We start from the raw sequence: 57,671 nt of genomic DNA, 5'->3' as shown, positions 1-57,671 counted from the left end.
GGAGACACCGCGCCGGACTTTCTCCTGCCAGACGCTGACGGCCGTCTCCACTCCTCCGAACAGCTGCGCCGCAACGGACCCCTCGTCCTGAGTTTCTTCCGAGGCGGCTGGTGTCCGTTCTGCACCGCTGAGCTCTGCGCCCTCCAGGCCGCGAAGGATGAGTTCGAGCGCGTCGGCGCGACCCTCGCAGTCGTGACACCCGAGACGAGGGACTTCCCGCGGCAGCTCAAGCGGAGCCTGGGCTTGGACCTGAAGGTGCTCTCGGACGTCGACTACGGCGTTGCCATGTCGTATGGCATACTGTTCCGGGTGCCTTACGAGACCAAAGCGCACTATTCCGGGCTAGGCTTCGACCTCGGCACCCGCCACGGGTCACCGGTCTGGATGCTGCCCACTCCCGCGACCTACGTGATCGACACAGAAGGCCGGATCCGCAGCGCGTTCGTCGAGCCCGACTTCACGATACGGGAGGAGCCGGCGCAAATCTTGGCCTCGCTGCGCCAGGCCGCTTCCACGTCCTAGCTGGAAGGTCCCGTCATCTAGCGCCAAGACCTCGCAGTCTGGGACTGCGGTAGGTTGGGCGCATCGGCGCGAGGAGGATCGGGTTGGTAGGCTTCCAGAAGGCACCCTGTGAGACGCCATCAGCGGTTCGCCCCGCTTGGACGCGACCCCCCCTGGGTGCTGCCCACGTCCATACTCGGGTCCAGCCTCGGGTTCATCGACAGCTCCGTCGTCAACCTCGCGCTTCCGAAGGTGCAGTCAGAACTGGGCGCTGGGTTCGACGCATCGCAGTGGGTCACGCACGGCCGGAGGTCTTGCGCAGCGCATCGGCAGCCGTGCGATGCTGGCGGTCGGCACCCTGGTGACGCCACGCCGCCATTCGAGGCTGCAAACGTCATGGTGAAACTTGTCAGGTCGTGCGGTGCGACATGGGTCCTAGGGCTATATCGGATATCAACTCCGGCTTGATTCTGTTCCAGCGAGCACAGCCTTGAAGGTGATCTCGATGAGCTGTTCGGGAAAAGCCAGCCTTGTTACGCCGATCAGATTGCTGGCGCACTGGGGCCGTTCTGTCGCATAGGCGTCTTTACGCACTTTGCCAGCAGCAGCAAATGCCGCATCCACGTCGAGGACGTAAAGCGTTTCCTCTACGACGTTGTCCAGCGTCGCTCCGAAGCGAGCCAAAAGCTTGACGGCGTTGGCGTAGGTCGCCCGCATCTGATGCTCCATCATCGAGAAGTTGGCCGGCTTACCGGATGGTTCGAGGGCCGCGGGCGCGATCAGGTTCCCCTTTTCATCGTGGCTGAGTTGGCCGGAGATATAGATAGTATCACCAGCCTTGATCGCCTGTGCATATCCGTAGGCATCTTCCCACGGTACACTGAAATAGACGGCCTCTTTAGAATTCGCTGCTGTTGCGTTCGCCATGTCTTAATCCTCCTGCGTGGGCTGGCCCGGCTGTCCGAGCTAGCCGTAATCAACCGGGGTGACGATTGGACCATGCTTTTGGAGAGTGACCTTGCGACGCCAGCGAGGGAAATTACCTCTGGCCATAGAGTCGATAGACGATCGTTATTGCCGCTCGCCGCGCGGCGTGACGCCATAGCGGCCTGTGCAACTCGCCTCGATTTACGAATGGATTGAGGACTGGCACCGCGCCATTCCCCGTCGCGATGAAAACTATACGCATCGGCTATTGGAAAAGTTCGTCCGGCACTACGATCAATAACTGGCACAACGTGCGTATCATCACCGCATCGCAGTTCAACCAACACGAAGACGAGACCCTTGATGTCCGAGTCCTATTCATTCCCTACTGAACCTGAAGGCATTTGTCGCGTCGCTGCTTGAGCGATTTAACTCCGGCAAGGTCAGCTCGATGATGGACTTATATACTCCGGAAGCCGTGTTCATCGCGAAAGACGGGCGAACCATCACTGATCACACCGAGATCGCCGCCGAACTCGAGCGCGATCTCGGCCTCGGCCTGCCGCTGGAGGCCAAGGCGCGCCATGTATTCGTCGCCGACGATATCGCCCAGATCGTGCTGGACTGGTCAATTGATGGCACAGGTCCCGACGGCAAGCACGTGCACCTTGGAGGCTCGGCAAGCGACATCGTGAGCCGCGGCGCGGATGGACTCTGGCGGTACCTGGTCGACAATAATCTTGGGACGGCGGTGCGACAGCGCCCCTGACATATGTGCGCTACGACAGCTGTCGACGATGGCGCTACTCTTTGGCCTGGCGTCGACGATCACCGCGATACCGCGCTGGCGCAGCTGCTCGGCCAGCCCAATGCCCGAGCGCATTAGGATCGCGGGGCTATGGACGGTGCTGGCCGACAGCGCTACCTCGCCGGCCATGATCGTCTCGAGGCCTTTGTCGATCAGTTCGACGCCGAGAGCCCGCTTGTTCTCGACGAGGATGCGAACGACAGTCTTGCCGGTGAGAAGGGTCACGCGGCGCGATCATCCAATTTTCACGCGCTGGCCAGCGCAGTACCCCGATCGGCCGCTACTCTTTTCCGCCCGGACGCCCAATTGGGTGAGGGTCGGCATCATGCCTTGAGGAAACGGGCCTCGCCTACGAGCCGCACCGGATCGACATCCTGGCTGACGAAAGCCACGAACCGGCCTTTCTCGCGCTCAACCCCAACGGCAAGATACCCGCAATCTACGCCCTGGATGGGCCGACCGACGCGCGGCCTGACGATCGACTTTGTTCTCCTATCCGGTCGCGCCCAACTGGGTGAGATCGTTCAGCGCGTTCGTGACGGACGACTGCGGACGAACATCGGCAACATCGCGACGCTCGACGATGCCGTCGCCGCTTTCAATCCGACCGAGCGGGGAAGACGATCATTCGCGTTCGTCTGTGATGCCCGCTGTTCCGCAGTTCTTTGCCGAACGTATGAGATAGCGGCCGAACACAGTTTTAAAGGAAGGATATAGCGCTGGCGGGACACCTTTGTTTTTGGGTCATCGCGCCGGTTAGCCGCGCGGCGCTCGATAGGATCCAGCTTTATCCGAAAGCGCTCATTCGGGTTCTGCGGCCGCCTCCGGTTTAAGCTGCGAGGGTAGCGCCCGCGAAGCGCCGACCGAGAGGAAAAAGAAGCTAACCGGGAGATCGCGGAAAGGCCCGATTTCCGAGCGCACGCTCGCCTTGAACGGACTCTCCGCCACCGTGTATACCGCCCAGAAACGCGCCGAGCGTCATTGACAGTCCGACCATGGCAGCTGACGAGCCGGCAGCGAGCGCGATCAGCAGCGCTGTAGCGGTGAAGACCTCCTCCCCACCGTGCCGTGAGAGGATGGCGAAGAGTGGCGGACGATTAAGCGGGCCGAGAGCAATGCTACTGCGATTGCCACCACCGTCTTCAACAAGGCCGCAAGCATGGCCAGGCCTGCGGAACAAGCACATCGAGGACGAAATCACCCCGACCAAGCCCGCCAAAGCAGTGATTCTTGCCGTGCGCCCTGCGTCGATAGCATCGTTTCGATAGCCGGAGGTAATTGGACGGTCGACGACCCAGTGCCTATCTTCAATGCAGAACAAAAAGGAGTACCGCGAATGCCGACCTACAGCAAAAACCCAGAAGCGGTCTCGAAGTTGACTCCCGAGCAGTACCGCGTCACGCAGACTGACGGAACCGAGCGCCCCTTTGCCAACGAATACTGGGACAACAAGGAGCCTGGCCTCTACGTCGACGTGGTTTCCGGCGAGCCGCTCTTCGCGTCGTTCGACAAGTTCGACAGCGGCACGGGCTGGCCGAGTTTCACGCGGCCCCTCGAGGCCGCGAACGTCGTCGAGAACGTGGACAGCTCGCACGGCATGACACGGACCGAGGTCCGCTCCAAGCACGGCGACAGCCACCTTGGCCACGTCTTCCCGGACGGGCCGCGCGACAAGGGCGGGTTGAGGTACTGCATGAACTCGGCCTCCTTGAGGTTCATCCACCGCGACCAATTGGAGGGCGAGGGGTACGGCGAGTACTCAAAGCTCTTCTCAAAGCAGGAGGTTTGACAATGGCAGCGACCACAGAGCGCGCGATCCTGGCAGGGGGTTGCTTCTGGGGAATGCAGCAGCTGGTGCGGCGCTTGCCCGGCGTCGTCTCGACGCGGGTCGGCTACTCGGGCGGCGACGTCAAGAACGCCACCTACCGCAACCACGGCACGCACGCGGAAGCGATCGAGATCACATTCGATCCGAGCCAGACGAGCTTCCGCGAGCTGCTGGAGTTCTTCTTCCAGATCCACGACCCGACGACTCCCCACCGGCAGGGCAACGACCGCGGCGCGAGCTACAGATCTGCGATTTTCTACACCAGTGAGGAGCAGCAACGCGTCGCGCAAGATACGATCGCCGACGTCGAAGCCTCAGGGCTGTGGCCGGGAAAGGTCGTGACCGAGCTCTCGCCCGCCGGCGATTTCTGGGAGGCGGAGCCCGAGCACCAGGATTACCTGGAACGCTATCCGAACGGCTACACCTGCCACTTCGTTCGCCCGGAGTGGAAGTTGCCGCGGAGGAACGCCGCCTGACGGCGACTGCGGTGTCTCTGGCCAGCGGCGGGCGCAGCCTCACGGCGTGTGCACGATGAATCGTTGTGCCCTTTCATGTCTTTCTACGCGGCCCGACGCCCCGAGTACGGCGCACTCCTCGACGGCTGATCGCAGACAGACGGACGTCGGCGCGGGCACAGCGCTTTGGACGAAGATACTCACGCCTATCAGATGCATGCCCAAAGGGAATTTCTAATTTCCCGGCGGCGTCCGATGCTGAGGTCGGCTGGGCAGGCCGAACACGCGCGGCCGCCTCGACAGGGATTGAAGCCGTTGCGCCGTGCCGCGCGAGCAGCAAAAGAGGCCTCCATGAAACTATCGAGCCGTCGGCCTGGCTGTCGCCGTGTCGCTCCCAAGGTTCGTGCCCCAACCGTAGGATTGCGCCATGATGGCAACAACCGAAACGCTTCGCGGCGTCCTGCGCACTTCGCGTGGCCAACCCATCCTCAAGCTGCAATCCGCGGAGCAACGAGCTTCTCTTGCCCTCGATCTTCTTTCGCTGGGAAGCCGCGCGACACTGGGAGTCTCGTTCCTGTTGTCGGTCAGCGACCGGCTCGGGTTCTACGGCAATCCAGGCGAGCGCGGAGTTTCCTGGGGAACATTCGAGCGATTTTTGGGCTACGCGGCCAAGGTAAATGCGTTCGCACCAGCATGGATGATACCCTTTCTCGGCACAGCCGCGACGGTGCTGGAGCTCCTATTTGGCGTTACGCTGGTACTCGGACTCGCGCTGCGGTGGGCGGCTTTCGGCAGCGCGGGCTTGCTCTTCCTATTCGGTTCAGCCATGGCGATCTCGTTTGGGATCAAGTCGCCATTCGACTACTCTGTATTCACTGCGATGTGCTGCGCCCTATTTCTGGGTCTCGCCGGCTCGAATCGATGGACTGTCGACTCTTTACTATGATGCTCCACGAGGTTGAGAAACGTGTAATAAGCTCTACGCAGCGGCTCCTTCAACCAAGCCTGGCTCATGCTTGGCTGAGGCGCACTCCGCGCCGCCTTTCTGTTTGCTTATACCGCGCTGCTGACGACGCCCTTTGCGCTGGCGCGCTTATCGTTTCATCACTACGTGAATGCATTATGACAACCGGAACCGTAAGCAGTGCCGGCACCCTCGCTAGCTGGTTCGTCATGGTGAAAGACAACGTCGGCCGATTTTCAGGAAACAAGCTTTGAGCTACCCTTCCCCGCGCACACGCGTTGGCAATCGCGGGCCTCCGCTTGGCGGACGACGCATGACTCCAGCGCATTCAGCGAAACCAAAGGAGAGACCAAATGACCACGGACAAGATCGCCCAGAACATGGAAGTGATCGGCGCGGACGGCGTCCACGTCGGCACCGTCGACGGTGTCGCCAACGGTCGCATCAGGCTCGCGAAACGCGACAGCGGCGAGGGCCAGCACAAGGGGCACGCGCATTTCATCGACCTCGGACTGGTCGCCGACGTCGAGGGGCAGAGGGTTCGCCTTTCTGCGAACGCGGCTGTCGCAGTGACATTCGAGGAAGAGCAGTCGGGAAAGCCCGCCTGAAGAAGCAGGGCCTGATGACCTTTGCCACGCGCGAGGCATAGCGGAGATCCTCCAACACGAAGGCGTGAAGTGCAACATGACGTTGCTGCTGAACCGGGCTCAGGCGGTCGCGAACGCTGAGGCTGGTGCCTTCCTGATCTCGCCGTTCGTGGGCCGTATCTACGACTGGGGAAAAACCGTCACGGAGTCAGAGGCGATCATCGACTAGGTGTTTCGGCACTAGGGCGACGGCCGGCTTCAGCCCGACGTCGCCGACCCTGCCTACGACGACTATGTTTTCTGGATGCACTACGCAGAGGGATCCGCGATCCAACCCGTAGTGCTCAAGGTGAACGCCGCTCGATAGGCGAAGGGCCGCTCCAATCGAGGCACGGATCGAGCGCGAGCTCGCGAACGACCTTGGCAGCATCGACCGCTGCCTCGGGGGCGGCGACTATCTGCTCGACAGTCCGGCGCCGACATTCAATTGAGCTTCGCCGGAGAGTTGGCAGGCCGGTGGACGGACCGTTCGCGCTATCCAAACCTCGAAGCCTAGGTGCGCTCGTTTCCAGTCGCGGCCGGCATACCTCGCCGCGGTCGCGCGCGGCGGTGCCTACGCTCTCGCAGAGTGAAGGCCGGCGTCAGGCTGCATCGGATTCCTCGATCGCATCCTCGGCCGGTGCGGCGCTTGAGAACGGGGTGCGCTGGGCCTGGGCACGGTATTCTGACGGGTCGCTGCCGTAGTATCTGCGGAACGTGCGCGTGAAGCTGCTCCGGCTCTGGTAGCCGGCGTTCAGCGCGACTTGGTCGATCGACAGCGCATTGGCTGCGAGCAGGTCTGCCGCGTGGCGCATCCTTACGCGACGCAGCAGGGACATGGGCGACTCTCCGAACGCGGCGGAGAAGCGCGCCATGAAAGCTGAGCGGCTGAGACCGACGGCGTGCGACAGGCTTTGAACGGTGTGCGGCGATGACGGGCGAGAGACCATCTCGGCAAAAGCCCGCGCGATCGGGGGGTCGCTCAAGATCGAGAAGCGCTCCACCCACGCTTTCGTCGAGACCAGGCAGCGCCGAAGCAGCGCGAGCAGCACGAGCTTCAGCAGCGCCGCCGACATCGGCCCTCCACCAACGTCCTGGGCCGCGAGCTCAGCCATCGCGTAGGCCATCACCTGGTCGAGCTGGTCGTGCACGTCGAACGTCTCGACAATGGACGTTGCGAGGGATGCGAACAAGTCCAGCGCCGGCCCGTAGTTGGCTCGGAAGGTCCCGCACGCAAGCACCAGTGTCGGCTCGCCGTCTCCGACGGTGTGCCTGCGCAACGAGCCCGGCGCGAAGGCGCCTTTGCCGTGCTTGGCGGCGTTCCGTGGTGCGGTCGGGTACTCCGTCGCGGCGATTGTCATTGCCCGCCCAGGCGGGACGATCACCAGCGTGTGCGGCGTCAGGCGTATGGGGGGTTCGTCGTCCAGGAGGATGACTCCGGCGCCTCGAAGACAGTAGTGGATGGTGGAGGCGTTGGTGCGGGCGACCGCCATGTGCGCACCCGCCGCAAGCGCGCACTCCGACAGCGTGACGAAGGTGACGTCCATGGTGGTCATCAACTTGTCGAGGTCTTGTCGCGATATACGCCAGAACGGCTCGCCTGCCACGTCCGGAAGCCTTTATAGTGCTCAGGCCCATATCAGCTCGGCTTCGGCACAGCGGGTCGATGCCATCTCACGCAGGCGTCCAGCCTGCGGGTGAAGGGCCCTTCCGCGCTCCAACCTGATCTGGGGTCTTGATCGGTTCGATCTTCGTTGCCTTCGACTGAAGACGCCGAACAAGTATCCAGTTGCCGCTGACCGAGTAGTGGTTGCAGCCGAATTAGATATATTCAGTTCTAACATGAATGATCCGGCTCAGCGGCCGGCGAAACTCTATGAATTCGCTCGAATGTATTCCGACGCGCGTCAACAGGAGGCCCCGAGCCTCGATCGCGGAGCCGGATTCGTGACGGACCGATCGACGCACGGGTGTCGGACGGCAGGTCGCGCTGTCACCGCGCGTGCCGCGCGGCCACCGCGGAGTGCTCGGTCTGCGTCGCAACACCTACTGTCGGCGCAGCCTGGGTTCCTCCGACGCGGCAGCGATTGCGTCGTCGACGCGTTCGAGCCATACGAACTCAGGCTTCTCCCTGGCGCCGGCGGGGATGTCGTCGTAGCCGCGGCGGTTACGGCGGGCAACATGACGCGCGTCAAGCCCGCGGCCGCGACCTTCTCCTTGATCCCGCCGACGGGCAGCACAAGGCCCCGCAGCGAGATTTCCCCCGTCATGGCCGTGTCGCTTCGGACATTCCGACCTGTGAAGAGAGACCCGAGAGCTGTGAACATCGCGACCCCGGCGCTCGGTCCGTCCTTTGGCCTCGCGCCTGCGGGCACGTGGATGTGGATGTCGCTTCCTTCGAGCACGCCGAGGCCAACGCCGAGCTCCGACGACCGTGCCTTCACGAGGGTCAATGCGGCCTGGGCGCTCTCCCGCATGACGTCGCCCAGCTGTCCGGCCAGGATGAGAGCGCCCTCGCCGGCCGTTCGCGTGGCCTCGATGAACAGGATGTCGCCCGCCGACCGGCGTCCACGCCAAACCCGTTGCGACGCTGGGGACGCTCGTCCGCATCGCGACCTCGCTCTCGAACCGAGGCTGGCCGAACACGGCGCCGATGTCCTTCGAGGTCAGCCTGACGGCGCTCGCGCTTTCCTCCGCGATCCGGACCGCGACGTTGCGCAGCGTCTTGCCGATCTCCCGTTCGAGGCTGCGGACAGCCGCCTCGCGGGTGTATCCGTTGATGATGAGGCGGAGGGCCTCGTCATCTACGCCGGCCAGCTTGCTCGGACGTCAGACCGTTTGTGCGGAGTTGCCGGCGCATGAGGTAGCATCGCGCGATCTGCAGCTTGTCCCACCGACTACCATTATCGCGTCACGCCAATCAACACGTGCCCGAGATCGTCGTCGGCCTGCAGCAACAGTCCGAAGTCTGCGGGAAGCAACGTTCTCATGATGCTTTCCGTTCCGGCCAGCACATAGACGCCGTAGCCGCGCTTGCCGAACGCTTCCGGCACCGCCTCGATCGCCGCAGCAACATCGCGGAGAAAGCAGGCATACAACTCTGACGCAGCGACAGCTCCGACGGCAAGCCGCGTTTTTGACAAACGTACCCGCGGCGCCTTGCAAACGATGCCAATCGCCACGCCGCTCGCAGCTCGAACAGACCTGTCAATTAAAGCGTGTCGTCAGCATTGACCGCCATACGGGCAACCTCCTCCATTGCTGATTCATAGGTAACGTTTGGCGCGACGACGGGCAAGCACCACCAGCCTTGCCGTGCGCCCGGAACGGGTTCACAGCTACCGAGAATATTCTCAAGAGGTGATAAAGAAAGTCTGGGGCGCCGAGAATGAACAACAGTATAGCCACATGGACAGTGCTAAAGGTACACGAGTCGAAGGCCGAGACTAAGCACAAGGACTGGCCCTGGCTGGTCTACCTCTTGTGCTTTTCGGTGGGGATAGTCGCGGTCGGTAGGGAGATGATCGACTTCGCGAACTGCCACCCGTGGCCGATCGTAACCATCGTTATGGGTCTAGTTTGGCTGGACATACGAGACATGTAGGGAGCACGATCTCTCCCTCCCATCGAGAACTCGCGCCAGCCCTCTCCGTAAGCCTCCGGAATGGCCTTCCGACTGACTTTCTCCCATAGGTACACAAAGCCGTTTGGAACATGCTGATATGTGCTCCCTCCGATTGCTGAAATCATTGAGCGGATCGTGAGGCAGCTCCCTCTCCACTCAATGAGTCTGCGCTATCGGCTTAGAACTCGTGACCCGCGGCTGTTGCGGATCATCGTCACTAGACTCTGGCGCTCGGCTCGGCAAAGGCCGTCGCCGCCGTTTCCTGCACGAAATTGTCGAGAATCAGCGCCGCTCCAACAGCGATGACGACTCCGAACAGGCAAGCCCAGGCGAACGCGCGCATCGTGTTTCTCCTCTTCGCATCAATTTGTAGCATAGTTCCGTAGTGAACGAGTTCCAGCCTCGGACAAAAAGCAATGTTCATACGAGAAGTGCGAATGCCTCAGCTTCGATGTCGATGAAGGTGCGGCCGAGCGCGCCAACTGATGCATAGAAATCAGCCGATTTTGCCTGTTCCAGGTCGATGAAGGCGCGCTTGATCCAGGGCGAAAGATGCCGCTCGAAGAAGTCGCGATCGGCGCCATCGGGCGCGGCGATGCTGCCACCGGCCAGGCCCGCCATGATCTCGCAGAGGAATCCCGCGTGATCCTCCGGCTCCTTCCGCTCCGGTGTCTTTTCGATGCCGAGACCATCAAGTGTATCGCGCAGCCGAGCGAGCGGGCGTCCGTATAACGTCTCGGCAAGATAATGCGACGCATAGGGCAGCAGTGCCCCCTCCCCGAGGCCGGCAAACAACGCAAAAAACTCGCGCGACGCGCGCTCTTCATCGGTGCGGCGGGCCGCCTCGGCCAGCGCGATGTGCGCCATGCCGATAGGGCTGGCGTCGCCGCGCAAGCCGGCGAGACGGGAAAGAAGCTGCGCGTCCGGGCTGCGGGTGAGCAGGGTCGTCAGCAGCGCATATTCCTGTGCCCGGGCGCGGTCGATCTCATCGACGATGCGCCCTGCAGAGTCCTTTGAAATTGAATCCGTCATCGTTCGATCCGGAAAGACATACCCCTTTTGTCGATCGCTATCGCGGCAATGCGCGGCCATGACGCCGTTTTCGGGGAGAATCCTGTGCTTCGTCGGCAGGCGTTTGCTCGCCCTGCGCGCCGATGTCCTGCATTTCGTTCGACTGTGCACTGGCATCAACAAGCGATGGCCCGCCTGTCGCGAGAGGCAGATCGAGAACGGGCTCTGCAGAATCGGCTGCCGCGGACCGAGGCGGGTCGACCGGCGATGACACGTCCGGAAGCGCATCCGGAATCTGCTGCAGTCGCCTCGAAACCTCTGCGAGAAGATCGGCGGCGTTTTCCGTTGGATCAAGCGGGCCGAACCCCGGGATCGCGTTCGGATCGTTGAAATCCCACTGGTTCTCCGCAATGCCGATGAAGTCGCGAATGGCGGGATCGCTAACCCAGGCCCGGCGCAATGCCGTGCGGGTCAATTCGGCCGGCACGCCGGCGCGCAGGAATGCGGCAATATCGGTATTGGCGGCAATCGATTCGATGGACGGCAAGCTGGCGAGGTCGAACGGTTCATCGCTTGCCGCCTCAATCACAGGCGGCGCGGTCGTTTCTTCACTGTCTGTCGGAGCAGCCTCCGCATCTCGGCCTTCTTTCGCGGCCTGCTTCAGCCGCGCCCAGCGAAGGAAAACATTGTGCTCTTCAGCCACGGTCCGTTCTCTCTCGTGTCCTACGCCGGAGGCACCTGCCGGTCGCGCTGCCGCTTGATGAAGGGGCGCTCGACATGATGCTCGGCAACAAATCGCTCGACGATTTCAACGATACCTGCGGGCATCGGCACCACGTCGACCAGATTGCTGCCGGCGTCGGTGAACGCCTCGCCCTCGGCCGGATCCGCGGTGACCGCGAGCAGTTCGTAAGGCGGCTCGGAGCCGGTCGGGCGCAAGTTGATCCATAGGGTGGGCGAGCCGGATGCAAGATTGTCGCGATAATTGGTGGTCTCGGTGCGGTGCAGCTCGATCATCGCTTCGCCGGCATAGAACAACGTCACCTCTCCTTGCCTATCGAGCAGCGTCCATGGCGCGGCCGAGGGGCTTCCGGCGAACACCGAAACCGGCCGCCACAGGAAGTCGGCCCAGGCACTCCTGCCCTTGCGCCGCTCGACCACGACACCTACGGAAATGCGCTCAAGCGCTGTCGATATCAAGTGACTGCCTCCGCATTCGCAACCGGCAAGCCGGTGATGAGGTTTTGCGGCTTCAGCCGCAACGCCTCGTCGGCTGTCATGGCGAGCACCAGATAGACCGGCTCGCCCCTGACCTTTTCAATCATATAGGTGGAATCGCGGAACGTCAGCCGGAACAGGTCGATCAACTGAGTGAGCGCCGGGTCATCGAGATCATCGTCATCCCAGATCGCGTCACCAATGCGCGTGGCGTCGGAGCTCAGCCGCCGCGGTTCGCGCAGCAGCGCGCCGCGCAGTTCCTGCTCGGCCGCGCAGGCTTCCGGCGGCGGCATCAGTTCGGGCCGCGCCCCGAAGGCCTTCAGGAAGTCGTCCGTGACCAACTGGCGGCCGCTCTCTTCGCGGTCGAGCAGATGTTGGCCGCAAGCGAGCCAGAAGTCACGCGGCGCGCTCATCCGATGCTCCTTGCAAGTCCGTCCTGTTCTTCGGGAGAGCCAGTATATACTTTCCACAAATTCCCGGCCAGTTTCGCCGGGCGTACCGGATAGACACACAAGGTTGTGACAGCATGGCTGATTTCGCAAGACGTCTTCTGATCTGCTCCTGCGAGGGCACGATGCCGCTCGACGGCGATGCTATCAGCCGTGGCTGCCGTCACGAGCCAACGACGGCAACGCAGCTCTGTCGCGTCGAACTCGATCGCTTCCGGGCCATTGCCGCCGAAGACGGCCCGCTCACCGTCGCCTGCACCCAGGAGGCGGCGTTGTTCTCCGACGCGGCCGAAGAAAGCGGCCGCACACAATCCATACAATTCGCCAACATCCGCGAGACCGCCGGCTGGTCTAACGACGCGGCGCGCGCCGGACCGAAAATGGCGGCGCTGCTTGCGGCGGCGGCCGAGACTGCCCCATCAGTGCCGTCTATCGAACTCGAAAGCGGCGGCGTCATCCTGATCTGCGGCCGCAATGAGACCGCGATCGAGGCCGGCAATCTGCTCAAGGACCATCTCGACGTCACCGTACTGATCGAGCCGCCCGCCGCCATCGCGCCACCGCGCAGTGACGAATTCCCGGTGGCGAAGGGAAAGGTGACCGCAGCACACGGCCATCTCGGCGCCTTCGAGGTCACGGTCGACGATTTCGCCGAAGCCGCGCCCTCCTCGCGCAGCACGTTGCTGTTCGGCCCCACGCGAAATAATACGCGATCGAACTGCGACATCATCCTCGACCTAACCGGCGGGGCGGCATTGTTCCCGGCTGCGGATTTGCGCGACGGCTATCTGCGCGCCGACCCCGCTTCGCCCGCGGCGATGCTGCAGGCCGTGCTCAAGGCGCGCGATCTCGTCGGCACGTTCGAGAAGCCGCGCTACGTCACGTTCGACGCCAAGCTGTGCGCACATTCGCGCTCGGGGCGCATCGGCTGCACCCGCTGTCTCGACCTCTGTCCCGCGGGCGCGATCACGCCGGCCGGCGATAATGTCGCGATCGATGCGAATATTTGCGCCGGCTGCGGCCAATGCGCGGCGGCCTGCCCGACCGGCGCCGCGTCCTATGCGCTGCCGCCGGAAGATGCGCTGATGCGCAAGCTGCGCGCGATGCTGATCGCGTACCGCGAAGCCGGCGGCGAGCAGGCGATCGTGCTGGTGCATGACGAGGCGCATGGCGCGCCGCTGATCGATGCGCTGGCGCGGTTCGGCGATGGGCTGCCGGCCAACGTGCTGCCGTTTGCGGTCAACGAGGTCACGCAGATCGGGCTCGAGAGCATCGCCGCCGCCTTCGCCTATGGCGCCTCCGCAATGCGCTTCCTGCTGCGGGGAAAACCGCGCCATGACGTCGCAGGCCTGACGCGAACGATGGCGATCGCCGATCCGATCCTGGCCGGGCTGGGCTTCGGCACCGGGCGGATCGCCACCATCGAGACCGACGATCCGGACGTGCTGCTCGAGACGTTGCGCGCGATTCCGTCGTTGCCGACGGCGCCGCGCCCGGCGAGTTTCCGGGCCACGGGGAAGAAGCGCGACGCGCTGCGTTTCGCGCTCGGCGAACTGCATCGCGCAGCACCAGCGCCTGCCGACATCATCGCGCTACCCGTGGGCGCACCGTTCGGCGCCGTGGAAGTCGATGCGTCCGGCTGCACCCTGTGCCTGTCCTGCGTATCGGCATGCCCGACCAGCGCCTTGCGCGACGATCCCGAGCGGCCTGTGCTGCGGTTCGTCGAAGATGCCTGCGTCCAGTGTGGCCTGTGCAAGTCGACCTGTCCGGAGAAGGTGATTACGTTGGTGCCGCGGATCGATTTTGGCGCGGCACGAGCTCCCGCCCGGATCCTCAAAGAGGAAGAGCCGTTCTGCTGCATCCGCTGCGGCAAGCCGTTCGGCGTCAAGAGCACGATCGAGCGCGTGGCTGCCAAGCTCGAAGGCAAGCACTGGATGTACAAGGGCTCACCGCGCAAGCTCGACGTTATCAAGATGTGCGACGATTGCCGCGTCAACTTCGTCGCCGAGCAGGGATTTGAATCCTACGGTGTGGCCAGCCCGACGGTCCGCACCACCGACGACTATCTGCGGGAGCGTGAGGCGGAAGCGCCTCGCCGCGGCAATCGCGACCGTAGCTGAACAGCAGCCGCTATTCCGCCGGCGTCGCCGTGGGCTCGCCGCGACCGTTCTCGCCCGCAAGCTTCTTGGCGATCCATTGATCGTGGTGTTCCTTGGCCCAGTTGAGGTCGACCTCGCCGGTGCCCATCGCCTCGAATGCGCCCTCCATCCCGACGGTGCCGATATAGATGTGAGCGAGGATGAGGGCGACGAACAGGATGGCCACCACGGCGTGCACCATCTGTGCGAGCTGCATGCCGAGGATATCGGTCCCATAGAACGGAAACAGCAGCAAGAATCCCGAAGCTGAAACGGCGATACCAGCCGAGATCGACAGCCAGAACACGATCTTCTCGCCGAAATTGAAGCGGCCCGCCGGCGCGTGTCTATTCTTGATGAAGCCGCCGCCCTGTTTGAGCCAGTCGATATCCACCTTCTCCAAAAGATTGTCCTTGAAGAAGATCACCGTGATCAGGACCAGGCCAGCCACAAAGGCGAAGCTCGTGAAGTTGTGTACGTATTTCGCGACCTGCGAGATGGCGGCAAACGTGTCCGGCCCGACAATCGGCAGCAGCGCGGCCTTGCCGAAGGTGATATTCAATCCGGTCAGTCCGAGGATGATGAAGGACGCTGCCGTCAGCCAGTGCGCGAAACGCTCGAACGCCTTAAAGCGAACGACTTTCTGCCCCGAGCGCCCGGCTGAGATCCGGAGCCGCCCGAGGATCAGATAGCCAATCGCCAGCAGCAGGACCGTACCAAGGATCACGATCGCGCCACCCCGGCGCAGCAGAACCTGGTGGAAATAGTCCCAGGTCCGTCCAGCCGGCTGGATCAGCACGCTAGCTTTGGTGTCGGGAATGTCGATGCGGCCCGTGATGCGCGGCACCTGCTGCAGCAGCTCGCGCTGGCTGGTGACGCTCGCGGTCGGATTTGGCGCGCCGTCCGGATTCACTTTCTGCGCAAAGACAGGCGCCGCCGCGGCGATCGCAAGCAACGCCAGGACGAAGGTCGCCAGACGAAAGCGTGCGAGAAACGTCATAACCATCACCCTGTTCTCATCCCGCGCCCATCGCGGGCCCGCATGAGCCTGTCCGCTCAGACCTCGACGTCATCGTGATAGGCCGTGGTCCAGCCCCAGGCGCCGGAACCATAGCCGCGCTTGCGCACCCGCTCGCCGTAGATCTGCGCGATGATGTCGCCATCGCCGGCCAACAGCGACTTGGTCGAGCACATCTCCGCGCACAGCGGCAATTTGCCGTCGCCGAATCGGTTCGAGCCGTATTTGGCGAATTCCGCCGCGCTGCCCGGCGCCTCCGGTCCACCGCCGCCAGCGCAGTAGGTGCACTTGTCCATCTTGCCGCGCGAACCAAAATTGCCGACTTGCGGGTATTGCGGCGCGCCGAACGGACAGGCGTAGAAGCAGTAGCCGCAACCGATGCACTGATCCTTATTGTGCAGGACGACGCCGTCCTCGGTCGGGAAGATGCAGTTCACCGGGCAGACCGACGCGCAGGGCGGGTCCGTACAATGCATGCAGGCCATCGACACCGAACGCTCGCCGGGCTTGCCGTCATTGATGGTGACGACGCGGCGGCGGTTGATGCCCCAAGGCACCTCGTTCTCGTTCTTGCACGCGGTGACGCAGGCGTTGCAGTCGATACAACGGTCCGCGTCACAAAGGAATTTCATGCGTGCCATCGTCTGTTCCTCTCACGCGGCCCTGATCTGGCAGAGCGTCGCCTTCGGCTCCTGCATGCCGGTTGCAGGGTCGTAGCCATAGGTCGTCAGCGTGTTCACGCTTTCGCCGAGCACAATCGGATCGGCGCCCCTCGGATATTTGGCGCGCAGATCGTCGCCCTCGAAAAAGCCGGCGAAATGGAAGGGCATCCAGGCGACGCCCTTGCCGACGCGCTCGGTGACCATCGCCTTGACGCGGGTCCGCGAGCTGTTCTCGGCGCCGGTCACCCACACCCAGCCCCCGTCCTTGATGCCGCGCTGGGCGGCGTCGGCCGGATTGATCTCGACATACATGTACTGCTTCAGCTCGGCGAGCCACTTGTTGGAGCGCGTCTCCTCGCCGCCGCCTTCATATTCCACCAGCCGGCCCGAGCTCAGGATCAGCGGGAACTGCTTTGAGATGCCACGATCGACGGCGGACTTCTGCACGGAGAAGCCAATGTTAGGCACGCGGAATTGCTTGGCGTCGGGCAAGGTCGGATAGTCTGCGACAAGGTCGGGACGCGGCGTGTAGATCGGCTCGCGGTAGACCGGAATCGGATCGGGCAGATTCCAGGCGATCATGCGTGCCTTGCCGTTGCCGTAAGGCGAGCAGCCGTGCTCGATCGCCACCCGCTGGATGCCGCCGGACAGATCGAGCGACCAAGACACCTTATCGGGGTCGGCCGAATTGACGCGCCGGATGATCTCCATTTCCTGCGGCGTCAGCTCCTTGTCCCAGCCGAGCTTCTTCAGCACGCCCAGCGTGAATTCGGGATAGCCGTCCTTGATGTCGGAGCCGACCGAATAGGAGCCCTCGGCGAGGAGATTGTCGTGCTCCTCCCGCTCGACCTCCTGCCCATTCTCCATCACCTTGCGCTTGACGACACGCTCGACGCCGAACCGCGCGCGGAAGCTGCCGCCGCCATCCTTCACCGAAAGATTGTTGTTGTAGAGGAGCGGCGTGCCCGGGTGCCTGAACTCCGGCGTGCCCCAGCACGGCCATGGCAGGCCGTAATAGTCGCCGCCGACTTCCGGATCGTCCTTCGGCGCCCGCAGGGTCACCAGGTCGAACTTGGCCTGGTTCCTCATATGCGCCTTGAGCCGCTCCGGCGATTGCCCGCAATAGCCGGTCGACCAGCCGCCGCGGTTGATCTCGCGCAGGATGTCCTCCGCCGACACCGCGCCGTACTCGACCTTGATGTTCTTGAACATCGCCTCGGCAAAGCCGAGCTTGCGCGCGAGCATATACATCAGGTCGTAATCGTTCTTGGATTCGAAGACCGGCTCGACGATCTTTTCGCCCCATTGTAGCGAGCGGTTGGAGGCGGTGCGCGAGCCCTCCATCTCGAAGCTCGTGCAGGCCGGCAGGAGATACGTGCCATTCTTGCGCTCGGAGAGCACCGACCACGCGGTCGGATAGGGATCGCACACCACCAGGAGCTCGAGCTTCTCGATGCCGCGCACCGCTTCCGGCATCCGGGTGATGGTGTTGACGCCATGCCCCATGACGAACATGGCCTGCACCGGATTGGGCTGGCTGATCTGGTCCTTCGGCAGCAAGGTCGCGTCGAACCAGCGCGTGCTCGGAATGCCCGGTGTTTCCATCAGCGTCTTGCTCGGAAAGCGCGACTTCATCCACTCGTAGTCGACTTCCCACACTCGGCACCAATGCCGCCAGGCACCTTCGGCAAGGCCGTAATAAAGCGGCAACGTCGTCACATCGAGGCCGAGATCGGTCGCGCCCTGCACGTTGGTGTGGCCGCGGAAGATGTTGGCTCCAGCACCGGGCATGCCGACATTGCCGGTGGCAAGCAGCAAGAGACAACTGGCGCGGACATTTGCGGTGCCGGTAGTGAATTGCGTCTGCCCCATCGCCCAGATCAGCGTCGCCGGCTTCTGCTTGGCAAACAGTTCGGCGATGTGCTTGACCTGCGCCTCGGGCAGGCCGGTGACGCGCTCGACCTCCTTCGGGTTCCACTTCGCCGCCGCCTTGCGGATCTCATCGACACCGTAGACGCGCTGGCTGAGGAATTCCTTGTCCTCCCAGCCATTCTCGAAAATGTGCCACAGCATGCCGTAGATTGTGGCGATATGGGTTCCCGGGCGCACCCGGACATATTCGGTTGCGTGCGCCGCCGTCCGCGTCATCCGCGGATCGACCACGATCATGTTGGCGCGGTTGAGCTCCTTGCCCTCGAGGATGTGCTGCAACGAGACCGGATGCGCCTCGGCCGGATTGCCGCCCATCAACAGGATGGTCCGAGCGTTGCGGATGTCGTTGTAGCTGTTGGTCATCGCGCCGTAGCCCCAGGTGTTGGCTACGCCGGTGACGGTCGTGGAGTGGCAGATGCGGGCCTGGTGGTCGGAATTGTTGGTGCCCCAGAATGCCGCGAGCTTGCGGTTGAGATAGGCCGCCTCGTTGGTGAACTTGGCCGAGCCGAGCCAATACACCGAGTCGGGCCCCGCGTTCTGGCGGATCTCCATGAGCTTGTCGCCGATCTCATTGATCGCAGTCTCCCAGGAGATCCGCATCCACTGGCCGTTGACGAGCTTGACGGGATAGCGCAGCCGCCGCTCACTCAGGACGTCGTCGCGGACCGCAGCACCCTTGCAGCAATGCGAGCCGCGATTGATCGGGCTGTCGTAGTCCGGCTCCTGCCCGATCCAGACGCCATTCGAGACCTTGGCGATCACTGAGCAGCCGACCGAACAGTGGGTGCAGATATTCTTGCGGGTCGCGACGGGCGCGCCCGGAGCCGCCGGTGGGCCGGCCTCCGCCTTGCGCACACCATTCAGCGCGAGCTCGCCGAGCGCCGCGAGCGCGCCGGCCGCGATTCCCGAACGCTTCAGAAAAGTGCGTCGATCCAATCCGCCGCCCGGCCTGTTCGCTTCAGCGAGAACGGGCTTTGCACTTCCTCGACGACGATCGGACTTCCTAATCAGCAAGAACGCCTCCCTCTAGCGAGCGCCGGGATAGCTGTTGACACGGTAGAAGTCTCGAACCTCGGCGGAATCGGCCTGATAGCGCGCCCTGCGCTTATCCTTCATATCGACCGATTGCGCGGGTGCCGGCCGCGGCAGCAATGCGCCGGCAGCGACTGCGCCGCTCCCGGCGATGGTCAGGCGAAGCAGATCACGCCGAGGAATTCTTCGCTCAGAGCTTTCCTTCTCCGGATTTTCCTTCATCGCGACGCGCGCTCCCAAACCAGGTTCGCTATTTACTAAGCTCCACGCGATGTCGGACTTCAATTGCGAACCGGTCACCGCGCACCGCACCAACCGTTACCGGATTTCAGGTGTAGTTTACTAGCAGCCGCTTTCAAATTCGCACGATCACATCGGCACGTTTGCGGCCGATCGAGAAAACTTGAACGCGCTGTTCTCTTGCTTGGTTCTCTTGCTTGGTTCTCTTGCTTGGTTCTCTTGCTTGGTTCTCTTGCTTGGTTCTCTTGCTTGGTTCTCTTGCTTGGTTCTCTTGCTTGGTTCTCTTGCTTGGTTCTCTTGCTTGGTTCTCTTGCTTGGTTCTCTTGCTTGGTTCTCTTGCTTGGTTCTCTTGCTTGTCACTTTCCCTCAGCGAAAGACACCAGTCGATCATCTGCTTCGACGAAGTCGCGAAGCTGCGCGTGCAGTCCTTCGTTGGGAGCTTTCCTGATCTGGAAGAAGGTGACCATGTCGGCGATCTGCTGCCGCAGACGTGCTGAAACCTCAGACTCGCCGATCTCCTTCGTCGAAGAATCATTCGTTGGTGAAACCCACGACTGGGCAGTTCACCAGATGTCCGATCGTTTTAACCGGACCTCCGACAGGGCTTACCAACAAGCCAGCTTCGCTTTTTGCTGTAATATCGTCACCGTCAGTGATAAGTTTTCGTTGATTCTTTTCGATAGTCTCTTTGGTCCACTCGGCCAGTTGAACATCCCACATCGGTGAATATCCGGCACTGATCTCCTTGAAATTCGCAAGGATGTCGAGTGAAGGGCCTTCGCCACTGAGCGCGCTGTTAAGCCCTTGGCGCTCCGGATCCTTCGGACCGGTCTTACCATTTACGATTGTGTAGATAACCTCCGTCGCGCCGCTTTGGAGGATGTCGCTTTCGGCGGGCGCAAAGGTGGATGCCTCGAGCGCTGCTGATTCCTCGGAGTTGGCGTCGAAGCTGAGGTACCGCAGATGCTTGCCGTCCGCAAATCCGAAGCGCAGCTTCAAGTCGACGGTGCCATTGTCAGGGCAGATGCTTGCCACCGAGTCGGTCACAACCGAGTAATCGGGATTGCCGCCGCAGAACGAGATCTTCTCTGGTCCGACGTTGAAGGCGATCATGGGGGCGTTGAAAACAATGTCATTACGGTTTGCCACCCGGACCAGCGGGCTATAGTGCGCATCCCCGACAGACCCGGCCCGCGCCAACCTAGGCGGGAAGAAGTTTGGCGTCTCTCCGGCCGTCAACGTCTGAACTGGTGAGAAATCAACCCGCCCCGATTTGAAGGTGAAGTTATTGGCCTCATCCATTTCCGCAACCCGCGTGCTCGCGAGGTCTTTTGCCTCACTGAGGCTCGGCGCCCATGTGAGGCCCATTTTCTCGGAAGTGGCGAAATCGCTTACGTCGGTGAGAACGAACCAAACTGTCTCTCCGGAGGAAAGGCGACCGCGATGAAGCGGCAATCTTACCACTTCTCTTGCAAGATCGACTTGGCCCGAGGTGAGGAACAGCTTCGTGATTTTCTTCTCGGTCGATGTATCCGCCGCCGAACTCCCCTCAGTCGCGAAAAAAGACATAAGAAGAACCATCATCGGTCCGTAAACGCATTTCCGAAGAGGTTTGCTGGATTTCATAATCGCTCCGATCACTGGCTTTCATAGCCGGCTTTGGCCGGACCACCATTTTGGCGATTTCGCACCTACTTCTTCAGTCCGGGATAACCGGAGACATAGATCCAATCCGTCGCCTTGGCTGGAACGTGGCAGCCCAGACAATCAGTACGAAAATCCTTCGAGGTGGTCTTGACCTTATTGTCAGCATCAAACCAGGACCAGGCCCAGCCGTTACCCCACAGCTTGTTGTCAGGGTGGCTGTTCTTGCCGTCCTTCACCATCATGAACCAACCCTTGAGACGATCTACATGACTGACCGTGCCCGTGGTCATTTCTTCAGTCGCTGTGCTCTGGACCTCTTTTACCAAGACCGATCCATCAGGGAACTTGCCCGTAGCGCGATACGCCTCCGCAGCTCCCGGCGAGGCGTAAACAGTGTGCATCTCTTTCGCACCCTTCTCGTCGCCTGCGACAGACCAACTTCCGAGGTATTCATAGCTCGTGCGGTAATTGTCCGGTATGCGCATATTGCCAGCCGCGTCGACGAGTTGAACCTTCCCAGAGGCGGCCTGACTGCCTGCTGGCAGTGAGACCAGGAATCCAACGCCCGTCGCAATTATTGACGCCGACAAAGCCGCCATCGCTGGCTTGAGAATCGTCATCGCAGCCTCCTACTTCTTTTTCTGATCGGCAGGGACGGGGACGCTATCAAGCAGGGCATAAAACTGCGTCCACACGTCATCGCGTTTAGCACTAGCGATATGACAATACGCGCATTCCTCCAGTGGCCTGACCTTGGCGGTGGCAGCCTTCGGCTCGAAGTGATTGAAGTTGTAGTAACCCCAGCCATTGGTCTCGGTGTACCGTTTGGTGTCTTTGACGGTTACATCGGCGCCGTTAAAGGGCCCCGGAAAGAACCCGCGCCCAGAGGGCTCTTGCCTCGAACCGTCCGCACGATCGGCGGGCAGCATAAGTTGTAGCTCCTTTACGAAGATGGTTCCTTCGGGGAAGACGCCAGTCTTCTTATAGATTTCATAGGAACCAGGCTCGATGTACACGTTGTGGAATTCCGGGAAGTTTGCTTTCCCATTGTTCAATATGTTTGGTGTCAGAGGCGAGCCAACATAAACCCACTCATGGAAGTTTTTCGGTAGCAGGAGAGCACCATCACTCGTGTATTCCGGAAGATAGCGCCCAGTCGCATGCCAGTCGTCCGGTGGAGGAAGCTGTGGTTGCTGCGCGAATACCGCCGTTGTGATTGCGCCGACAGCAAGAACGCTGGAAAGTAATACTGACACCGTGTGCTTCATGATTTTTTCTCCAGTCAATCCGCGATTCGCTCGCGGCAGCGATAAGAATGACTTCCTCTGCCCAGCAAGGCGAGATTTAACCCAGGTGCCTGCATCGCGAAAATCGAATGTGGGCATCGAATCGATACCCATTGGGAATGTGGTCCCGGGCAGCTTATCGTTCGAGACACGATACTGCCTTGGCCAGGCACCTTGCTGCCTCGCAAGGCGGTGGCCATTGTGAATGTTTGCAGCTCGACGAGGCGATCTCTGCGCTTAACGTCGAGAGCGTGCACCTAGTCCAGCACTCACTAGCAGTCTGCTGAAAAACCCCTCGCCGTAGCGAGACTTTGCTGATTCACTTTTTTATCACGAATTGGTGGAGGCTCGTATGCGGAGCACATTTGTGGATCAGGGCCGGCTGTTTTCGTACATCTCGCCGAGACGTTGGCGCCGCCGAACCATCCGCTGAGAAGGATTCAGGCGCTTGTCTGTGATGTGCTGGGCGAGCTGAACCGTAGCTTTGGTAAGCTCTATTCGAACGAAGGATGCCCCTCGATCCCTCCGGAGCAATTGCTGTGCGGGCGTTCTACGGCATTCGGTCGGAACGACAGCTGATGGAGCAATTGGACTACAATCGCTTGTACTGCTGGTTCGTGGGGCTGTCGCCGGACGATCCGGTCTGGGATCCGACCAGCTCCACGAAGAACCGTGAGCGGCTGCAGAACGGCAACGTGTTTACGAAGCTCATGAACAAGAACCATCCTCAGATCAAGTCGCTATTGTCGGACGAGCATTTTCGGTAGACGGGACGTTGATTGAAGCCTGGGCTTCGGACCACGCGCCACCAAGGCTATGGCATGCCGCAATCGCGTCGGGCGACGATCGAATGCATCTTCGGTTGGGGCAAGCAGCATGGCACAAAGCGCAAAACAAGACATGCGTCATCTGTCGCGTTGCAGCCGACTTCATGCTCAACCTCATCGCCTACAACCTGATCCCCGTTCCGAAACTCGTCCCGGCGTAGGCCCGCCCAGCAAAATTACCCCGAATGATCGACCGCATCACCAGAGCCACGCCCACAAGAAAAAAGCCAATGCTGTTCCCCGCAAATTTCAATTTCAAGGCGGCGGTTATAGACGTTGCCAAGCTCGTCGACCGCCATGGTGTGCACCCAGTGGAATGGACTGGCGTTGGGGCCTCCGCCGCCGAACCGGTTTTTCAGCAGACTGCTAGACAAACTGATGGACCGCCGACGCGCCACAAACGCGACCGCGCATGTGCTTGCGACCGAGCGCAAGGCAGCGGACTGCATTCTTGTCATGAAGGTAGCTGGATCGCGCTACTTGCCTTCTCAAGTTCACACCAAAGATCGCATTTAGCTGACGCACATGGCGATAATCAGAGGGCATACAAACAATAACTTGTGCAAGACGAGAGGGCCTGAAAGATAATGAGCCATGGACAACCGGGGCTTCAGCTTTAGGGCCTGACAAAGATGGCAGATCACGTTATAGAGGCGGAATTGCTGGCGAGACTTCAAACTCGCGCGCGTGCCGGCAAAGCACGTCCGTGCTTGAGCGCAATGTCGGGGCAAGGAGCGCCAGCCGTGCACTTGCCCGCAAGGGTCGCGTCCAGGCCGGAGGACACGAAGGGCGCGGACCAAGCGTACGAGCGCCACTTCCGCAAGGCCCTCGATCGCTTGCACGATGAGCGGCGCTACCGTGTTTTCACCGACATCGAGCGCATTTCTGGCCGCTTCCCGGTCGCCAAGTGGCGCCGGCCCGACGGGATGATCACCGAGATCACGGTCTGGTGCTCCAATGACTACCTCGGCATGGGGCAGCGCCCTGAGGTCGTGGCCGCGATGATCGAGACTGCCCGGTGCTGCGGCGTCGGCGCAGGCGGCACGCGCAACATCGCGGGAAATAACTCGCCACTGGTGGACCTTGAGCGCGAGCTCGCCGACTTGCACGGCAAGGAGGCGAGCCTTGTCTTCACCTCGGGCTACGTCTCGAACCAGGCCGGCATCTCGACGATCGCCAAGTTGATCCCGGACTGCTTGATCCTGTCCGACGCCTTCAACCACAACTCGATAATCGAAGGCATCCGTCAATCGGGCTGCGAGAAGCGGATATTCCGCCACAACGATCACGGCCATCTTGAGGCTTTGCTACAGGAGGCGGGGGACCGCCCTAAGCTCATCGTGTTCGAGTCCGTCTACTCCATGGACGGCGACGTGGCACCTATCGGCAGGATCTGTGACCTTGCAGATCAGTACGGCGCGATGACTTACCTCGACGAGGTCCACGCGGTTGGCCTTTATGGCCCCCGCGGTGGCGGGATCAGCGAGCGCGACGGGGTGATGCACCGCGTGGATGTAATCGAGGGCACCCTCGCCAAAGGCTTTGGCTGCATCGGGGGCTATATCGCGGCCTCGCAGACAATCTGTGATGCGGTACGCAGCTTCGCCTCGGGCTTCATCTTCACCACAGCCCTGCCGCCTGCGGTTGCCGCCGCTGCCCTTACTTCCGTGCGCTACCTCAAGCACTCGAATGCCGAGCGTAAGGCACACCAGCGACAGGCCGCTGCAACGAAGGCCGCGCTCAAGGCCGCTGGTCTGCCGGTGCTCGACACCGACACTCACATCGTGCCGGTGATGGTCGGTGATGCAGAGCGGTGCAAGGCGGCTGCCGATCACCTGCTTGAGCGCCACGCCATTTACATCCAGCCGATCAACTACCCTACTGTCCCACGCGGCACGGAGCGTTTGCGCATCACGCCCTCGCCCTTCCACGGGGCGGCACACATAGCCAAACTAACGGCCGCGCTCGTCGAGACCTGGGACACTCTGGCTTTCGATTGAGCCGTGTCCCTGGGCGAGCTGGGTCCTCGACAGCGGGCTTGCTCGGCCATACGCGAACAGGGCGCTCCGATGGTTCGGCCAAGAGGCGAGCCTGGGCCGAGCCATCGAAGTTCCGCCACGGAGTCATCGGCCCAACCGTGGCGTCACGTCTGGCACCCGTGTCGCTAAGTCCGATGTCTCACGCGATGTGATGCCAACCTGGGCTCGCGCCGCGGCGAGCGAGAAGCAAGCAGGGGGAGCGTTCTAAAAACGCGAGCGGCGCGGGACATAGCTGACTGAAAGCGAAAATGAGCCACACACAATCCTGCCATCTCCTGGTCGCGGACCTCTGGGTCGTGCGCGGTGGGCGCACAGTGCTCCGTGGCGTATCGTTACGGCTGGACGGCGGACAGCTTGGTGAAGTAACGGGCTCAAATGGCGTGGGCAAATCAACCCTGCTGCGTGTGATCGCCGGCTTCTTACCCCCAGCGTCCGGCTGCGCGTCCTGGAACGAGTCGGGAGCCAAGGATCTGGCGCCTCTCGCGGAGCGCGTCCACTACGTGGGTCACCTCGACGGGTTGAAGTCCGCACTGACCGCTCGCGAAAACCTCCAATTCGGTCTGACACTTTCAGGGCAGGCCCGGCTGACCCCTCGGGAGGCGCTCGACCGCGTCGAGCTCGCCCACGTTGTCGACCTGCCGGTCGGCTATCTTTCGGCAGGCCAGCGCCGCCGCGTCGCCTTGGCCCGGCTCCTGGTCGCTGACCGCCCTCTCTGGCTGCTCGATGAGCCATTGACCGCACTCGACCGGGCCGCACGTGTCATGCTGATGGGTATTGTGGCCGATCATCTCGGACGCGGCGGCTTGGTGCTTGCGGCGACCCACGAACCACTCGGTCTGCCAGGGACCCTCGAACTGAGGCTTGAGGCGCAATGAGGGCAGTGCCGTGGCGCCCTACCCGCCGCCTCCATGCGCCCCGGAGCGAGAAACAAGGCCGGGCCGATCCTTTTCTTCAAGGGAGACGGTCACGCCGCTATGGCGGCGGCGGCGGATGGAGGCCATGACAGATACTCTTCTTGCCGTCTTTTACCGCGATCTCGTGCTATCGCGCCGCATCGGCGGCGGAGGGTCTCTCGCGATAATCTTCTTCCTCGGTCTCGTCACGATCGTGCCCTTCGCGATCGGACCCGACTTGAACCTGCTATCGCGAATCGGTCCGGCCATCCTGTGGCTCGGAGCATTCCTGGCGACTCTGCTAGGCCTTGACCGGTTGTTCCAAGCCGACCACGAGGATGGTTCGCTGGACCAGATGCTTCTGTCACCGGCACCTCTAGAACTCGTTGTCCTGGTAAAGTGCCTAGCCCACTGGTGCGTCACGGGGCTGCCGCTGGTGATCCTCTCTCCCCTGTTCGGCCTGATGTTGGCCCTGGATGGCCCGGCGCTCGGGGGAGTGACCGTGAGCCTGCTAGTAGGCACACCAGCTCTAACTTTTCTGGGCGCGATCGGCGCAGCCCTTACCGTCACGTTGCGACGCGGCGGCCTTCTGCTCTCGATTCTCGTCGTACCGCTGGCGGTGCCAGTGATGATCTTTAGCGTCTCGGCGGCCTCGGCGGCGGCGAGTGGCACGGTGTCATTCCTAACGCCCTTTCTGATCCTCTGCGCGCTTGGTCTCGCGTCCTTCGCGCTCGCCCCGATCGCTGCAGCCGCCGCGCTTCGCGGGGCGGGGGAATAAAGGATTGCAAGCGGTGGAAATAAGTTCGTTCCGAAGCGGATCACGTCAGTGAAACGGCTCCAATATCTGGACTATCTGCGGCGCGATGCGACTAACGCCACCGTTCGAGTCGAGGCTTGAAGCGAAGAGGTGAAACGCCTCGGCACGTGCATCTCGCAAGATAAAACGATCCGACTAACGCCAAAATCACTCAGAGGGAATATCGGCGTTCAATACCGACGCCAGCCGGTCGCACTCGGCTTGGCTCAGCGGATCAGGCGGCGGGGACTGCCTGCGGCGGCGCAATCCGAGAAGAAGCGGGATCGCGCCGACCGCAAACAGGAGGGCCGGCGTGCCCCAGAGTAGGGCGGTTTCCGAGTCGAATGGCGGTTTCAACAGGATGAAATTTCCATAGCGCCGCACCAGGAAATCGCGCACCTGCGCGTCGCTGTCGCCCACCTTCAGACGTTCGCGAACCAGTAGCCGGAGATCCCGCGCAAGCTCCGAGTTCGAATCGTCGATCGACTGGTTCTGACAGACAAGACAGCGCAGCCCAACGGAAATTCCCCGCGCGCGCGCTTCGAGCTTTGAATCGGCTAGGATCTCGTCGGGCTGCACCGCGCTCGCCAGACCGGGCGCGAGCCCCGCGAACACGACCAAAAGAATGAAAAAGCGACGGAGCGCGGTCATTCTGCGGGCTGCGGCGCTACAGGATCGCCAGAGAGGCGGCTGTGAATGGCGCGCCGCGCAAAGCCGATCCTGAGACGCCGATCGGACAACGACACAATTCCTCCGATCGCCATCACGATCGCGCCAATCCAGATTGTCGTAACGAGCGGCTTCCAGAACATGCGGGCATCGATCGAACCATCTGGGTGCTGGTCCCCGACCGAGATGTAGACCTGCCCGAAACCTATTGTCGCGATGCCGGCTTCCGTTATCGTGGTCTGGCGCACCGGAAACGTGCGCTTGGCCGGTTCAATCGTCGTCACCGTCGACCCACCCTGCCTGATAATCGCACGGACCCCTATTTCGGAATAGTTGGGGCCCTGTCGCTGCTCAAGCTTGACTATGGTGGCTTGATAGGGTCCGAGATCGACCGTCTGCCCCGGCTTGACCGCCGCAATCCGCTCCACACCCCAACCGGTTGCGGCGAGCCCCAACAATGTCACGCCGAGCCCCGCGTGGGCGATAGCCGTGCCCCAAGCCGAACGCGGAAGCCCAGTCGCGCGGGCCAAAGTCGCCCGCCAGGCCTGCCCTCTGCCCCAGATCCGCGACACCAGTTCGCTGGACGATCCGAGGATCAGATAGACCGCCAAGCCCACACCTATCGGGGCGAGGACCGGGCCGCCACGCAGGGCCGCCGCAAGAACTAGTGAAAGGGCCACGCCCGCCACCGCCGCAACCATCACCCGTTGCGCTGCGCCCAGAAAGTCGCCACGCTTCCAGGCAAGCGACTGGCCGATCGGCATTAGTAGCAGGATGGAGAGGACCAACGGAGCGAAGGTCAGATTGAAAAAAGGCGCGCCGACCGAGATCTTGTCGCCGGTCAAGGTCTCAAGCACCAGAGGGTAAAGGGTACCGGTGAGGACGATGCCGCAACAGATGGTCAGCATTAGGTTGTTGATCACGAGCGCACCTTCCCGAGACACAGGCGCGAACAGGCCGCCGGGTCGCAAGGCCGGAGCGCGCCAAGCGTAGAGAACGAGCGACCCGCCGATAAATAGGATAAGGATCGCGAGGATGAAGAGGCCGCGTGATGGGTCGCTGGCGAAGGAGTGCACCGAGGTAAGCACGCCCGAGCGGACCAGGAACGTGCCAAGCAGCGAAAGCGAGAAGGTGAGAATCGCGAGGAAGATGGTCCAGATCTTGAGCGCGTCTCTCTTTTCCATGACGGCCGCAGAATGCAGCAGCGCCGTGCCCGCGAGCCAGGGCATCAATGAGGCATTCTCGACCGGGTCCCAGAACCAGAATCCACCCCAGCCCAGGGTGTAATAGGCCCAGTAGGAACCCATCGCGATACCGAGCGTCAGGAAACTCCAAGCGATCAGCGCCCATGGTCGAATGTATCGGGCCCAGGCGGCATCGACGCGGCCGCTAATCAGCGCCGCCGCCGCGAAGGAGAACACAATCGAGAAGCCGACATAGCCGAGATAGAGCAGCGGCGGATGTATCGCGAGGCCAGGGTCCTGAAGCAACGGATTGAGGTCTTGCCCCTCGAAGGGTGCGGGAAATCGGCGCGCGAAGGGGTCGGATGTGAGCAGAATGAAGAGCAGGAAGGCAAACGCGATCCAGCCCTGGACCGCCAGCGTATTGGCCCGCAGTTCATCTGCCATGCCGCGGCCAAAGCTCGCCACCGCGGCTCCGAAGATCGCCAGGATTAAGACCCAGAGCAGCATAGAGCCTTCATGATTGCCCCAGACGCCGGCGATCTTGTAGACGAGCGGCTTGGTGGTGTGTGAATTCTCAACGACCGTTACGAGACTGAAGTCGGACACCACATGAGCGTAGGTCAGCGCCGCAAAGGCATAGGCCACCAGCGCAAATTGGGTAATCGCGGCAGGCACCGCCATGGAGGCGAGCCCGAGATCGCCGCGGCGAGTACCCCAGATCGGCAGAACCGACTGCAGCAGTGTGACCGCCAAGGCGAGGGCGAGCGCATAATGTCCAGTTTCGACGATCACCCTGTCACTCCTGGAGGCTGATGTGAACCATAAACGGCAACTCTATTGTGTCTGCGCGGATTTCTCGCCGTCACGCCAAATACCCTGCCGTTTGAGTCTGTCGGCAACATCCTTGGGCATGTAGCGCTCGTCATGTTTGGCGAGCACAGTGTCGGCATGAAAGAGGTTTGGGCCTTCCACCGTGCCCTCGGCCACGACACCCTGCCCTTCCCGGAAGAGATCGGGTAGCAATCCTGTGTAGATGACCTTGATGTGCTGCTTAAGGTCGGTCACCGCGAAAGTGACGGTCGACGACCCCTCATGGATCAGTGAGCCCTGCTCCACCAGCCCGCCGATGCGCAGCCGCGTTCCCAGCGGCGGCGCTTTCTCGGCCATTTCGGTCGGCCCGTAGAAGAACACGATGCTGTCACGTAGCGCAAAGAGTACGAGACTCATCGCGATCGCCAAAGTTATGCCGGCCGCGCCGATGAGGAGGAGGCGCCTTTTCTTTCTTGCCAAAATTTATCCTTTCAGCCCGAGCTGTTTGACGAGCCAATCAACGCGTGCCAACGCTTCATGTTGCCCGAATGCCTAACCCGCGCATTTGCCACGGCCTCTTCGACCTTCTCTTGCTTACACGGGACGGCGTAGGCCCTGATCAATCGCAGCCACCCGTCGAGATCGTGATCGTCCTTCGTGGGCTGCTCAGCGAGTCCCTCCACCATCCCACTGATCGCCTCCGTCCTCTGCTCTGGAGGCGGCTCCGCAACGCCAGTCCCGCCTAGGCCGGACCGCGCGGCGTCCACGTCCGGCCGCGGCGCTCCGGCAACAGCAGCCAAATGCGGATGTACGGCATCCGTCCACGGCGCGTCGGATGGCGAATCCGCTCGTAGCGCCTCCCAGAGTTGCCTCGCTTTTTCTGTGCTGCCGTCTTGCTCGACCGCGATCGCCTGGAAGCCGTGTCCGTCGTTGCGGTCGGCCGCCTGATGCACTCCGATCTTGGGGATTACAGCCGTTGGGTTGAACTCCGCACCCGTCCGGCGTGATGCTGGCATGTCAAGTTGGTTAGGCGCGCCCACCCTAAGATAAAGCGCCAGCGCGATAAACGGCAGCACCACAACAACCGCTAGAACGGCGCAGATGCGCCTCGGTCGCGCCGATGCATGCGGCCGATCCTTCGGCACGGAGTCGACGGAGGCGAGCAGCCGGCGCGCAATTTCGGCCCGCGCCGCTGCGGCATCCTCAGCTGCGACTAAGCCTCGGCGGACATCATCATCCGTTTCAACCAAAAGGCTTCGATAGAAAGCGATGTCAGAAGCGCGCGAGTTACGCTCTTCGTGCCGCGCCGAGAGCGGCCTGAGCAGCGCCAGCGAGACCGCGGCCGTCATCATTGCGAAGGCAAGCCAAAACATGTCTTAAGATCCTTCACTGCCGACTTCCGCGAACGCGTGACCTTGCAAAACATGGTACATTCGCCATTCTCCACGACCAAAATGCTCCTGCAGCGTAGCTTCTTCGAGCTGATCGATTGCCGGCCAGTGGCGCAAGCCAGCGACGCCGCGCGCGAAGACAAGATCAGACTTTTGGGACCTGTTGTATATGGATCGAGACTTGGCAAGATAGCCGTCATGGCCGTTGTGCGCTTGCGATTGCCGCCATCAAAGCGGGACGGGTCGCGTCCGAGATGCCGCCCACTAGCTTGTAGGCGATGGTGCCATTTCCTTTGATTACGTAGGTCTCGGGGACGCCATAGACGCCGAAATCAATACCGGTCCTGCCGGACGGGTCAATGCCGACCTGTGCGAACGGATTGCCCTTGGCATTGAGATAGCTCCGCGCACTCCCTGGGTCGTCCTTGTAGATGATGCCGGTAAGCTTTACCCCATGCTGCTGCAGCGCCGTGTCGCGCGACAAGGCCATAAGCGCCTCGTGCTCGCTATGACATTCGACGCACCAGGACGCGAACACGTTCACAAGCGTCACATGTCCTGCCTTCAGGTCGGCGCTCGACAGGCCGGGCGGCCCGGGCGTGGCGAGCCCGTCAAGCGGCGCCAACGCGAATTGCGGCACCGGCCGGCCGATCAGGGCCGAAGGCACGAGCGACGGGTTGTCGACACCGAGCCGCACCGCGAGCTGTGTGGCAATTCCGAGGAAGACCAGAAGCGGGACTACCGCCAGAATGCGGACCAGGTGGTGCCGGGAGGCCGCGACATCGGGCGAGAGGAATTTCGAGGGAGGAGTGTCGTTCATGAGCGATTGCCGAGACGGTCTGATGCAAGGCGGGCCAGCGCATGGAGCTGAAGCCGATAGTCGAAGAGGACGGCCGCGATCGTCCCGATCAGGACCGCGCCCGTCACCAGATAAGCCGCCACGATGAACCCGCCATGCTGAGCCATCGCGCCCTCAGGAAACCGCTTCGACCAATTGCATTCGGGCCCCAGCGGATTCACCAACGGCCGCCAGCATGATCGCGAGCCGCTGAGCGCGGCGCCGCATGATTTCGTTGCGGACCGCCATAACGTGGAGCGTCGCGAATAGAAGCGTATATGCAAGCGACATCACGAGCAGTGGCCAAAGCATCGGGCCGGCGATTGCCGAGCCTTCAATCCGGAACACGGAGGCTGGCTGGTGGAGGGTATTCCACCAGTCGACCGAAAATTTGACGATAGGAATATTGATGAACCCGACCAGCGTCATAATCGATGCAGCTCGCGCGGCCCTGCTGGCGTCCTCGATTGTCTGCCAGAGTCCGATCAGACCGAGATAGATCAGGAAAAGGACCAGCACGGAAGTAAGCCGGGCGTCCCACACCCAGTACGTGCCCCACATCGGCTTGCCCCAGAGGGAGCCGGTGACAAGGCAAATAAAAGTGAAGGCGGCACCGAGCGGCCCGGCAGCCTTCTGCGCCGCATTCGCAAGCGGGTGGCGCCAAACCAACGAGCCGACCGCCGAGATCGCCATCAGCGTATAGGCCAACATCGCCACCCAGGCGGCCGGAACGTGAATGTACATGATCCGCACCATCTCGCCCTGCTGGTAGTCGGGTGGTGCCGTGAACGCACCGAAGAGGCCGAGCGCAAAGGCTAACGCCGTCAAGGCCCACAGCCACGGCAGCAGCTTCGCGGCAATGTGCAGAAAATTGGTGGGATTGGCGTAGGCGATGAAACCGACCTTCAAGTTTCCGATCTCCTGAAATCAACAGCCCCGGATGCGTGGGTCGAGAGCTCTTTCGAGACTGATTGCCAACAGCTAGTGCCCAATTGCATCATCAGCAAAGCTAGCGAGGTGCGTATTGCGTAATACAATGCTTCCGCGGCAACTTCGCCAATTACAATCGGTTATCGTTTCGATGCCGTTGGCGCATCTGAATGGAACCCTTTGCCACGTATCAGCGCAGTCGAATGGCCTGACCGGCTTAACCGGTTTTGACATCTGCGAACCATCGGCGTTGAGCGCCAGGAAGATTACTGTCGATGGCGAGATTGAACCGAGCACGGCCTCGAAGCTGACCTTCCACCCGAAGCTTTGTGCGGATAGACCAGACGTGTTTCGGGCGAAGTAGCGGCTTCGCTCCGACGATCTTTCCCTTATTCCCAGGATCCGACGCGGGTCGACTTCGTCTTCCGAACAGCGACTCGATCCTGGCAGTCAGGCTCTAGGAGCGTCTCCAGGCGCTGTTGGGCAACCACATCGACGCGCGCCAAGCTTTCCGGTGATATCCGAAGCCGTCATCCGTCTTGGATGTGCAGCTTTCGCACGACAGTGTTGTTCGGCATGCAAAATTTGGGAGCGATGACGTAATTGCGATCGACGATTCTGGACTAAGGTCATCCTATTATCGTCGAGCTCTCGCAATCAACCGATTCGCAGCGCTACCATGAGGCGGTACGTCGAGCTCGACGTCTCGCAAAAGGAAACTTCAGTATGCGGGATCGACTGTAGCGGGCGGGTAACGTTCGAAGGCAAAGCTAAATCCGAGCCGGGGCCATTGAACTGCTTCGCAAGCGTGCACCAAATGCTGAACGTATCGGGTTTGAGAGCGGTGCAATGGCGAGCTGGCTTTCGCACGAACTGCGACGCGTCGACTTTCCCGTTGTCGATGCTCGCCACGCACATGCCGCACTCTCTCGAATCGCCTGAAAAAGAGCGATCAGAATGACGCTCGGGGACTGGCCGAGTTGGTCGGACGAAACCGGGCGGCGCCTCACGACGATCCCTGGCGTAGGCGTCGCGCAGACTGGGCGAGCTACGCCCGACATCCCGCTCAATCCCGGTTTTGCTGCGATCATGGTTCGTCAACTAATCGAACAACCAACCCTACGTTCTTGTTTGGTGTCGGACGCGTACTAATGGCGTTCACAGCAGCACGCAGTTAATCTGGGGATGACCCGAATCATCGCCGCTCCAGAACCGTCAGTAGCCGCGCCAGCGCGGCCGTACCCACCCCGCGTCGACAATGACGTGACGATCCTTTCCGATCTCAATCACCGTGCGGCCGCTTGCCGGCTCTGATGCTCCTGTTCGCTCTATGGCGACCATTCGCACCGCGCCGCAGCCTCCCCCGCCTTTTGTTTGGCCGCTGCCGCAGCATAGCCTCCATCGGCCCCGTCAACGAAGTGGACGTGATCGGACCGAATGTTTGAAGGAACGTAACAGGTGAGATGTGCGCTTTTCTGACGATGTGTACCCGCAAAACAAACGCCAGAACGCTGGGCGAAAACCAGTCGAGCTTCGATGGCATCTGCGATTTCCGGCGAACAATCCACCGTCATTTTCAGTCCATCATCGAACTTCCTGAAGTCCGTATTCTGCCAGATCTCTCGTCGATACTTGAAGGGTTCGAAACTGCCCATGCGAATACCTGCCGCAAGAACGATTCGCGTCTTGATTGCTCGTAGTGCATCTGCGGCGGCCGTCAGGAGGTTCGCGTGTGGGGAGTCCCTACTAACCAGTCTCTGGATCTCGCCTCCGAGCCAGCTGGGTAGCGGACCGCCCTCGGGCAACGGATGTCCCGACCGGCGCGAAGAAAATTCAATCAGGGCCAAAACATCTGCCACCAACGCCGTGTACGACCTTTGCTCTTCGATCGGTAAAGCAATAATAGACAAAATGATCCCCTGCTCGGTAGGGATTGGACCGAACCCGCAATAGAGCCCTGATAGATTAGGCTTGGCATCCAACGGTGCGCGGCGTATCGCGAATTCCCCTTTCTTCAGCTGCGTCTCCGCCCAGGCAACGCCACCCCCGGTGAACATGGCGTACGAGACGTTCTCGGATGCGGCATATCGCGCGACACGGACATCGTGACCGGCTGCACGGATCGCCGAAACAGGAACGATCGTGACTCGAAGCGCAAGATCGAGAGAATCTTCGGCCCAAGCCGCAGTTCGCGCCAATTCATACCGCACTTCATCGAGATACTTGCCCGGAATGGCTACGGTCGCTCCGTCGCCGCCGAAAACATAAGGAAAGCGGAGTTTAGGTAACGCGTTGGTTATGGCGACCAGCACCGCAGCACCTACAGTGTTGACAGCCTTGTATCGACCGGTCTCGATCGCCCGAGTCGATTGCACAACATCGGCTATCCCGATGAACCAATCGTCCGGCAGGGGAAGATAGCGATCGAAATTCGTCAGTTGCGAGAAGTTGTCGAATGGCTTCAGATCGGCGTAGAAATGCTCTGTATTCGTGCTTGCGGAAGCATGTTCTTGAGCAATCTTGCCCATCAAGCCGTCTTGGGGCGATGTCATTTGCTGGTTCTCTTGGCGGTTTTCTCACTCATTCAACTAGTCCGATATATGTGCGTGAGATGACATAGTCTGTATCCGATGCAAGATTGATGTGGCACGCTTCGCACTTTCGCTTTTCGCTCGGCATGGCGGTTTTTCGTAAGGGGTAGGCCTGTGACCAAACGTGAAATACACCCCGGTTTCTTTGCGCTCGCGCGAACCTCTTGGCATCCTTTCATCATGCCCAGCCGACACATCCCGTCTCGAAGACGCGCTCTCCGAATCCACCTTTGCAATAAACTGTACCCGGATCGCATCCTGCGCCCGTCTTCAGCGCGCTGAACTCGTTCACTATCTGCGTGCCATCCGCCCATCGCCCGGTGCTTTCGAACGCGGCCATGGCATTCGGCTCGACGTACGCGTTGAGTAACTCGGGTCCCTTCGTTGGCAGTCGATCGAGGACATTGATGTCGGCTACGCTGCGCGATACGATCAGCGCTCCAGCCAGCAATACCTGTGATATCTTCACTACGTGCATCTTTCCACGTTCCCACCAAAGGCATTCCGACGACGGCGTTTCGCCGAAGCAATGTCGACTCCATGGACCATTTCTATTCCTGCAGCGTATTGAGTAAAGTTATTGAAACTATAGAGGATCGCGATAGCTTGGAGCTGCGCCGCGAAGCTGCACCGCCGAGCCATTCACGACGCGCAAGACGCGGAAAGACGAATTACCTCTTGTCGGTCGGAGGGTGTAAGTGTGTCCATGGTCGAGGAGCGCCGATCTTCTGGCCTTCGTCCGGCTCTCTTCCATCTGACCGATCGCTGGTGCTCACCTTCAAGCGGATTAATGCCTTGCGAGAACGGCTTTGCGCAACGGGCGATCGAGATGATGCTCCACCGAAACGCACGTAACCCATCATACCGCACGAGCGCTTCGCGTACTGTACGGATGCCATCGTCGTCATCGATGATCGCGACCGAGGTTACACGGCTGCTCAATCGAGGGGCTGCATACCCGACAACTCTAGTGAACCGGCTGCCCTCCCACCTAGCCGCAGGCTCAGTCGGCGCTTATACATCGGAGGCGAACCGATTACGCTCGGGGCCCGCACTTGAGGTGAACACACTTCATACACCCGTCATTAGATTGGTTCACTTCGACTGAACTATCCTCAACGGCAGACGGTGACGTTGTTCGCAGCTGGGACGCCTAAGCTGCCTGCTTCGTAAGCAGATGGAAATACTGTAAGGCGCCCTGAGCGCTCCTGGCTCTTCCTCATAGCGGCAGCGCTAACCGGATAGTCAGGCCGCAGTCCTCATTCCTTTCTGCCCAAATCCGTCCACGATGCGCCTCTATGATGCGCTGGCTTATGAATAGGCCTAAACTCATTCGAGAGCCTCGTGTCGCGAAGAATGGATCGAACAAACGGCTCATATCGTTTGTGTTTGTTCCCGAGCCACCACCGCAATCGCGAAATGCCGTTAACACTTCGGCGTTGTCGGCACGGCACGATATTTCCAGCCTTCGCGGTCGGCCGGGCGCATCCTTCATCGCATCGATGGCGTTTTGCAGCAGGTTGAAAACGACCTGCTGTAGTCGCAAGCGATCTGCCCTCAACTCCGGCAACCCTTCATCGATATCGGCACGCACGGCAATGGATGACTTCTCCAACTCGTCACGAAACATGCCTAGTACTTCCAAAATGACGCCGTCGATCCTGATGAAGCTGAGGTTTGCCTGCGCCCCCTCCGCCAGCCCTTCCAATCCACCCACGATCGCAACACCCATCTTTCCGATGCACTGACGCCGAAGCATCGAATCATAAATTTCGTCGCGACTTGCCTCTGCGTGCCGCCTTAGCCGGATTTCTCGCGCGAGATCATCGGTTAATCGAAGGTTGGTTAGAACTGCGGCAGCCTGGATTGCAATGGCGCGAAAGCTTTCGATCGACGTTGCTCCGAAACTCCCGCCTCGATCCGCTTCTAGGTAGATCAGACCCACCGTGTCCCCTCGATACCTTAGAGGTATCCACAGGACGGAGAGGTCGATGCTGCTGCCATCGAACCTGGAAAGAACTTCGTTCCTCGAAATGGGGTCGGGCATGCTGGCGGCATGCTCAAGAGTCCCAAGGTCCAACGCAAACCGCGAGGACGAGAACCGAACATCCCTCACAGCGTTCTCGGCCCAGTTCGACGTGGCGAACGGTACGAACTGACCGTTCTCGTTGAATAGCACAGCCCCAGCTGACGCTCGTGACCGCTGAAGAGCGATCCCGAGGAGCGCCTTTGCAAGTTGTTCTCGGCTTCCCGCCTCGAGAAGGGCCAAGGTCGCGTTTTGCTCTTCCTCGACTCTTTCGCCCTGTACACTTATTGGCATCGCCAATTTGGTCTCGCAGGTTTTGCGCAACACATCATTGCTGAAGATGACTCATGAGAAGTTTCCAGGTGATCGAGCGATCTCGTCGGACTTTTCGTTGAGAGCGAAGTGTCTCGCATCCAGGATGTCACCATCCCAGAGTGCGAGCGCATGCTGAAATGAAGATTGGGAATGCTACCGATAAGGACTGGTTATGCACTTCCAGGAAACGCGGTACATCATGCATAAATGCGCGGTGACCAGCTCCAGAGAAGGAAGGTTCTCAGTCGCTGATCCTGGTAACTTGTCGATTTTGAGTCGCCAGGGAGCGTCCAGCGAAAATACCTAAGTCGACTCAACCATGATAGCGGAAAGGTCCGCCTTCCAGTTGCGCAGCCGTGCGATCTTCACAAAGGCATCGAGCGCAGGAGTGTAGCGGCGCCCCGCAATCACGAGTAATTGAACTAGCCATCGCAAGGGATCGCCCTAGATGCTCGAGCCACAACCAATGGCAATCGCATCATGTGTTCCGCAGTGAGCATGATGCTGAGGCCCGCCGTATGTTGCAGATGACTTTCGTGCCGACCGCGATGGACAATCTTCCGTCCATGGGTCTGAAGAAGATGAGCATCCAAAGCGGCTTCGACAAATCCGCAACCGACCCGTTCCAACCAGGTCACTCCGACGAGCTCATCGGCTGGGATCAACGTTTGCATTGTCAGTATGGGTCGGCGGCTGGTCCTTAGCGACACTGCAAGTACCCGTCGGTGATTGAGAGAAGCTGACCATCTGTCGTGGTTGTTAGCGAGGTTATGTTAACTCGCCCGCAACACGGCCTGATCGTAAGCGCTGTTCATTGGCCCCCCTTCGGACGGACGGGCAGCAGGACTGACGATGCATGCACTTGCCTGGTCCGCCCAAATTCGAATGTACGGTCAATCCCATGCGATCGGCGATAGCCCATCAGTGGCCGGCGGGTCAGTCGGGCCGCGATTGATGCAGGCCAAGTTCGGTATCCCGGCCGGCGATGTCGCTTAGCGTAGGGCCTCACGGTGAGGACTTCCGCCGCTTCTTCGGTTGTGAGCACGACGGAACGAAGCTAACCGGCAGGTGCTTTTTGGCGAATGCCCCCCAATCTCCTCGGCCGCTGCGATGATCATCTCCCTCTTGCGGCCCCGGTTGAAGAGTGCCGGACCCTCGGACACCGATTGAGGACCCTTGGGCAATGGGTTCGTCATAAGGTAAAGCTGGGCGGAAGGAGAACCGGCCAGCTTACCAAGCGCCCAAATCTCTGGCGACGCGCCGCCACCGTTCATCAACCGCTGCGGTGGCTTAAGATCGGAGATAATCGGTTTGCGCAGCACCTCCTCTCGCTACGGCGCTGGCGCCCAGGCCTTCCATTGGCTGACCGTCGTGTTGGTTCTCGCCGCCTATGTGCTGAGCAAGGGCGACCGCGATTCGCTCTATTCCGCCGCCGCGGACGGGCTCCGCAGGATTCACGAGGCGCTCGGGGTGCTCGTTTTCATTGTCGTCGTGCTGCGGCTGCTATGGGGGCTGATCGACAGCACGCCCGCGAAGCAGCCGATGCCACGATGGATGTCTGCGGCCGCGAAGCTGGTCCACTTCGCGCTTTATGCGCTCCTCATCGCAGTTCCGGCAACGGCCGTGCTCGGTACCTGGCTCGAGGGGATTCCCGTCACCCTTCCCGGATTCGACATCGCCCCCCAGATCGCGAAGGCGCATGGACTGGGGCAGCTGATCATGGAAATACACACCACCCTCGGCAACGCCATCCTCTGGGTTGCCGGCGTGCATGCAGCCGCGGCTCTCTTCCACCACTTCTATCTGCGCGACGAAGTCTTTCAGTCGATGGCTCCGGGCGGGTGAATGATTAGTCCGAGCTAGTGCGGCGAGGCGTTTTCCCTCTGAATCCGGCGAGGTGGCTCCGGCAGAATCACTCGGTCTCAGGTTGCGCTGCCCTTCAAGGAACGGTAGTTCCTTGAGACGGCTCACCGGCACAAGCCCATTTTGACCCACAAGCAACATCGCACCCCGAAATAGCGACTAGTGTCGGTTCTGGTGCGCGCAGTCTCTGTGCTACCAATGTAACACCATTCTCCCCGACCGAAATACAATCGCAATCTGCGCATGATAATCGCCTCATCGCGAAACTTGTGGCGCATAGCAGCATGAGCGGTCTCTCCGGTCGGCGCGCGGTGGCCGCGGTGCTGAGAAATCCGCCGTTTCGCAAAGTCGAATGGCTGGAGCGCGACATTGCGATCGAGCGGCGGTCCGACGGTGTGATCGTCTTGAAGTCGCGCATTCCGCTGCAGTCCTACCAGACGCACATCCCGGCCTCGCTCGCCAAATGGGCGAACGAGGCGCCGGAGCGTACCTGGCTGGCGCAGCGTACCGGCGCCGATCGGCAGTGGCGCCGGCTCTCCTATGGCGAAGCCAAGCGCACCGTCGATGCCCTGACGCAAGGCCTGCTCAATCTCGGGATTGAAGAAGGGCGTCCCATCGCGATCCTCTCCGGCAATTCGATCGAGCATGCGCTGATGACACAGGCGGCGATGCAAGCGCGGTTTCCGGCGGCCCCGGTTTCGCCGGCCTATTCGCTGATGAGCCAGGATCATCTCAAGCTCAAATATCTGTTCGAGCTGATCAAGCCGGCCGTGGTGATGGTGCAGGACGGACCGACCTTCGAGAAGGCGCTCACTGCGATCGATCTCACCCGCGTCACGGTCGTGCACGTTGCGCGGCCCTGCGAGGGTATCAAGAGCGTCAGCTTTGCTGATCTCGCCGCGACGCCGGTCACAAAAGACGTCGAGGACTCGATCGCAGAGATCACGCCGAAGACGATCGGCAAGCTGTTGTTCACCTCCGGCTCGACCGGCATGCCCAAGGCCGTCATAAACACGCAGGAGATGATGTGCGCCAATGCGGCGATGCTGATGCAGGTGCAGCCGCGTGATCCGAACGGGCCGCTCCCGACCGTGCTCGATTGGATGCCGTGGAACCACACCATGGGCGGCAACGCAACATTCAACCCGGTTCTGATCGACGGCGGCACGCTCTATATCGATGACGGTCGGCCGATGCCGGGCCAGTTCGATGAGACTGTGCGTAATTTGCGTGAGATCTCGCCGACCTATTACATGAACGTGCCAGCGGGCTATGCCGTGCTGGCGGCGGAGATGGAGAAGGACGACGCGGTCTGCCGCAGCTTCTTCCGGAATCTCACCGTGATGGCCTATGCCGGCGCGCGGCTGCCGAATGATCTCTACGACCGCATGCAAGCGCTCGCGGTGCGCACGACCGGCGAGCGCATCGTTTTTTACACCGGCTGGGGCTCGACCGAGACCGCGCCGGGCTCGGCCGGCACCTATTGGGAGACCGAGCGCGTCGGCCTGATCGGCCTGCCGTTCCCCGGCGTCGAACTAAAAATGGTGCCCTGCGGATCGCAATATGAACTGCGCCTGCGCGGCGTCAACGTCACGCCCGGCTATCTCGGTCAGCCCGATCTGACAAGGGCGGCGTTCGACGAGGAGGGATTCTATTGCATCGGCGATGCCGGTGTGTTCGTCGATCCCGAAGATCCGTCGCAAGGGCTGATCTTCTCCGGCCGCGTGGTGGAGGATTTCAAGCTCACGACCGGAACCTTTGTCCATGTTGGTTCACTGCGCACCGACGCAATCGCCGCGGCGACACCTGTCGTGCAGGATGCGCTGGTGGCTGGGCACGATCGTCCCTTCATCGGGCTGCTGGCCTGGCCCAATCTCCACGCCTGCCGCCAGATAATGGGTAAGCCTGACGCGAGTTATGAAGAGGTCGTCAAGCATTCGGAAGTGATCGCTTGCCTGAAGCGCGGGCTGGAAGCGCACAACGCTTCCAGTTCCGGAGCCAGCAGCCTGCGGATCGCGCGGGCGATGCTGATGGTCGAACCGGCCTCGATTGACGGCAACGAACTCACCGATAAGGGCTACGTCAACCAGCGCGCCGGCCTCGAGCGTCGCGCCGCACTGGTGGAACGGCTTTATGCAGATCTTCCCGGCGACGACGTGATCGTACTGCAATGAAGCCAACGATGTTCCCACCATAAGTCATTCCGGAGCGGGCGATTAGTATTAGCGGTATAGTGGGGTTAGGCTGCTCGGCGCTGCGGTGCATGTCGGTGTGCCCGGTGATGCTCATAATTTCGAGCGCTGAGCAACCAGCCTCGGCCAGCCGACGACACGCTGTCTTGCGTAGGCAATGTGGCGACGATCGCGGCGGGAGGCCACCTGTGGCTGGTCGAGGAATCCTTAGTGAAAACCTGAAGCTGTTGGCTGAATTTCAAAAGGGGCGGCTTGGCCGCTCGCGGCTAGTTGATCGCTTTCTCTATAAGAACTATGCGTTTGAACAGTGGTTTAGCTTCCTCGAGTCTTTCGTGCTGGTCGCCCGAACTCTTGAAGGACAGATCGCGATCACGCCTCGCGGCCGAAGATTCCTGCGTTACATCATCGAAACACGGCTATACGACACAGAAGGCGGGTTGAGTGCTGGATTCACGTCACCGCTCCTCCTCCTGGCGCATGCGCGCGGCTCCGGACCGAAAAAACATCGGAGCGTTTTCAGGCGAGTGTACCTGCCCCGCAACAGCATTCCCGGTTGAAATAGCTATAGTTTGTGCAGCTACGAAATGGAATCGACGCAGCCATCAGGCGTTCGACTAACACGTTGGGGATCTGAACATGAAGAAATTGGCGCTCGCTGTGGCCACGGTTGCAGCACTGACGGGCTCAGCCTCGGCGGCTGATCTTGGCGCGCGGCCGTATACGAAGGCACCCCCGCCGGTTGCGCCAGCCTATAACTGGACCGGCTTCTACGTCTTCGGCGGCGGCGGCGGCGGTCTGTGGGATGCCGACAGCAATGTTCAAACCACCGTTGGCGGCATTCCGCTGACGCGCGACACGCGGCTCGGCGGCGACGGCTGGTTCGGCACCGTTGGTGTCGGCTATGACTGGCAGTTCAACGGCCGATGGGTTGCAGGCGTGTTCGCTGACGGCCAGTTCGGCAGTCTCCGCGGCTCGCTGACCGATCCGCTTAACGGTCTTGAGGGGCGCGAGAAGCTTCGGACCAGCTATGCGGCCGGCGTGCGCCTCGGCTACCTCGTTGCGCCGAACGTCTACTCCTACGTCAACGGCGGCTATTCAGGCTCTGAATGGTCCGGCACCGACATGCGCGACTTGGCCGGAACCCCGACCGGGATCACCACGCCGTCTTTCCGTCGTGACGGCTGGTTCGTCGGTGGCGGCGTCGAGAACAACCTCGACATCTTTGGCATCAGCGCACCCGGCTGGTTCATGAAGACCGAATATCGCTCCGCCTTCTACGACCGCATCTCCCTGCCGGAAAGCTTCGGTGGTGCGCCGACGGGAATTTCGACCACCTTCAAGCCTTGGGTGCAGACGATCAGCACCTCGATCGTGTACCGCTTCAACTGGGGCGCCCCGGTCGTCGGCAGGTACTAATCTCGTACCTCTGCCAAATCGGCAGGCAGAAGCCCCGGCATCGTCCGGGGCTTTTTGCATTTGCGGCTCGCGGGCGCTGTCGCACTGACAAGGCTGCAAGGGCTCTAAGACATACGGGTTTGGCAAAAACTCCCCCAAATCGACATCTTCCCCCAAGCTTCGCCGCCTTGGAAACATATTCGGTCGCGACGTGCTCGCGGTGCTCGGCTAGGTCGCGCTCCAGGCCACTGGCCTTGATGGCAGCGACTGGGCCGCAAGCTCGGGCGTGGCCTCGATCACTTCTGCAAGGAAGGGGCGAAGCTGGTCCCGCCGCCGACAGATGATGATGCCTACGAGAACGAAGCCTACAAGGCTGTGGGCGCTCAAGCAGCAACGCAAGGGATGATCGGCCCCCAGATCAGCCGACGATAGCTCGCATGGATCCTGCGAGCTTCGATGCCCTCGCTTCACGCGAGGCCTATCCCCGCTTCCGCATTTCTCGCTTTGGCGTCGGGTTGTCGCGCAGCCACTCATCGCCGTATCGTGCGCTCAAGGGCGGCCCATGTGCGGTACTCGCCAATTTTCCGTTTCTTGTCGTATCGTTCGTACAAGGCCAGCACGCTGCCACACCTGCGCACCATCAACGCAAGGTGCAGCGCATAGTTACGAATATCCCGTTTCCGTGCGGTCTATGGACCGAGCGTAGTGCACATCAGCAGCGAGACGCTACCGTCCGTCGTCCTGCCACGGCATCGTCGGCAGTGACGGTACCCGCCGCCTGCATGGCCGCCGCTCGACAGTTATAGGTTTCGGCAGCTTCACCGGCGTCGGCTGCCGCCGCTTTTCAGGACGCGACACCGTGCCGGTCGATCCAGTGCTACTAGCACTGGGTTTCCCGCCATCGCTGCTCTTGGCCTTGCTCTCGAAGGTGCGATGCGGCTTCACCTCGCGCACCAGCTCTGCCAGCCGCTTGGCCTCGACCTCATCAATGCTGCGCCAGCAGTTCGAGAGCCTGAACACATTGCTGCCGCGTGGCCCGCGTTCGATCTCGATCAGGCCGAGATTGACGAGCATCGGCAACGCTCGCGACACCACCTTCTGCGTGATGCAGTGATCCAGCCTGAAGGCGAGGTAGGACACGCTCGCGCTGTCGCCGCCGCCGATCGCCTGCTCGATCGCAGCGAGCGCCTGGCGCGCACTGCACGGCAGCATCCGATAGGCCGGTGAGTTCTCCCGATCTGTCATGTCGCCTCTCTCGATCGTTGGCGGTTCAAGTGGCCACACTGGCCAGTTGATTTCCGGTTACAGCGCCAGCCACCGAGCCGCCAGTGCGACCATGACGACGACCGCCGCGACGAAGATCAGCGCTTGAGCGTTTGACATGCGCCACATCGGGCACCGCCATTGTGTGCGATACGGTACATAATTTACGCCGGTGTGATGAACTGCAAATATCTTTATACCGCGCGGTCCCCGTATTTCCTCACACTCACCAAAGGACCCAAGAAGCCGATTGGGACGCGGTCGCCCCTAACTCCTGCCGTACTGATCTTGATCGTAGGCCTGAAGGATGCGGACAAAATCGGCCATGCTGGATCGGTCCCGATTGCCGGCTATAGCCGCAACCTGAGTATTGGACGCGGACTGGCTCCGTTGCCAAAACCGCATTAGGAGATCGGCGATGTTTTTCATGGCGTACTCTCCGCAGCCAACTGTGGCAGTAGACACTAATTACTGGAGCGGCAACGTGCGACTCGATCAAGGGAAAGGCCGGCGGGCGCTACGCCGCCGACCTTGTCCTGCAACTGCCTGCTCGTGGCCGGTTCCGTTGCCTTTCACTCCGCATTCATTAGGTAGCACCGAGCACTTGGTTGACGCCATTGCGCGCGGGTATGAAGTGATCGTACTGAGGTACGCTCCGGCTAGTGAATGGGTATAAGTCGACTAGACGTCGGTTTAGTCCTAGGGGACACACAAAAAGAAAGGCCGCCTGCGTTGCCACAAGCGGCCCAAGTCTAGGGAAACGCCCAAGGAGGGCGGCGATAGCGGGTCACGGGGGGAGCTGAGGGTCGCTACCGCATACGCTATCTAAGATGATTGCGATCAGCGGCTCAATTGAACGTCGGTAAACGTCCGGCATCTAAACGGGTAACGGACCGATACGAAGGTTTATAGCGCTGGCCATCCCGCCCGCGCTCTTGCGCCTCCCCTTGGATGCTCCCGGGGCGAGGGCAACGGTTTTGACAACGGGTGTACGTTGCCGCTGCTAAGAAGCAGGCGCGCGGTGGCAGCTTCGGCGCGGCGGCGCTCGTCATCGCATCGTGCCTTGTCGCTGCGCTCTCGCGTATCGAACCCGGTCAATCGATAGACGGTGCCGTTCATGCGCACGGTATCGCCGTCGATCGCCTCGATTGGACCAGTTGGCTGTGGGGCGGGGCGAATGATTTCGACGTTAGCCGCTTGCTGACCGGGACTGCTGCGCCAGGGCGCACACACGATCCCCCAAACGTGTAGTGCAGTCACGCAAATTTTGGTGACTGCATGGACCGCCGTGGCCAAGATTGCCCGGCTGCGCCTATGCGCGCGGCTGCTGTCAGACGGCGGTCAATGGACGGCCTCACTGTTGGCGGAAGGAACTGGCGCTTGCCGTAACGAACTGTTCAATAGCTCTCGCAAGGCAATCAAACTGTCCACACGCACGACGCTCAATCCTATTCGAATCGAGTAGCGGACCTGCTTTGGGCGAACGTTCGTGCATGTGAGCGTCATGAGGGGACCAGGTCCCGATGCCAGATTGATTTTTCCTATACAAAGCAACCGTAATTGCGAGCGAAGCGAAGCAATCCCGAGCCTCACCTGTGACTCTGGAGTGCTTCGTCGCTTCGTTTCGCGCAATGACGCTCTATCACACCGGCCGGCCGCGTTCGATGATCTCGGCAGCGCCTCTAGCCAGCAGCTCCATTCCCACTGCGCGGCCGAGTTCGCGCGGGCGGCTTGCTCGGCCAACACGCGAGGCCTCGATGATCCGACTGCCCGCATGATCGAGCACGGATGCGGCGAGCTGCATCTCCGTGCCCATGACTTCCGCAAATCCCGCGATCGGCGAGTTACAATGGCCGTTGAGCACCCACAGCACCTCGCGCTCGGCGTCGGCGCACGCGTGGGTCGTCGCGTCGTCGATCGCTGACAGGATACGGCGCGTCTCGAAATCGCGCGCGGCGCATTCGACTGCGACGATCCCCTGCCCCACTGCCGGCAGCATCTCGGCAATCGAAAATTCGTATGCGATGCGGCTCGTAAGCCTGACGCGCTCGAGACCTGAGCGCGCCATGATCAACGCATCCGCAGGCCCCACCGCACCGCCATCTGGCAGCTTCTGCTTTGCGCCCTGGTCAAGCTTGCGCACGCGGCTGTCGGCGGCGCCGCGGAAATGGATGACCTCGATCTCCGGAAACAGCCGCCGCACATAGGCCGCGCGGCGGACGGAGTTAGTGCCGATCTCGAATCCCTTGCCACGCGTGCGTTTGAGCTCGTCGACCGACGTGCCCGGCCGCAGCACCAGGACGTCGCCGGGCGGATCGCGCGAGAGCGTCGCGCCGATCACAAGCCCGGGCGTGTCCTCATTGCCCGGCACGTCCTTAAGCGAATGCATCGCGGCGTGCAGCCTTCCGTTAAGCACCGCCTCGCGAATCTGCGCCACGAAGGCCCCGCCTTTGCCGCCATGCGGCAAGAGCTTGCTAACCTGGTCGATATCGCCCGTGGTCTCGAACTTGACGATTTCGACCTCGGTGCCGACGGCTTTCAGGCGTCGTGCGATTTCCTCAGTCTGGGCGATCGCCATTGCGCTTTTGCGCGTGCCGATCCGCAATCGATCCGATGCCATACGTATCCCATTCAAGGCCGCGGGCCTCACTCCGGCGCCTGTTCAGGCCTTCGAAACTGCGCGTGAGCTTTCTCAAATAGAATTAATGTTCTGGAAGATGTTTCGCCTCCGTCTAATCCGGCGAACAAGGGAGCCGGACGTGACAAAAAGGCTAGGCGTTAAAGCCTGATGCGCGAAATATGGCATTATTGACGCACCAATGGCAGAAACGGACAAGCCAACTTCGGCATCGGGTCCATTTTGCGGATGAACTTGGCTGTTGGCGGTTTTGAGACGAAGCTACCATGGACGCGGAACATGGCTCAGCTCTACTTCCATTGCTTGAACGGTCGCATTTCACCACACCGTGCACTGGCGGCTGCCGTCGGCTCCTGCGTTCCAGAAGCCGCGGACCGCCGAGGAGCCGAAGAACTGATGAGTCGGGGGGCGAGACTCGTTGCTAGGCTGATGGCGAGGCGAAGACGTCGGCTCCGCAGTGCCGGCGCATAATAGCGGTGGCGGCCTCTGCTCTGCACTGGGCGGTCGCAGCCGACGGCTCCCGCGCAGCACGCTGCAATTGCCTCCTGCGCCAGGGAGCTTATTCGAGCGCGGCCGATCCCCGCGCCTCTCAACTCGCTTACAGCAGCCTCGAATTCAACTTCGCCGATGACCTCTCGCAACTCGCTCACTATCGGCATCCCTTAAACTTGCTGTCCTGCCTTGAAGGGCTCGGCTCGCGCCGCGCCCTTCTCTCACGAGTAGTCACCGCCGCTCTGTTGAGTGAGGTTGCCTAGATAGTCGCGCTTCCCGATCTTCGCTCCAAGGTGCCTGAGGATCGCGTGCGCAATCGAGATGTGGAAGAAGAAGTCGGGCAGCACCAGGTGCCGGATGTAGTCGTCGCCGCCGAACCACCCGCGCACGATGGGCGGCGACAGCTCGTATGTGTGGGACTGGGCGCCGGCAATCTCGTCCGGCTGCACGTTTTGCAGGAAGCCGCGAGTCTCAAGGAGCCGTCCCTTCAATGCCGGATACATCATCGGGGTGTTGCGGGGCACTGGCCCGTCACGCTGCATCAGCTTCGCCATATGCGCGTCAACCTTGTTGCAGCTTACGGAGAACTGTTCTCCGAAAGTCAGCATGTCGGGTGCGAGCCGCTCGCCAAGGATCCTCCCAGGCTCAAACCCCTTGGTCCGCTCGAGCGCTTGGGCGTGATCGAGATAGTCGTCCATCACGTTCAGTCCATGCACCATGACAGGAACTGTGATGTCATAGACCGAGAAGGACACGCCGACCTCCATGCGCTCGTTTGTAGTCTGAATGTCGGTCAGACCCGAAAGGTCGCTTACCGCAACGACTGCTCACAATAAGCCCTTCAACTTTCCGGCTTGCCGCACCAGCTTGCCGGACTCGACATTGGCCAAACCGGCTCATGGCCGGATCGTCCCGGATGTCGCTTTCCACCGTCTGTCTCCCTCGCTCATCAGCCGACAAGTTAGCAGGCCCCTTAGCGATTGTCCGCCGGCCAAGGCCGCGACAAGCCGAGCGAGCCGTGTATCTGGACGAACGGCGACGGATTGTGGATTCCCGGCGCGATCCGAGGACTACCCTTCCGCCGCGGCGGCGTGGGCCCGCGGTACTCCCGTTTGGGCCATTGGAGGAAACGCGCGCTGATGCGCTATCTGACTGCGACGCTGTCCTAAAGCGGCGACAACCTCTTTCGCTCTGACGTCGACGGACTGTCCCGCCTTCAGACGGACTGTCCCGCCTTCAAAAGCCTGCAAGGTTGGCCAGGAATCGGGATGGACCGCGCCTGATCCTGGCAGTCGCCATTTTCCGGAAAGCCAGAGGAGGAGCAGTGATCGCTTTCTTCTTCCTTCCGGCCGGTCGGTCGCATCTCGTACGACTTCAAGTCGCCCGCATGAGGCTCAAAAACGAGAAGCGAATTGTGGCATGAGGAACATGACGCCATGAACCGCCCAGAAGAATGGCGAACTCTTTGTTCAATGCCCGCCGGCCCTGGTGCCGTCCGGGATATGGTTGGAATCCCAGGTGGCGTAATCTTCGACATCGTGAAGATATCTGATTACGCGGCGAGGTCAATTGGCTGATCGATGAGCTTGGCAGCGAGCGTTTTCCAGCCATCGACCTCGCGCATGTTGATTTGGCCGGAGGCGAGCAGTGCCCAGAACAACATGGCTCCGGTGTGCGCTGATGGCAGTTCGGTCTGCTTCTTGATCCGTCGCTTGAACTCCTCGTGCAACCGCTCGATGGCATTCGTGATGGGTGCGCTCTTCCACTGGCTCGGCGGCAGTCGCGTGAAGGTGAAGAGCCGGTCGCCGGCTTCCTGCGGGCTGTCGGCCACCGCACGATGCTTGAGCCGCCATCTGCGGTCAAAGGCCTTGCGGCGCACCTCGATCTCCTCGTACGTCGCTGCGTAGATCACGTCGTTGTAGTCGGCGGTGATCTCCTCATACGGGCTCTCGGGCGCATGCACCAACAGATTGCGGTGCTTGTGGACCGTGCAGCGCTATACTGGCACGCCATCCCACGCCACGGCGATCGCCGCCTCAAGCCTCGGCGCGCCATTGATGATGAGGAACTCCGGCCGCCGCAGCCCACGCCGGATGAGATCATCGAGCACGGCACACCGGGCTTCGGTGCTCCCGCCGCTACTCTTGATCGCGAGCAAGACTTTCCGACCGTCTGTACGCACGCCGATGAAGACCGGCAGCGAGATCGAGGTTGCCTTGCGGTCGAGCCGCACCCGGACCACGGTACCGTTAAGGATCAATCGCACGATCGGTTCTTCGGCCAGCGAACCGGCATTCCACCCACTCGCTCTTCACCTTGCGCCACATCCGACTCACCGTGTCCTTACCGACCGCGCCAGCGAACAGAGCGCTGAGCACACACGGCGCGTGTTGGTGCCGCTACGTAACAGCTGGCGATCATCGCGTCGGCGGCCAGCGTGCGGCGCTGGTAGGCCCGCAGCGATTGGCTCTTCCACTCGGTGGTCTTGCCGTCGGCAGTGTTGAGCCGCGCGCGCGGGACGGCGATCTCAATCGGCCCGAAGCTGCCAGTCAGCGACCGCAGCCGGCTGCCGTGCCGATGACCCGTAATGCGGCGCGCTCCCTCACGGCCGGCCTTCTTGCTGCGTTCGTACCGCGGGCGCGCAAGGCCGCATCGAGCTCGCTGCGGATCAATTCTTCAATTCCCGCGCTCGTTCCCGCACCGCTCGGATCGAACCAATCGCCGAAAAGCTGGGGGAGCCGTTTCTCCTTCGCACTGCGGATAATACGTCTTCGTGATATTGCTGGTCATGGCGTGGTCTCCGATCCGGCGCTCCAACGCCGGATGATTCGAGGGTGATCACCTCGGAGACTACCCCACCTTCAATTCCCAGCAATCCTGCGACGGGATCCTCTGGCATGCCTAAAATGACTTCGTGGTTCGAGACCGAGTAGCGACTTAAGCTGCTTCCATCTAGCTTTCGGCCGCAGCCGGTAAATAGAGCTTTATGCATGTGCCCTGTTGCGGCGTGCTGTGAACTTCAATGTGGCCGCGCGCCTGATCAACAAAATGGCGTATCATGGGAAGTCCAAGCCCGGTCCCAACACCTTGTGGCTTCGTCGTAAAGAATGGTTCGAATATCTTTTCCAGGACGTTGGAGGGAATGCCGCATCCAGAATCAGTCACGCATAGGGAAATATACTGTTGGCCATCGGCGCCTTTGGGCGAGTAAGTCCTGCCGGTCTCGATCGTAATGATACCTCCCTTGGGCATAGCGTCTCGGCTGTTTATCACAAGGTTTATGATCGCGCATTCGAACAGGTGAGAATCACATCGGATTCGAGTTGCTGAATCCGATAAAGCCAAGCGTAGCACGATTCCTTCTCCGACGACGCAGCGCAGCAGATCACTCATTGAAAGGAGAGCATCGTTAAGTTGAAATAGACTGTCTGATTGATGATGCGTTTTACGCGCAACGGTCATGAGACGATGCGCGAGCTTGCCGGCGCTAACCAACGACTGTTCCGCAACTTCTATGAGAGGACCGAGGTCAGACGTGCACCCCGCGGCAACGCGCGCGCGTATCAGGCTGAGGGCGCTGGCCATGCTCTGCAATCTATTATTGAAGTCGTGAGCGACCCCCCGTGCGAGTAGGCCGATCATATGCATGTCGTTGTCTCGCCGAAACGTCTCATGGAAATTCATGCAATTCGCGCCTCCGAGCGTCAGCAAACATTCGCGCCACCATTCGCCTACGGTCGTGCCTGCATGCTATGCAAGCGCTGTAGCTTGCCATCGTCCGGTGTGTGGCTCTTTTCACCGCGTTGTAACGTACCAGCGGTTCTGGCCGGATGCCCGTTAGAACCTATCGCAAGCTCCAAAAACGCTGTTGTCCAACGCTGTTGGAGAGACTGAGTACCACGACGGTCCACCACGATCTCATCCCGGCTGGTTATCGTTTGGATACCCGCTTTTTATGATCACGCTACGGCAGGAGTCCGCTATTCTTACACAGCGGCGGCGTGTGGCCGGTCGGAGTATAGCTGGCAGTGCTGGTGGTGACGCTTCGTCAACATGTGCGCGGTATGCGCAGACTTCGTCCAATGCCGGCCGCGTGATCATGGGGCGCCGAGGACGCGGATGCCGCGCCCCAAGCGTCTCGTGGTAGGAATTGAACAGGAACGTGAACCGCTCATCGAACGGCCTGTAGCCCTTCAGATGGGGCGAGAGAACCATCGCCTCAAAAAACCAGGTCGTGTGCGCGAGGAAGAATGCCCATCTTCGAGAGCATCCCTTGTAGATGCAAAAAGCCTTGTCACTGTCGCGGAGCTGACAATAGCGCTTGAAGGACGGTGTCTCGTCGTCCTTTATTGCGTTGTTTTTCACCACATAGAGTTCCGGATCGGCATTTGGTCATCCAGCTTTTCGATACTCCGAAATGATCCTCATCCGGATGTGTGGAAATGAATCGAACGACGCCCTTATCTTGGGACTCCGCCTTCCTTGATGATTACTTCCGCATTCTCATCGTTTAAGTCGCAATCAATGATCGAAAAATTATCCGAACTGTGCCGAACGTAGTACGTATCGCCGTTACCTACGGCAAAGCTCTTGATAATGGTCATCGAAATCTCTCGCTAGAAGGACACTCCAGCAGAGGTACTGCGCTCAGACGACCACATCGCTGACGGCCGGTGGTCGCCGTCTGACGTGTGGATGTCGTCGCAGCCAAGCCGACTGCGAATACGCGGTAGATGATGATCATGGGGTTTGCGCCCTCTGCCTGTAGCTATCCAAGCGCAAACGGCAAGGGGACGTTCGTCTTATGCTGTTCGGCACGGAATTCCTCGCTACGGCATCACGCGACGCGGCGGCAATAACGATCGTCTATCGACTCTATGGCAAGAGATGATTTCCCTCGCCGGCGTTGCAAGGTCAATCTTGTTGGGTGGTGGATAGTCATTTTTGACACGAACAGGAGCTACCATGAAGATTCAAGTCCCCAGCCTCGCGATCGCGCTCGCAATTGCTGTTCCTATCGCAGTGGCCGGCACGGCCAAATCGTCTGCTGCGCCGATCAATGGCACATCGATCAAGGCGGCGGTACCAGCCATGACGACGGACGTGCGCTATCGGGTGCGGCGGGATCGGGGGGCACGCGGCGTGCAACGCACGCCGAATGATTATCCCTACCCTTCGTACCGGGGCTACCCCACCTATAATTCGTACTGGGGCTATCCCGCCTATAATTCATATTGGCGTTATCCGACCTATTACTATCCCAGCTTCTCTTACGGCTGGGGTGACTACTACGGGTGGTGACGCCAAAGCTTGGCAGCGTGCGGCTCCCTCGAGCCGCCGCTAGCCAACATGTATTCGAGAGATTTTAGCGTTCGTAGCACCACCGGCGCGCGCGATCTCGACAGTCTTCGTCGTGAGATATTCCGACATACGCAGATCATTAGCCTTCGGAGACGATATCATGAAGCGGTTTCTGCTCGCGCTCGCAATGGTGGTGATGGGCTCGCTCCTCGTTACCAGTGCCGATGCAAGGTCTGCCTATGACGGCCCCTGGAGTCTCCTGTTCGTCACGCAATACGGCCCTTGTGATCCGACCTATAGTTTCTCTGTCAACATCACCAACGGGATCGTGACTCATCCCAATCTGGTGCATTTTAGAGGGCGCGTGGCTCGATCTGGCGCGGTTCGTGCCTCCGTGACCGTTCATGAGAAATATGCTTCCGGATCTGGCAGGCTCGTCGGCCCGTCAGGTCGCGGAACCTGGAGCGGCCATTCTGGCGGCGGGCGCTGCGCAGGCTACTGGATCGCCGAGCGCAACTGATCGGCCGGCGCAGCACCCAAGCGGGCTTCTCAACGTCTCTTGGCGGAGCCGGCGCCGATACCGGACGACTGCCCGCACCTAGCTTCCCGAGCTAAAACCGTGGACAAACTTCCGGAGAAGTGGCCGCTCGGGTCTCTGCTGCTCGCAGCATTTCGTGGACAATGCTGCACATAGCTGTGCGTCAGACATTCCGGTACGCCAGGCATCATCGGCAAGATCGGTTGCTCGCGATCGAGTGCCTGAATCTGGCTTTTCTCATCGATGCTGAGGACAAGGGCTCGGTTCGGTGGGGATAGGGCAACGCGGTGACGACGAACTTGCCTCTCTAAGTAAGCTCGCTCCTGCGGACTCAGCACGGCGCGATCGGCCGGCCTCTGACACCTTCATTCGCCACAGCCCCTCTCCTCTATCGAGTTTCGAGCTATCGTATAATGTGACGAACTTGCGTTCCAGATGACTGAATCGAGAAAATGCGTTTGAGTTATTCGTGTGGATCATGAATAGCCCACAGTGGCGCGCGCGCTTCTTGCCGTTCTCGTGCGCCATGTACGAACTTCTCTCGGGGCTCACTGCGCGAATTTCGCGGCACCAGTGGTGCAAGCCGCGACGGCATTGATTGCCGAATTCAGCGTCTGAACGCGGCTTAGAAGTCTCTGCAGAGTCAAAACGTCGGCTTCGCGTGCCATGCCGCTCGGGGCATTCCTCCGCTACGGCATCGGGCCGTGCGGCGAAGCGTCGATAACGATCGTTTATCGACTCCATGGCGAGAGGTGATTTCCCTCGCCGGCGTTGCAAAGTCATTCTCCAAAAGCATCGTCGTCCCGAAACTTGCGGCTCCGCGATCGACACGCGGAACACGATGGAAGAGTAAAAAGGCAGGGGGTCGATATGCAGAGTAATGACCTAATCGAAATCGTCACGCGATGGACACACTGACATTACGACCCGGCAGGACCTTGTCGCGGCAGCGGAGGATTGCAGCACGTCGGTCCCGGTGTTTCACTTCACACCGAGACTGCCCAAGATCTCTCCGACGGCGGCGCAGCCGGTCAAACGGACCGTCACCGACTGGGACGAGTTCACCGGTCGCTTCGAGGCGATCCAGGAGGTTCAGGTCCGTGCCCGTGTCGGCGGCTTCGTCAACAGCGTCGAGTTCAAGGACGGTGCGATCGTCCGCGCCGGCGATCTGCTCTACATCATCGATCCGCGCCTGTTCGAGGCGGCGACCGGGCAGATGACGACCGGCACGGTCAGTCATGGGTGGGTTGGTCCTGGTTCGATGTGGGCGGTCCTTTGAAGATGACGTCGACCGACTAGAAGACCGACAGCCCGTTATGCCACCTCCCGACCGACGCCTCGGATTGGATCTGCGTCCGGGGATATTTCACTTGAAGCAATAGGCCGTGCCCGCAAGCGGCACCAACATAGGAAAATTACATGGGCCGTCCGCGATCGTCGAATCTCATCTCTATCGCGCTCGTGCTGCTTCTCTTCGGGGCTCTCCGAGTAGACGCACTCGCTTCGGACCTCGTGGGTCATGTCTACATGCAGACCAATGAGACCCAGAACCGCATCATGCACTTCGGTCGCAATGAGGACGGGCAACTCGAACTACGCGAGAGTATCCCTACCGGGGGCGCTGGCTCCGGCGTCTTCAAGCCGATCAGCGGTCAGGAGAGCGCGCCCAACGCATTCGAGGGCGCTGGTAGTGTGATCCTAGCCGAATCCAACACCCTGCTGTTCACGACGAACGGCGGCGACAACAGCGTGACGAGCTTCCGAGTGGGTCCAGACGGCAAGCTGACTGTGATCGATCGGCAATCGACTGGTGAGCCCGTAACCGGGCGCACCGGAACGGCCAAGTCGCTCGCCTATCGACCCCAAAGCCGAACACTATACGTACTCCATGCCTTCGGCCCCAACCACCTTCGCTCCTACACAGTCGCCGAAGATGGCAAGCTGAACCTGCGCCCGGAGCGCCATTCGGTAAACACCGCGACAAAGACCGATCGGGTGTCGTCACAAGCGGTTCTGTCGCCCGACGGCCGCTTCCTGCTGGTCGATATCCTCTTCGACGCTCGTCCAGCCGCCAATCCGGACGGGTCGCCAAATCTGGTCGTGGCGAACGCCCCCGATCCAGACGGGCTCGTGATATTCCCGGTGCGCGACGACGGTGCGCTCGACGAGGCTTTGTTTGCCGATGCCGGCGGCGCGGGGCCATTCTACATGGTCTTCATCAACCAGAGTCGTGATACCTTCCTCAACGGTGTCGCGGCAGGGGACGGTGTGCTAGTGAGCCGCATTGATGGCAAGGGTCGCGTGACCAATGGCCCGTTGGCCCCAATCGATACCTCGCTCGGGAAGCCGTCCGAGCTCTGCTGGCTGCAGGTGACCTCTGACAACTCGCTCGTGCTCGCGACCAATTTCGGCTACGGAACGGTCTCGACCTACCGGCTGGTAGCGGGCGGATTGAGCCTTCTCCAGGATCCGGCCAACAACGCGATACCGGGCGACGGTACCTTCCGCGCCGTGAACGGACTCGTCAGCAGCGGACCCAGCGACAGCTGGCTGACTCCCGACGACCAGTACTTTTATCAGATCTTTGGAAATGCCTCGGTGCTTGTCAGCTACCGCCTCGACAAGACGAGCGGCCGACTGACGGAGATTGGTCGAAACCCAATTCCCTACAATAGCCCCCAGGGTCTTGCGGGATTCTAGGCGTCCAGCGACGGAGCGCGATCGACCAGGCAAGATCCAGCTTTTCCCACTGTGATCAGGTCCGGCGGACGCCCTCCGGTCACCATCGTCGCCTTGCCGAGCAAATCGGTCAATCGCGGAGATATCATGCCGCGCTTGACGCATACGATCAGAGGCCAGCCTCGCCTATCTTGTGTGACACTCCGGAATGGAACGAGGAGTTCTTGCCGACACAGGTGTCGACCGAGCTTACTCTAATGACCATGGTTGAGCCCAGACGCGCTGGACCTGGCATTGTGTCTCCTCGCGTCCGCGCCGTCCGCCAATAAGGGCCGCGCGGTTACCTGCGAGTCCAGCTAATCTCTTTTCCGCGATTATCGTTTATAATCCCATCTTTCATGCCCGCGCCGCCGCAAAAGCCCACCAGGGTCTCCGGGCAAGTTTAGCTTTGACTGTCCCATGGGAATGTTCCGCGGCAAGCTGGTGGTAGAGTAAATCCGCAGCAAGATCGGCGTTCTATTCGGCTGGCGAGGCGGCAGATCCTGCGCATCATCGCGGCTTTGATACTGAGCGCGCGATCGACTGCGTCGTTTCGCTAATCCAGGGTAACTGGAATTCGACGATTTCGTCAGCCAACTCGCGGACTCGGTGTCAGCGCTCTGCGCCATGACGCATCGCATAGTTTTCCCAAATTGTTGAGCCAGATCAAGTTCAGCGCAGGCGGCGACGATAGCGTGCAGCGATTCATTCTGCTGGTCATAGCCGTCGCGATGACCATGGCCACCGTGACTGCCATGCATAAAGAAGTGCATCAGTGGACAAGCCAAGAGAGGAAGCCAAATGAGGGCCCCGGCACGTGAGCGCGATGCTCGGTGAAGAGCAACGCGCCGGCGATCAATGCAAATCCAAGAAGCACGATTCTAGCGCGGAACTTCAGCGATAGCCCCCCGCGGACTCTATCCCTGATGTCCGAAATGGTCCTGCACCGACACAAGCATCTCCTCCTCATCCTGTCGTTCGGTATGCCGGAGCACGGGCGTGGTGACTATAAGAGTCATCGATCGCGGCCTCCTCTACGGAAGCGGCGCCTAGTGCTTCGTGTGCGCCGTGGCTCATCGCGATATTTGGGGCCGCCGACTATTCCTAACGATTATTCGTCAACGACTACCATTCCAAAGTTGAATTTTCGTTTTCCAGAACGCACGGTCACCATGCAAGAAACATACGCGGACAGGTGCCGCGAGGGGCACCGTTGGGGGAGAACTAGAATGAATGACGAAGTTTTGAACGGGCGCCCGCTCAGTACGCCGATCGAAGCCTCCGCGGAGACCTTGAGCGGCTTTCGTCCGCTGGACATCCAAACCGACCGGCTGCTTTCATCATGGCTGCGAGAGGCGTGCGTTCCTGACGTCGCCCTGAAGGCGAACGAACCTGCCCCCGATTTCCTTCTCCCTGAGGCAAATGGAAAGCTCGTTTCATCTTTGGAATTGCGACAAACTGCGCCGTTGATCGTTACCTTCGTTTACGGGACTTGGTCCCCGTTGTGCGCAGCTGGACTACGCGCTCTTCACGGAGCCACCCCTAGTATCCGCGCTGCCGGCGCCAGAGCAATTGCCATAACGCCCGAGACCGGA

51 protein-coding genes and 10 pseudogenes (1 of these 61 running past the window's edge) are annotated in these 57,671 nt (G+C 60.9%); 25 read left to right on the top strand and 36 right to left on the bottom strand.

Annotation, left to right across the window (positions count from 1 at the left end; genetic code table 11):
* Positions 1-522 carry the 3' portion of a peroxiredoxin-like family protein gene (locus tag J6497_RS14020; RefSeq protein ID WP_225704852.1) on the top strand. 213 nt of this gene lie to the left of the window's left edge, so the window shows 522 of its 735 coding nt (coding positions 214-735); its start codon lies beyond the left edge, outside the window; its stop codon occupies positions 520-522.
* Positions 523-954: 432 nt separating this feature from the next.
* Here J6497_RS14020 and J6497_RS14015 read toward each other — a convergent pair whose 3' ends face one another.
* On the bottom strand, positions 955-1,428 hold the full coding sequence (locus J6497_RS14015) for a Rid family hydrolase (RefSeq protein WP_225704851.1): 474 nt from the start codon (positions 1,426-1,428) through the stop codon (positions 955-957).
* A gap of 376 nt (positions 1,429-1,804) precedes the next feature.
* On the opposite strand from J6497_RS14015, the pseudogene J6497_RS14010 reads away from it, so the two are divergent.
* Positions 1,805-2,137 (top strand): annotated as a pseudogene (locus tag J6497_RS14010) (YybH family protein); the annotation flags it as partial.
* Here the strand turns inward: J6497_RS14010 and J6497_RS41560 are convergent.
* Positions 2,057-2,461 (bottom strand): GMC family oxidoreductase N-terminal domain-containing protein, encoded by a 405-nt coding sequence (locus tag J6497_RS41560; RefSeq protein WP_312010288.1) that lies wholly within the window; start codon positions 2,459-2,461, stop codon positions 2,057-2,059. The pseudogene J6497_RS14010 and the gene J6497_RS41560 overlap by 81 nt on opposite strands.
* Between J6497_RS41560 and J6497_RS14000 the strand changes: the two are divergent.
* The 7 genes and pseudogenes from J6497_RS14000 to J6497_RS13975 all read left to right on the top strand — a co-directional run.
* Positions 2,427-2,697: pseudogene (locus tag J6497_RS14000) on the top strand (glutathione S-transferase N-terminal domain-containing protein); the annotation flags it as partial. The gene J6497_RS41560 and the pseudogene J6497_RS14000 sit on opposite strands and share 35 nt — an antisense overlap.
* Positions 2,681-2,953: pseudogene (locus tag J6497_RS41555) on the top strand (hypothetical protein); the annotation flags it as partial. The pseudogenes J6497_RS14000 and J6497_RS41555, both read left to right, overlap by 17 nt.
* A 619-nt stretch (positions 2,954-3,572) precedes the next feature.
* On the top strand, positions 3,573-4,025 hold the full coding sequence (gene msrB, locus J6497_RS13995) for a peptide-methionine (R)-S-oxide reductase MsrB (RefSeq protein WP_225704850.1): 453 nt from the start codon (positions 3,573-3,575) through the stop codon (positions 4,023-4,025).
* Positions 4,026-4,027: 2 nt separating this feature from the next.
* Complete coding sequence (gene msrA, locus J6497_RS13990) at positions 4,028-4,540, top strand: peptide-methionine (S)-S-oxide reductase MsrA (protein WP_225704849.1); 513 nt, start codon at positions 4,028-4,030, stop codon at positions 4,538-4,540.
* 406 nt (positions 4,541-4,946) lie between these two features.
* On the top strand, positions 4,947-5,465 hold the full coding sequence (locus tag J6497_RS13985) for a DoxX family protein (protein WP_225704848.1): 519 nt from the start codon (positions 4,947-4,949) through the stop codon (positions 5,463-5,465).
* Between the two features lie 371 nt (positions 5,466-5,836).
* Positions 5,837-6,091, top strand: coding sequence for a DUF2171 domain-containing protein (locus tag J6497_RS13980; RefSeq protein ID WP_225704847.1), 255 nt, complete (start codon positions 5,837-5,839; stop codon positions 6,089-6,091).
* A gap of 40 nt (positions 6,092-6,131) precedes the next feature.
* Positions 6,132-6,275: pseudogene (locus J6497_RS13975) on the top strand (transaldolase family protein); the annotation flags it as partial.
* Positions 6,276-6,711: 436 nt separating this feature from the next.
* On the opposite strand, the gene J6497_RS13970 reads toward J6497_RS13975, so the two are convergent.
* From J6497_RS13970 to J6497_RS13940, 8 genes and pseudogenes are all read right to left on the bottom strand, one after another.
* On the bottom strand, positions 6,712-7,665 hold the full coding sequence (locus tag J6497_RS13970) for an AraC family transcriptional regulator (RefSeq protein ID WP_225704846.1): 954 nt from the start codon (positions 7,663-7,665) through the stop codon (positions 6,712-6,714).
* A 490-nt stretch (positions 7,666-8,155) separates the two neighbouring features.
* Positions 8,156-8,999: pseudogene (locus tag J6497_RS13965) on the bottom strand (S16 family serine protease); the annotation flags it as partial.
* Between the two features lie 13 nt (positions 9,000-9,012).
* Complete coding sequence (locus J6497_RS13960) at positions 9,013-9,291, bottom strand: glycosyltransferase family protein (protein WP_225704845.1); 279 nt, start codon at positions 9,289-9,291, stop codon at positions 9,013-9,015.
* A gap of 660 nt (positions 9,292-9,951) precedes the next feature.
* A complete protein-coding gene (locus tag J6497_RS41235; RefSeq protein WP_283844424.1) occupies positions 9,952-10,077 on the bottom strand; it encodes a hypothetical protein in 126 nt (41 codons plus the stop codon).
* A 77-nt stretch (positions 10,078-10,154) separates the two neighbouring features.
* Positions 10,155-10,766 (bottom strand): TorD/DmsD family molecular chaperone, encoded by a 612-nt coding sequence (locus J6497_RS13955; protein ID WP_225704844.1) that lies wholly within the window; start codon positions 10,764-10,766, stop codon positions 10,155-10,157.
* A gap of 37 nt (positions 10,767-10,803) precedes the next feature.
* Complete coding sequence (locus J6497_RS13950) at positions 10,804-11,448, bottom strand: DUF3306 domain-containing protein (RefSeq protein WP_225704843.1); 645 nt, start codon at positions 11,446-11,448, stop codon at positions 10,804-10,806.
* A gap of 20 nt (positions 11,449-11,468) precedes the next feature.
* Positions 11,469-11,945 (bottom strand): DUF3305 domain-containing protein, encoded by a 477-nt coding sequence (locus tag J6497_RS13945; protein WP_225704842.1) that lies wholly within the window; start codon positions 11,943-11,945, stop codon positions 11,469-11,471.
* Complete coding sequence (locus J6497_RS13940; RefSeq protein WP_225704841.1) at positions 11,942-12,376, bottom strand: DUF6352 family protein; 435 nt, start codon at positions 12,374-12,376, stop codon at positions 11,942-11,944. The genes J6497_RS13945 and J6497_RS13940 overlap by 4 nt, the downstream gene beginning before the upstream one ends.
* Before the next feature lie 161 nt (positions 12,377-12,537).
* Here J6497_RS13940 and J6497_RS13935 point away from each other — a divergent pair, with 161 nt between their 5' ends.
* Complete coding sequence (locus J6497_RS13935) at positions 12,538-14,532, top strand: 4Fe-4S binding protein (RefSeq protein WP_225704944.1); 1,995 nt, start codon at positions 12,538-12,540, stop codon at positions 14,530-14,532.
* Positions 14,533-14,542: 10 nt separating this feature from the next.
* On the opposite strand, the gene J6497_RS13930 is transcribed toward J6497_RS13935, so the two are convergent.
* The 8 genes from J6497_RS13930 to J6497_RS13895 form a co-directional block, all read right to left on the bottom strand.
* Positions 14,543-15,550: a formate dehydrogenase subunit gamma gene (locus J6497_RS13930; protein ID WP_225704840.1), complete on the bottom strand. Its 1,008-nt coding sequence runs from the start codon at positions 15,548-15,550 to the stop codon at positions 14,543-14,545.
* A 56-nt stretch (positions 15,551-15,606) separates the two neighbouring features.
* Positions 15,607-16,209, bottom strand: a complete 603-nt coding sequence (gene fdh3B, locus J6497_RS13925) for a formate dehydrogenase FDH3 subunit beta (RefSeq protein ID WP_225704839.1) — start codon at positions 16,207-16,209, stop codon at positions 15,607-15,609.
* A gap of 12 nt (positions 16,210-16,221) precedes the next feature.
* Positions 16,222-19,176 carry a formate dehydrogenase subunit alpha gene (locus J6497_RS13920; RefSeq protein ID WP_225704838.1) on the bottom strand — a complete coding sequence of 985 codons (2,955 nt, stop codon included), beginning with the start codon at positions 19,174-19,176 and terminating at the stop codon, positions 16,222-16,224.
* Between the two features lie 12 nt (positions 19,177-19,188).
* Positions 19,189-19,494, bottom strand: coding sequence for a hypothetical protein (locus J6497_RS13915; RefSeq protein ID WP_225704837.1), 306 nt, complete (start codon positions 19,492-19,494; stop codon positions 19,189-19,191).
* A 55-nt stretch (positions 19,495-19,549) separates the two neighbouring features.
* Positions 19,550-19,825: a hypothetical protein gene (locus J6497_RS13910; RefSeq protein ID WP_225704836.1), complete on the bottom strand. Its 276-nt coding sequence runs from the start codon at positions 19,823-19,825 to the stop codon at positions 19,550-19,552.
* 140 nt (positions 19,826-19,965) lie between these two features.
* Positions 19,966-21,060 carry a DUF7482 domain-containing protein gene (locus J6497_RS13905; RefSeq protein ID WP_225704835.1) on the bottom strand — a complete coding sequence of 365 codons (1,095 nt, stop codon included), beginning with the start codon at positions 21,058-21,060 and terminating at the stop codon, positions 19,966-19,968.
* 65 nt (positions 21,061-21,125) lie between these two features.
* Positions 21,126-21,701: a cytochrome P460 family protein gene (locus J6497_RS13900; protein WP_225704834.1), complete on the bottom strand. Its 576-nt coding sequence runs from the start codon at positions 21,699-21,701 to the stop codon at positions 21,126-21,128.
* A gap of 9 nt (positions 21,702-21,710) precedes the next feature.
* The gene (locus tag J6497_RS13895) at positions 21,711-22,481 is read right to left on the bottom strand and encodes a cytochrome P460 family protein (RefSeq protein WP_225704833.1); all 771 of its coding nucleotides are present in this window, start codon (positions 22,479-22,481) and stop codon (positions 21,711-21,713) included.
* Between the two features lie 238 nt (positions 22,482-22,719).
* On the opposite strand from J6497_RS13895, the pseudogene J6497_RS13890 reads away from it, so the two are divergent.
* A pseudogene (locus J6497_RS13890) lies at positions 22,720-23,163 on the top strand (transposase); the annotation flags it as partial.
* A gap of 207 nt (positions 23,164-23,370) precedes the next feature.
* On the opposite strand, the gene J6497_RS13885 reads toward J6497_RS13890, so the two are convergent.
* Positions 23,371-23,652 carry a hypothetical protein gene (locus tag J6497_RS13885; protein WP_225704832.1) on the bottom strand — a complete coding sequence of 94 codons (282 nt, stop codon included), beginning with the start codon at positions 23,650-23,652 and terminating at the stop codon, positions 23,371-23,373.
* Between the two features lie 285 nt (positions 23,653-23,937).
* On the opposite strand from J6497_RS13885, the gene hemA reads away from it, so the two are divergent.
* The 3 genes from hemA to ccmB all read left to right on the top strand — a co-directional run bounded on the left by hemA (position 23,938) and on the right by ccmB (position 26,904).
* Positions 23,938-25,194, top strand: a complete 1,257-nt coding sequence (hemA, locus tag J6497_RS13880) for a 5-aminolevulinate synthase (RefSeq protein WP_225704831.1) — start codon at positions 23,938-23,940, stop codon at positions 25,192-25,194.
* Positions 25,195-25,481: 287 nt separating this feature from the next.
* Positions 25,482-26,108, top strand: coding sequence for a heme ABC exporter ATP-binding protein CcmA (gene ccmA, locus J6497_RS13875; protein ID WP_225704830.1), 627 nt, complete (start codon positions 25,482-25,484; stop codon positions 26,106-26,108).
* Between the two features lie 124 nt (positions 26,109-26,232).
* Positions 26,233-26,904, top strand: a complete 672-nt coding sequence (gene ccmB / locus J6497_RS13870) for a heme exporter protein CcmB (protein ID WP_225704829.1) — start codon at positions 26,233-26,235, stop codon at positions 26,902-26,904.
* Between the two features lie 186 nt (positions 26,905-27,090).
* Here ccmB and J6497_RS13865 read toward each other — a convergent pair whose 3' ends face one another.
* The 7 genes from J6497_RS13865 to J6497_RS13835 form a co-directional block, all read right to left on the bottom strand.
* Complete coding sequence (locus tag J6497_RS13865) at positions 27,091-27,573, bottom strand: cytochrome c-type biogenesis protein (protein ID WP_225704828.1); 483 nt, start codon at positions 27,571-27,573, stop codon at positions 27,091-27,093.
* On the bottom strand, positions 27,570-29,567 hold the full coding sequence (locus tag J6497_RS13860) for a heme lyase CcmF/NrfE family subunit (protein WP_225704827.1): 1,998 nt from the start codon (positions 29,565-29,567) through the stop codon (positions 27,570-27,572). Before J6497_RS13860 ends, J6497_RS13865 begins: the two co-directional genes overlap by 4 nt.
* Before the next feature lie 42 nt (positions 29,568-29,609).
* Positions 29,610-30,065, bottom strand: coding sequence for a cytochrome c maturation protein CcmE (gene ccmE, locus J6497_RS13855; RefSeq protein WP_225704826.1), 456 nt, complete (start codon positions 30,063-30,065; stop codon positions 29,610-29,612).
* Between the two features lie 11 nt (positions 30,066-30,076).
* Positions 30,077-30,958 carry a c-type cytochrome biogenesis protein CcmI gene (gene ccmI, locus J6497_RS13850; protein ID WP_225704825.1) on the bottom strand — a complete coding sequence of 294 codons (882 nt, stop codon included), beginning with the start codon at positions 30,956-30,958 and terminating at the stop codon, positions 30,077-30,079.
* A gap of 214 nt (positions 30,959-31,172) precedes the next feature.
* Positions 31,173-31,796: a DsbE family thiol:disulfide interchange protein gene (locus J6497_RS13845; protein WP_225704824.1), complete on the bottom strand. Its 624-nt coding sequence runs from the start codon at positions 31,794-31,796 to the stop codon at positions 31,173-31,175.
* Complete coding sequence (ccmD, locus tag J6497_RS13840) at positions 31,793-31,942, bottom strand: heme exporter protein CcmD (RefSeq protein WP_225704823.1); 150 nt, start codon at positions 31,940-31,942, stop codon at positions 31,793-31,795. Before ccmD ends, J6497_RS13845 begins: the two co-directional genes overlap by 4 nt.
* A 7-nt stretch (positions 31,943-31,949) precedes the next feature.
* Positions 31,950-32,723 (bottom strand): heme ABC transporter permease, encoded by a 774-nt coding sequence (locus J6497_RS13835; RefSeq protein ID WP_225704822.1) that lies wholly within the window; start codon positions 32,721-32,723, stop codon positions 31,950-31,952.
* Between the two features lie 700 nt (positions 32,724-33,423).
* Between J6497_RS13835 and J6497_RS42440 the strand changes: the two are divergent.
* Positions 33,424-33,730: pseudogene (locus J6497_RS42440) on the top strand (IS110 family RNA-guided transposase); the annotation flags it as partial.
* 342 nt (positions 33,731-34,072) lie between these two features.
* Here the strand turns inward: J6497_RS42440 and J6497_RS13825 are convergent.
* From J6497_RS13825 to J6497_RS13815, 3 genes are all read right to left on the bottom strand, one after another.
* A complete protein-coding gene (locus tag J6497_RS13825; protein WP_225704821.1) occupies positions 34,073-35,296 on the bottom strand; it encodes a DUF3095 domain-containing protein in 1,224 nt (407 codons plus the stop codon).
* Positions 35,297-35,513: 217 nt separating this feature from the next.
* Positions 35,514-35,813 (bottom strand): hypothetical protein, encoded by a 300-nt coding sequence (locus J6497_RS13820; RefSeq protein WP_225704820.1) that lies wholly within the window; start codon positions 35,811-35,813, stop codon positions 35,514-35,516.
* A gap of 741 nt (positions 35,814-36,554) precedes the next feature.
* Positions 36,555-37,280, bottom strand: a complete 726-nt coding sequence (locus tag J6497_RS13815) for a sensor histidine kinase (RefSeq protein ID WP_225704819.1) — start codon at positions 37,278-37,280, stop codon at positions 36,555-36,557.
* A 914-nt stretch (positions 37,281-38,194) separates the two neighbouring features.
* Between J6497_RS13815 and J6497_RS13810 the strand changes: the two genes are divergently transcribed.
* The 5 genes from J6497_RS13810 (at position 38,195) to J6497_RS13790 (ending at position 43,147) form a co-directional block, all read left to right on the top strand.
* Complete coding sequence (locus J6497_RS13810) at positions 38,195-38,380, top strand: hypothetical protein (RefSeq protein WP_225704818.1); 186 nt, start codon at positions 38,195-38,197, stop codon at positions 38,378-38,380.
* Positions 38,381-38,987: 607 nt separating this feature from the next.
* Complete coding sequence (locus J6497_RS13805) at positions 38,988-39,521, top strand: cytochrome b (protein ID WP_225704817.1); 534 nt, start codon at positions 38,988-38,990, stop codon at positions 39,519-39,521.
* A gap of 302 nt (positions 39,522-39,823) precedes the next feature.
* On the top strand, positions 39,824-41,713 hold the full coding sequence (locus J6497_RS13800) for an AMP-binding protein (RefSeq protein WP_225704816.1): 1,890 nt from the start codon (positions 39,824-39,826) through the stop codon (positions 41,711-41,713).
* Between the two features lie 206 nt (positions 41,714-41,919).
* Positions 41,920-42,288, top strand: a complete 369-nt coding sequence (locus J6497_RS13795; RefSeq protein ID WP_225704815.1) for a hypothetical protein — start codon at positions 41,920-41,922, stop codon at positions 42,286-42,288.
* A gap of 79 nt (positions 42,289-42,367) precedes the next feature.
* Positions 42,368-43,147 carry an outer membrane protein gene (locus J6497_RS13790; RefSeq protein ID WP_225704814.1) on the top strand — a complete coding sequence of 260 codons (780 nt, stop codon included), beginning with the start codon at positions 42,368-42,370 and terminating at the stop codon, positions 43,145-43,147.
* Positions 43,148-43,852: 705 nt separating this feature from the next.
* Here J6497_RS13790 and J6497_RS13785 read toward each other — a convergent pair.
* The 5 genes and pseudogenes from J6497_RS13785 to J6497_RS13765 form a co-directional block, all read right to left on the bottom strand.
* Positions 43,853-44,371, bottom strand: coding sequence for a hypothetical protein (locus J6497_RS13785; protein ID WP_225704813.1), 519 nt, complete (start codon positions 44,369-44,371; stop codon positions 43,853-43,855).
* A gap of 1,660 nt (positions 44,372-46,031) precedes the next feature.
* Positions 46,032-47,009 carry a hydroxymethylbilane synthase gene (gene hemC / locus J6497_RS13780; protein WP_225704812.1) on the bottom strand — a complete coding sequence of 326 codons (978 nt, stop codon included), beginning with the start codon at positions 47,007-47,009 and terminating at the stop codon, positions 46,032-46,034.
* A 731-nt stretch (positions 47,010-47,740) separates the two neighbouring features.
* Complete coding sequence (locus tag J6497_RS13775; protein WP_225704811.1) at positions 47,741-48,274, bottom strand: DUF1993 domain-containing protein; 534 nt, start codon at positions 48,272-48,274, stop codon at positions 47,741-47,743.
* A gap of 797 nt (positions 48,275-49,071) precedes the next feature.
* Positions 49,072-50,299 (bottom strand): annotated as a pseudogene (locus J6497_RS13770) (IS256 family transposase).
* Between the two features lie 172 nt (positions 50,300-50,471).
* Positions 50,472-51,203, bottom strand: a complete 732-nt coding sequence (locus J6497_RS13765; RefSeq protein ID WP_225704810.1) for a sensor histidine kinase — start codon at positions 51,201-51,203, stop codon at positions 50,472-50,474.
* 1,281 nt (positions 51,204-52,484) lie between these two features.
* Here J6497_RS13765 and J6497_RS13755 point away from each other — a divergent pair.
* Positions 52,485-52,820, top strand: coding sequence for a hypothetical protein (locus J6497_RS13755; protein WP_225704809.1), 336 nt, complete (start codon positions 52,485-52,487; stop codon positions 52,818-52,820).
* Between the two features lie 160 nt (positions 52,821-52,980).
* Positions 52,981-53,340, top strand: a complete 360-nt coding sequence (locus J6497_RS13750) for a hypothetical protein (protein ID WP_225704808.1) — start codon at positions 52,981-52,983, stop codon at positions 53,338-53,340.
* A 161-nt stretch (positions 53,341-53,501) separates the two neighbouring features.
* Here J6497_RS13750 and J6497_RS41940 read toward each other — a convergent pair.
* Positions 53,502-53,636 (bottom strand): annotated as a pseudogene (locus tag J6497_RS41940) (IS630 family transposase); the annotation flags it as partial.
* 641 nt (positions 53,637-54,277) lie between these two features.
* Here J6497_RS41940 and J6497_RS13745 point away from each other — a divergent pair.
* Together J6497_RS13745 and J6497_RS13740 are read left to right on the top strand one after the other, a co-directional pair.
* Positions 54,278-54,574 (top strand): annotated as a pseudogene (locus J6497_RS13745) (efflux RND transporter periplasmic adaptor subunit); the annotation flags it as partial.
* Positions 54,575-54,777: 203 nt separating this feature from the next.
* Positions 54,778-56,058, top strand: a complete 1,281-nt coding sequence (locus J6497_RS13740; protein ID WP_225704807.1) for a lactonase family protein — start codon at positions 54,778-54,780, stop codon at positions 56,056-56,058.
* Positions 56,059-56,411: 353 nt separating this feature from the next.
* Here the strand turns inward: J6497_RS13740 and J6497_RS41935 are convergent, their stop codons facing one another.
* Entirely contained in the window at positions 56,412-56,936 is a 525-nt protein-coding gene (locus J6497_RS41935; protein WP_376708204.1) for a DUF2933 domain-containing protein, read from the bottom strand.
* A gap of 369 nt (positions 56,937-57,305) precedes the next feature.
* Between J6497_RS41935 and J6497_RS13730 the strand changes: the two genes are divergently transcribed.
* Positions 57,306-57,671: redoxin domain-containing protein (locus J6497_RS13730; protein ID WP_225704806.1), on the top strand; the 366-nt coding region annotated here is incomplete at its 3' end.

Origin of the sequence: Bradyrhizobium cenepequi (assembly GCF_020329485.1) — a bacterium.
In the GTDB taxonomy this organism is placed as follows: domain Bacteria; phylum Pseudomonadota; class Alphaproteobacteria; order Rhizobiales; family Xanthobacteraceae; genus Bradyrhizobium; species Bradyrhizobium cenepequi.
The sequence above is the reverse complement of the archived record's forward strand: the minus strand, read 5'-3'. Positions and strand labels throughout refer to the sequence as shown.

Coding starts and splice junctions, on each gene's coding strand:
- J6497_RS14015 (WP_225704851.1), bottom strand. CDS start 1,428: ATGGCGAACGCAACAGCAGCGAATTCTAAAGAGGCCGTCTATTTCAGT.
- msrB (WP_225704850.1), top strand. CDS start 3,573: ATGCCGACCTACAGCAAAAACCCAGAAGCGGTCTCGAAGTTGACTCCC.
- msrA (WP_225704849.1), top strand. CDS start 4,028: ATGGCAGCGACCACAGAGCGCGCGATCCTGGCAGGGGGTTGCTTCTGG.
- J6497_RS13985 (WP_225704848.1), top strand. CDS start 4,947: ATGATGGCAACAACCGAAACGCTTCGCGGCGTCCTGCGCACTTCGCGT.
- J6497_RS13980 (WP_225704847.1), top strand. CDS start 5,837: ATGACCACGGACAAGATCGCCCAGAACATGGAAGTGATCGGCGCGGAC.
- J6497_RS13970 (WP_225704846.1), bottom strand. CDS start 7,665: ATGACCACCATGGACGTCACCTTCGTCACGCTGTCGGAGTGCGCGCTT.
- J6497_RS41235 (WP_283844424.1), bottom strand. CDS start 10,077: ATGCGCGCGTTCGCCTGGGCTTGCCTGTTCGGAGTCGTCATCGCTGTT.
- J6497_RS13955 (WP_225704844.1), bottom strand. CDS start 10,766: ATGACGGATTCAATTTCAAAGGACTCTGCAGGGCGCATCGTCGATGAG.
- J6497_RS13940 (WP_225704841.1), bottom strand. CDS start 12,376: ATGAGCGCGCCGCGTGACTTCTGGCTCGCTTGCGGCCAACATCTGCTC.
- J6497_RS13935 (WP_225704944.1), top strand. CDS start 12,538: ATGCCGCTCGACGGCGATGCTATCAGCCGTGGCTGCCGTCACGAGCCA.
- J6497_RS13930 (WP_225704840.1), bottom strand. CDS start 15,550: ATGACGTTTCTCGCACGCTTTCGTCTGGCGACCTTCGTCCTGGCGTTG.
- fdh3B (WP_225704839.1), bottom strand. CDS start 16,209: ATGGCACGCATGAAATTCCTTTGTGACGCGGACCGTTGTATCGACTGC.
- J6497_RS13910 (WP_225704836.1), bottom strand. CDS start 19,825: ATGATCGACTGGTGTCTTTCGCTGAGGGAAAGTGACAAGCAAGAGAAC.
- J6497_RS13905 (WP_225704835.1), bottom strand. CDS start 21,060: ATGAAATCCAGCAAACCTCTTCGGAAATGCGTTTACGGACCGATGATG.
- J6497_RS13900 (WP_225704834.1), bottom strand. CDS start 21,701: ATGACGATTCTCAAGCCAGCGATGGCGGCTTTGTCGGCGTCAATAATT.
- J6497_RS13895 (WP_225704833.1), bottom strand. CDS start 22,481: ATGGGTATCGATTCGATGCCCACATTCGATTTTCGCGATGCAGGCACC.
- J6497_RS13885 (WP_225704832.1), bottom strand. CDS start 23,652: ATGACAAGAATGCAGTCCGCTGCCTTGCGCTCGGTCGCAAGCACATGC.
- ccmA (WP_225704830.1), top strand. CDS start 25,482: ATGAGCCACACACAATCCTGCCATCTCCTGGTCGCGGACCTCTGGGTC.
- ccmB (WP_225704829.1), top strand. CDS start 26,233: ATGACAGATACTCTTCTTGCCGTCTTTTACCGCGATCTCGTGCTATCG.
- J6497_RS13865 (WP_225704828.1), bottom strand. CDS start 27,573: ATGACCGCGCTCCGTCGCTTTTTCATTCTTTTGGTCGTGTTCGCGGGG.
- ccmI (WP_225704825.1), bottom strand. CDS start 30,958: ATGTTTTGGCTTGCCTTCGCAATGATGACGGCCGCGGTCTCGCTGGCG.
- J6497_RS13845 (WP_225704824.1), bottom strand. CDS start 31,796: ATGAACGACACTCCTCCCTCGAAATTCCTCTCGCCCGATGTCGCGGCC.
- ccmD (WP_225704823.1), bottom strand. CDS start 31,942: ATGGCTCAGCATGGCGGGTTCATCGTGGCGGCTTATCTGGTGACGGGC.
- J6497_RS13825 (WP_225704821.1), bottom strand. CDS start 35,296: ATGACATCGCCCCAAGACGGCTTGATGGGCAAGATTGCTCAAGAACAT.
- J6497_RS13820 (WP_225704820.1), bottom strand. CDS start 35,813: ATGCACGTAGTGAAGATATCACAGGTATTGCTGGCTGGAGCGCTGATC.
- J6497_RS13810 (WP_225704818.1), top strand. CDS start 38,195: ATGTTGCAGATGACTTTCGTGCCGACCGCGATGGACAATCTTCCGTCC.
- J6497_RS13800 (WP_225704816.1), top strand. CDS start 39,824: ATGAGCGGTCTCTCCGGTCGGCGCGCGGTGGCCGCGGTGCTGAGAAAT.
- J6497_RS13790 (WP_225704814.1), top strand. CDS start 42,368: ATGAAGAAATTGGCGCTCGCTGTGGCCACGGTTGCAGCACTGACGGGC.
- J6497_RS13785 (WP_225704813.1), bottom strand. CDS start 44,371: ATGACAGATCGGGAGAACTCACCGGCCTATCGGATGCTGCCGTGCAGT.
- hemC (WP_225704812.1), bottom strand. CDS start 47,009: ATGGCATCGGATCGATTGCGGATCGGCACGCGCAAAAGCGCAATGGCG.
- J6497_RS13765 (WP_225704810.1), bottom strand. CDS start 51,203: ATGAATTTCCATGAGACGTTTCGGCGAGACAACGACATGCATATGATC.
- J6497_RS13755 (WP_225704809.1), top strand. CDS start 52,485: ATGAAGATTCAAGTCCCCAGCCTCGCGATCGCGCTCGCAATTGCTGTT.
- J6497_RS13750 (WP_225704808.1), top strand. CDS start 52,981: ATGAAGCGGTTTCTGCTCGCGCTCGCAATGGTGGTGATGGGCTCGCTC.
- J6497_RS13740 (WP_225704807.1), top strand. CDS start 54,778: ATGGGCCGTCCGCGATCGTCGAATCTCATCTCTATCGCGCTCGTGCTG.